We start from the raw sequence: 57,671 nt of genomic DNA, 5'->3' as shown, positions 1-57,671 counted from the left end.
GATCATGCCGTATCATAAGATCTTGGATGGGCTGTACGAAGAAGCCAAAGGTGCGGGCGCCACGGGAACAACTCGCCGCGGCATTGGTCCTGTCTTTGCGGACAAAGTCAGCTATAACGGCATCCGCTGGACGGATTTTACAAGCGATATGTTCGAGCAAAGATTACAGGTGCAATTGACCTTGAAGAATAAGATCATCATTGCTTTGGGCGGAGAAGCCTTGAAGTTTGACGATGTGCGCGATACCTATCGTGGATATTATTTGAAACTAAAGCCTTATATTCGTGAATTATTTTCATTGGTTCAGGATGGATTGAAGATCGGAAAGAACTTCCTGCTTGAACAAGCCATGGGCACTTTTTTGGATACGGATTGGGGAACTTATCCTTTCGTAACTGCTTCAACAACCATTCCATCTGCCGCCTCTGCCGGGCTCGGGATTCCGCCGAAGCACATCACAAATGTTATCGGGGTAACGAAGGCGTACACAACACGAGTCGGCGGTGGTCCGCTGCCGACCGAGATCCATGATGTTGAAAGTGAAGTGTATAAAAAATTCGGAGAAGTTGCCGCCACCACAGGGCGTATTCGCAGAGTTGGCTGGCTGGATCTGGAAATTGTCCGCACCGCAGTGGATCTAAGTGGCGTGACCGAGTTGTGCCTGACCAAGCTGGACGTGCTGAGCGGTTTGGATGAAATTCAAGTTTGCGTCGGATACCAATTGAACGGCAAAGATATCCGCTACGCAGATGTGGACGCTTATGGACTAGACACGGTAGAGTTGGTTTATAAAAAATTTAAAGGCTGGCAGCAAGATATCAGTAAGGTCAGGTCTTTTGATGAATTACCTCAAGAAGCAAAAGATTACGTCGCAATGATAGAAGAGTGTGCAGGCGCGCCGGTCAAGTGGATCGGTGTCGGCCCTGAGCGGGATGCGACGATCAGAAGATAAATGCCAGAACTCCGGGTTTTCCTCGGAGTTCTGGGTAATCAACAAACAAGGCGGTCGAACATAATATGGAACTTTACTTTATCCGTCATGGACAATCTGTCAACAATGCAGGTTGGAATGACCCGGAATACAAAGAGCATCCAGACCCGTATCTTACAGAGATTGGGATTGCTCAGGCTGAACATCTCGCGAAATATCTGAAAGAAAAACAACACATCACGAATGATAAGGTTTGGAATATTCAAAACCAGTACGGATTTGGTTTCACGCATATTTACACCAGTCTGATGGAGCGCGCTGTGGCAACAGCCGCGCCGACTGTCCGTGCATTGGGAAGTGTCCCGTTCACTGCCTGGATCGATATCCATGAGGAGGGTGGAATGTACGCCCGTGAAGAAATGGATAATTTTAAAGGTCTGTCTGGGAAACCTCGTTCATTCTTTGAGAAAAATTTCTCCGAATTGAACCTGCCCAATGGATATGATGAATCAGGTTGGTGGAATCGTCCCTTTGAAGCGGAGGAGGAACGCCAACTCCGCGCCGACAAGGTGCTTGCCGAACTCATCGCCCGTCATGGTGACAGGGATGGACAGCCCGAGCAACGGATCGCATTCGTTAGTCACGGCGGCTTTTTTGTACGGTTGATTTCCGCCATGCTCAAACTTCCCTGGCGGCAGGGAGCGCATGATATGAAATCGTGGTTCCTGCTCAACAACTGTTCGATCAGCCGCTTTGACATTCGTAAGGATGAGATCCTGGTTGCTTATCTAAACAGGACTGACCACCTGCCTGCGCATTTGGTGAGCGGGTGATACAATATCAAAAAATCTTTTGGAGGTAGATATGAACATTCTGGTTTGGATCATTTTTGGCGCGCTTGCGGGCTGGATCGCAAGCATCATCATGGGCAAGAACAAGAAAATGGGAGCCATTGCCAATATCGTGGTCGGTATCGTTGGCGCATTTATTGGCGGTTACATCATGGATTTCTTTGGCGCACAGGGCGTCACAGGTTTTAACATTCCCAGCCTGGTTGTTGCGATCGTAGGAGCAGTTGTTCTGTTGTACGTCGTTGGATTGTTGCGCGGCGGTCGTCGCTGATATTTATATTAAGATATTTTTGTATCGGGAGTCATGCATAGATTTTGCGTGACTCCTTTTTGTTTGCAAGCCCGCAAAAATTATCTTGGCATATAATCAATGCCGAATGGAATTAAATTCAAACAAGGATCCTTCATGACGGAAATCCAACATCATAAACAACAGGTTGTGGATGCCTGCCGCACATTGCTTGAACGCGGTTATCTCAAAGCTACGGAAGGGAATATCTCTGCCCGCATCAGTGGACAAAGCGCTTTTGCCGTGACACCATCCAATTATGACTACGCCAAAATGCAAGTGGATGATATTTGCATTCTCGATTTTGACATGCATCAAATCGAAGGAGAAATGAAACCATCCATTGAAAGCGGGATGCACGCGGCTGTCTATCAGACTCGTGCGGATGTGCACTGTATCATCCATACACATCAGCCCTATGCAAGCGCGCTGGCTTTGATCAATATGCCAATTCCCGCCTTGTTCGATGAACAGGTGCGCTATTTAGGCCGCAGTGTGGATATCATTTCTTATGCACCATCAGGCACTGGATTCCTAAAAAACGCAGTCAAGGCTAAGGTGAAGAATAATAACAATGCTTTTATTCTTCAAAACCATGGTGTCCTGGTCTTCGGCGGGACAATGGAGCAGGCCATTCATAATATGGCCTTGCTTGAAAAATGCGCCTTAACTTATTTACTCGCGCTCATGACCGAGAAGAAAATTTCAAAGATACCTTTGCCCATTCGCGAAATTGCATTTGCCAAACTGCGCGCCGACGAAAAGAAATTTGCTGAAATAAAGTAAGGGCGGATCGCGATCCGCCCCAACAGGTGAATAAAATGCGCCAACAATACGCCATCTCCGATTACCCCGACGTGGACGAAGTCTATGTCAAACTTGAGAATCTCATCAGCCAGCCGATCCGCCCTGTGCGGCGCGAGAAGATGGCAGAGTATCTTAATTATTTTGACACCAAGTGTGTGCGTTCCAAACAGTTGATCGACGAAGCCAAACAGATCATTCCCGGCGGCGTGCAGCACAATCTTGCTTTTAATTACCCTTTCCCAATTGCCGTTGAAAAAGCGGATGGCGCTTATCTTTGGGATACCGATGGTAACAAATATATAGACTTTCTTCAGGCAGGAGGACCGACCATCTTGGGCAGTAATTACGCGCCTGTGCGTGAAAAAGTGATCGAGATGTTGCAAACCTGTGGACCTGTCACGGGGCTGTTTCATGAATATGAATTAAAACTTGCACAGCTTGTTCAGCGCTTCATGCCTTCGATCGAAATGTTCCGCATGCTTGGGTCGGGAACAGAAGCTGTTATGGCGGCAATACGTGCGGCAAGGACATTTACGAAGAAGAGATATGTCATAAAAGTCGGCGGATCCTATCATGGCTGGAGTGACTCGATGGTGTACGGGTTACATATCCCGGGCACGGGGCGTTTGGAGGCCAAGGGGATTCCGCGCGGAACAAGCGCGTCAACCCGCGAGTTCTACCCAAATGCTCTCGGGGCGTTGAAGCGTCAGCTTTTTTTGAACAGGTTTCGGGGCGGTACAGCGGCGGTCATTCTTGAGCCCGTCGGACCCGAAAGCGGCACGCGTCCTGTTCCAAAAGATTTCAATCAAAAAGTCCGTGAGCTTTGCGATCAGTTCGGTGCCCTTTTGATCTTTGATGAAGTTGTCACTGGGTTTCGTTTGGGGCTGGGTGGGGCTCAAGGCTATTTCAATGTGAGGCCTGACCTGACCGTGTTTGGAAAATGTATCACGGGCGGATATCCCATGGCAGGAGGAGTCGGCGGGCGGCGTGATGTGATCGCGACTTTCGCGGCGGGCATTGGCGGCGTGGGCGAACGCGCGTATATTGGCGGCACACTTTCTGCGAATCCGCTTTCGTGTGTGGCGGGATATTACGCTTTGCTTGAAATGGAAAAGACAAACGCGGCGGTCATCGCCGGCAAAGCCGGCGACAGACTCACGAAAGGTTTGCAAGCCATCATTGAAAAATATTCACTGCCTTTTGTCGCATACAATCAAGGCTCGATCGTGCATCTTGAAACGGCTGGCACCATGCTGCTCGATCTCAAGCATCCACTGCGCCTGCTGAAAGAACTCAAACCGCGCAAGCACATGATGGAAGAGATGGGCGCGGCTTACATGGCAAATGGATTGGTAACACTCGCAGGTTCGCGTATGTATACTTCGATGGCTGATACCGATGAGGTGATCGATGATGCGTTGGATCGCTTTGAAACTGTTTTGAAGGAATGTCAATGAGTCATAAACTATTAATTCTTGCGCAGGATAAAAAGAAATATCATGCTTTGATCGAAGAGGCGCAGTTTGATGGACTGGAAATTGTTGATCAGCCCGCCGACGATGTGGACATCGTTTTGGGCGAGCCCAGTCTGATCAAAACTGCGCTCGCCTCTGTCCCTGCCTTGATCTGGGCACAGTCCATTTGGGCAGGGATCGAACCGTTGGTGGGTCCCGCTTCGCGCCGTGATTACATTCTAACGAATGCGCGCGGCGTCTTTGGCGAATTGATGTCCGAATATGTCATTGGTTATCTTCTCGCTCATGAACGAAAAATATTTCAAAGACACGAAGCTCAAATGAACAAACAATGGGAAGACTCGGATACAGGAACCCTGCGTGGAAAAACCATCGGCTTGTTGGGGGTCGGCTCGATCGGAGCCGAAGTCGCACTCACAGCAAAATTCTTCGGTATGAACGTCCGCGGATATACACGGGACAGCGAAATAAGTGCTCATGTCGATTCTTATTTTCACGGAGATGACCTGTTAAAATTTGCAAGCGGACTCGATTATCTCGTCAACATCCTACCCAATACCAAAGACACACGCAAGATCATCAACGCGGACTTGCTGCATGTCCTGCCTTCACATGCGCTTGTCATCAACGTCGGTCGCGGTCCCGCAGTGGATGAATCTGCATTGCTCGACGCGCTAAATCAGAACAAAATTGCTGGTGCGGTGTTAGATGTCTTTGAACAGGAACCGCTTCCTAAAGATCACCCATTTTGGACGACACCTAATTTGCTCATGACCTTTCACACTGCCGCACCAAGCCTGGCGGAAGACATAACCAATATATTCATTGAAAATTACGAACTACTCCTAGAAGACAAACCGCTTAAGTATCGAGTTGATTTTGAAAAAGGGTACTAATCTCGTCTTTGCGATGAGGGTGCTCTTTCCGATGAAGCAATGGCGTAGACATTACAAGGATCAATCATGACGACACAATATAAGATCTATCCCTATCGCTGGGCGGTGTTGGCGGTTTTCATGCTCGTGAACATTACCATCCAGATCCTGTGGATTTCCTACGCGCCGATCACAGGTCCATCTGCCGCTTTTTACGGCGTGAACGATTTACAGATCGGCTTGTTGTCCATGTCGTTTATGATCGCATTCATTCCGCTGTCCATCCCTGTTTCATGGGTGATTGATACCTATGGATTTCGGCTGGCGGTCAGCATTGGCGCGGTCATGATGGGCATCTTTGGTATCCTGCGCGGCATGGCTGGGACAAATTACACGCTGGTCTTGTGGAGCACCTTTGGCATTGCCGCCGCGCAGCCATTCTTGCTCAACACGTGGACAAAAGTCCCAGCGAATTGGTTCGCCCTCGAAGAACGCGCCACTGCGGTTGGGTTGGTAACACTGGCAAGTTTGGTCGGTACTGCGCTGGGCATGGTTCTGACTCCCATTCTCATGGAAAGCCTGGCGATTTCCACGATACAAATTTCTTATGGCAGTATCGCCGCTGTTTCAGCGGTCTTATTTATTATTTTCTCGCGCGAGACTCCGCCAACACCGCCTTGCCCGCCCGGGCAGGAAGTCCGCGCGTTGATGCTGGATGGTTTGAAGCATGCGCTTACCGTAAAAGTATTTTGGTTTGGATTGGCGATCACGTTTGTGGGGTTGGGTATCTTCAATGGGGTAACCACCTGGGTTGAGAATATCATCCGTCCGCGCGGCTTCAGTCCTACAGACGCAGGTACACTTGGCGCATTGATGATCGTTGGCGGCGTGATCGGAGCGGTTGTGATCCCTGCTCTGTCTGACAAGCAGCACAAGCGTCAGTTCTATCTTTATGTCGCGTTCATTGGCGCGATCCCCGGATTGATCGGATTAACATTCGCGACCACATCTGCGCTATTATTTGCTTCCGCTTTTGTGCTGGGATTTTTCCTGACGAGCGCCATGCCGGTCATTATGCAATATACTGCCGAGGTGACACATCCAACTCCCGAAGGCACATCGAATGGACTCATTCAACTCTTTGGGCAGGCTTCAGTAGTTTTCGTTTTCTTTATGGAAGCCTTGAAGAATTCTGACGGTTCGTTTACGCCTGCATTACTTGTTGCTGTTGGTTTTCTTGTTGTAAGTCTGGTATTTATTTCAAAGATGAAGGATCCGCTGGAACTGATCCAGAATAAATAAGGAGAGTCTATGGCAACTACACTAAATGACATCCTCAAAGCCGCAGAACGGATTCGACCCCATGCGCATCGTACTCCTGTAATTACAAATTCAAGTTTAAATCAACAAGTGGACGCGCAGGTATTTCTCAAGTGTGAAAATCTGCAGAAAGTAGGCGCTTTCAAATTCCGCGGTGCATGTAATGCGGTCTATTCCTTAAGTGATGAGGAAGCTGCGCACGGAGTCTGTACGCATTCATCGGGCAATCACGCGGCGGCGTTGGCGCTTGCGGCGCGTATGCGCGGGATTCCTGCCTATATTGTGATGCCGAACAATGCTCCTTCAGTGAAGAAAAATGCAGTGGCTGGCTACGGCGGCTTGATCACGTTTTGTGAGCCGACACTTCAGGCCAGAGAAAGCACATTGGAACAGATCAGGCATGATACGGGTGCGACCGTTGTCCATCCTTATAATGATGAGCGCGTGATCGCAGGTCAGGGCACGGCGGCTTTGGAACTGCTGCAGGATGTCCCCGATCTGGATGTGATCATTGCGCCAGTTGGCGGTGGCGGTTTATTAAGCGGCACCGCCATTGCGGCGACGGAAACTAGAAAGGGAATCCGTGTGATCGCAGGGGAGCCTGAAATGGCCGATGACGCTTTTCGTTCGATTGCTGCAGGCGAGATTATCCCGTCTGAGAATCCAAGAACGATCGCGGATGGATTGCTCACATCGCTTGGCTCATTGACCTTTCCCATTATTCAACAACGCGTTGAACAGATCGTAACCGTGAGCGAGGCTGGCATTATCGATTCGATGAAATATGTTTGGGAGCGCGCCAAGATCATCATCGAGCCATCTTCCGCTGTGGCGGTCGGTGTGCTTTGGGAACAGAAAATTGACCTGAGCGGACTCAAGATTGGTGTGATCATCAGTGGCGGCAACGTGGACCTGCAAAAATTACCCTGGCAATAAAAGGAACTTTATGAATCCGATTGAAACTATTTTGGAAAAATATCCCGTCGCAATTGTGGATGGCGCGCTTGCCACAGAGTTGGAGCAGCGCGGTTGTGACTTGAACGACGCGCTCTGGTCCGCCAAAGTTTTGATGGAACAGCCAGAACTGATCCACCAGGTGCATCTGGATTATTTCAACGCAGGGGCAGATTTTGCGATCACTGCCAGCTATCAAGCCACCGTTGAAGGGTTCGCCCGCAGAGGTCTTAACAGAGATGCTGCCCTTGACTTGATGAAAAAATCTGTGCAGATCGCACAAGCCGCGCGGGATGAATTTTGGTCTGACGAAAAAAATCGCACTGATAATCGGACGCGCCCGATGATCGCGGCCTCTGTTGGTCCATATGGCGCATTTCTTGCGGATGGCTCTGAATATCGCGGCGACTATGGGCTGAATGAGCAGGAATTGATCGACTTCCACCGTCCGCGTGTCGAAGCGCTCATCGCTTCAGGTGCCGACCTTTTAGCCTGTGAGACCATCCCATGTTTGATCGAGGCTCAGGCATTGGTCAAATTGCTGGGCGAATTTCCAAACACTTTTGCGTGGTTTTGCTTCAGTGCAAAAGATGATGAGCATATATGCAATGGCGAAAAAATATCAGATTGTGCGAAATGGCTGGATCAATTTCCACAGGCTGTGGCGATCGGAATCAATTGCACATCCCCCCTATATATCCCTTCACTGATCCGTGAAATTAAGAGAAATACGGATAAGCCTGTTATTGTTTATCCCAATTCTGGAGAAGTATATGACCCCATTGCCAACACCTGGCATGGAGAAACTTCTTGTGACGCATTTGGAAAACAATCAAAAGAGTGGTTTGAAAATGGAGCTGTCATTATCGGAGGATGCTGTCGCACAACCCCGGATCATATCCGCGAGATACGGAGTTGGGCGCGTGGGAAACATGGCGGGATATAACAGTGAATCGATCTATTAATTTAATGAAAATCCCCGCGGCTCTTTGCTGCGGGGATTTTTTCTTTAATTGGATCTATACGATCCTGGTTTTATTTAATAGAAATTGAATTTTTGGCTCAAGTTCATCAAGGTCAAATGGTTTTGTGAGGTAATCATCCGCGCCAAAGGAAGCGGCCTTGCTATTGCTATAATCCAGGGCTGTAATAATCAGGATCGGTGTGTGCTGATAAACTGGGTTTGCGCGGATCAATCCGCAAAGTCTGTACCCATCGGGCTGAGGCATCATCATGTCAAAAATAAAGAGGTTTGGTCGAACTTTGTCTGCAGCCTGAATAGCCTTTGAGCTGTCATTAATGGCCGTGACTTCATGCCCGGCAGAGGAAAGATATCTTTTTAATAAAGTTGTCACCTTTACATCATCATCTACGATTAATATTTTCGCCATTTGTTAGCTTCCATGCTATTTGGGATATTTATTGATGTAATCATACAATTAAAAATGGCGGATAACAAGGGAGATTTTTAAAATTCAACTGCTTATAGACAGTTCTCGACTTCCCCGTTTTGTCCGTGATTCGCCGGGTGTAAAATGGGCATGCAATGGAACTATTTTCTGTTTATATCGTCATTATCAAATAGTAGCTTAAGGAGAAAACGAATGAATACGGAACTTTTCACTTTTATTGTTGTCTTGACCATGCTTATAACTGCCTGTGTGCCCTTTCAATCTGCTCAGCCTGAAACAATACCGACAGTGGCAATGACCCAGTCAGGAGCAGTGGTCACGACGGGACAGGGGGGTGGTCCTGCAGTTGGCTTACCTCCTTCAACGACAAATAATGATGGCGCAACCCCAATATCGGTTGCTAACCTTCCTGCCAGTGGCGTCTCTCTATCAGATAACGGCAAGACTTTTACGATGCATATTGGCGAAAGGGTCCTGCTTAATCTTGGATCGGATGTTTACGAGTGGACAGTTGAAGTTGATTCTCAGGATGTGCTTCAGCGCGATATGGGTGTTACAGTGATCCAAGGCGCACAGGGAATTTACGTTGCGCAAGCTCCTGGTACGGTCACTCTGACTGCGAATGGGGATCCGTTATGTTTACAATCAAAACCGCCCTGCAAGATGCCGTCCATATCTTTTAGTATTATATTGATCGTTGAGTGATATGTGCTGACCTTGGATTGGCGAGGCTGACAAAAAAATAATGTTTTATGAAAACGACAAAAAATGGATGTGCCCTTTCGAGCACATCCATTTTTTTATTCTTACACGGAAATTATTTTGTTTTAATGGTAGGTCACCTGTACCGACACTGCATCAAGCGAGAAGGTGCGCGCCGATGAACCAGCGACATCGATGATGCGAATACGGAAGTTCGTGTTGGAAAGTTCGGTTGGAAGCCAGACATGCCCCCAAGTGTCAGCGGAGGTGCCGAGTGTGTATGTGGAATTCGTGGTGCTCAGGGTTGTGGTGGATTTGGCTGTCGTCCAGGTTGTTCCACCGTTCCATGACAATTGCACACAGAATTTTGGCGAACTGGTGGTGCTGTTCACCTTTCCAGTGAGTTTCACTTCAATGCCATTAATTGCAGTCGCGCCTGGCGTGCTGAAATTATAGTTATAGAATTGATGTTTGTCCTTACCGTTGTTTGTGCAGTTGGTATTGTTGTTTGTTCCACTGCTTGTGTCTACTGCAAACAAACCGTCAGCCAGGTATGCATTGATTGGCGTGGTCTGATAGCCATTGTTATCGCCAGCGCTGGTGGTTACAGCCGCATTCGCGCTTGGAGCCCGGAAGCCAGTATTGGTTACCGGCAATGGTGTATTGGTCGGTGTGGGCGGAATCGGAGTGTTGGTTGGAGGTAAGGGTGTGTTGGTTGGTCCAGGAGTGGGTGTGGGTCCAGGAGCAGCACAGTTAGCTAGTTTGAAGGAGCCAATGCGTGTGCGCCACGGGGCCGAACCAGTCGTCTGTACATACTCACTGGTAAACCAGAAGGTGCAGTCATCGACCGGGTCAACGGAAAGCATGGAGTAATCGCCCCAGCGTGCGGCTGTATGTGTCTGCGCGCCAGTACCTGCGATCAGTGTGCCTTCACCCTGAGTCATGCTGTTGAGCGGATCGGTAGCGAGGCGGCCTGTGTAGCGCAATGCTGGGAACATTGTCGAGCTGGAAGCTGAATAACCAAGTCCGATGTCGCCGGCGCTGTTCATTGCGACACTGCCCATCCAACGATGAGTGGCGTCCGGTGAGAAGGTGCTTTGTTGATTAATGCCCCAGCCTGTACCGCCTGTGTTGCGAAGTTCATACCAGCGGATCCCGGCTCGATCCGTACTGGTTGCATCCACAGTGTGGTTCAGCATGATCGTTTCGTAACCACCAAAATTGCGGTATTGAGCGCGGTACATGGCGCGGTCAGCGATCGCATCCAATTTGGCAGTCGTGCCCGATTGTGGAATACAAGCGCGCGCACCGTTACACATATTCGAGTCAAATGCGGCGGTGGCGAGTGCGGCTACTCGTGAGAATGTTGAATTAGCTGTATTCAACCAGTCAACATGGAATGCCCAAATTTGAACCTGGTCCTGCGGGAAGCCGCCGGCATTATCGTCAGGCTCAACAAAATAGTTCGGGGTTCCAGCGGCAGGCGCGGGACCGTCGAGATCGGTCGGGAGCATACCGCCCATGTTCGGGTCGGTGCTGTACAGGTTGAACTTGACCATGCGGGCGGGGAGACCTTGGAGCATCTTGTCTCGCTCGAATACGGCTACGCCCTGACCAGCCCAGGTCGCGGCATTCGCGAACTCATGCACTGCCATGTAGTAGCCGTCAGGCCAAACGCCGAAGTGGGGATAATCGTTCATATTGGTATTGCTCCACAGGAAGTCGTAGCGATACCATGCGCCGGTTGGATCACCGGTTTGAGAAACGGCGATGCACTGATGATACCCGGATGCGCCGCCGGGGACGGCAAATTGGCTCACCATCCAGCGGTCAGCAAGTTGATCGTAAAGTACGATCGGGTCGCCGTTGTTGGTGGTCTGACAGACGCCGCCGAATCCAGCCCATAATGTGTTGCCTGCCGCAGGTCCATAGAGAAGCGCGCCGGTCTTGCTGTAGATGGCGAAGCTAAGGTTGACCCACTGCATATAATGATTCGGACCAACGTCACCGTTGGTATCGGGCGGCAAAACACCGCTGATATTGGAAACGCCGTCAAAATTCGCGATAGTGACCGGCGCATTCGGAGAGATAGGGGCAGCCTGCAAAGCGGCATCCATTTCAAGCGGGGCGTTCAGGTTCATGGTGGTTCCGCGGCCGGGCAGGGTGAAGATTTTATTCATATCCGCGTCTTGCGCATTCTTCTCTGCTTCGATCGGGATGATGGAGCTTAATGGCGCAGAAACATCGTTCTTGATCCCTGTGACTGTTTCCTCTTGATCATCACTGCCTTTTCCGGAGGATTTATCCGAACCGCCTACGGTCACACCTTCACCGTTTGGCGCTAAGGGGGCAAACCTGGGGGTAGGCGCGGATGGCCTGCTGACAAATACGATTGCGGCGATTACGGCTGCAAGGCTTATGATCGCTGCGATTCCCTTTATGTGTTTCATCATCTCTCCTCTTGTTGAATTGATTTAGTTAAGTTGATCTCCAGGCCGTGGATCATCAACTCTATACACAAAGATGTAAGTTAATACTTGGGAATACAAAAATCCCCATTTTTTTGACAATGGGGAAACCGCGGGTTTTGCCACAGAAATATTCTGCAAGAATTTGGCATTGATGATTTTGTTGGATTGAACAAAATTTATTTTATAGTATGAGATTGATTTATAAGTAATGCGGGCAATATTATCATAATATCCCCAAAGGTCAATCTTTTCTGAGATGGAATTATTTTTGGGCAGGCATGCGGAAAACACAGTGACTAGAATTAATCGTAAAGATTGAATTACAAAAATTTAAAAAAATATCCCGCCATATGCTGTTTTACTCTGGAGTCGGACAGCTTGCTGTCCGAGTGGCTGAGCGAATTACGAAATGCCAAAAGAAAAAGCAAAAAGGCTAATTTCATGCAATTCTCATCCCGCGTTTCTTCGTTTGTCCATCAGCTTGCTGATGGACTCCAGAATCGTGATTTACAAAAATCATCCCACCATAAGCTGATCCACTGCGTCAGCCAACTCGCGCAAATTGCCGACCTTCAACACATCACTGCAAAGCGGCGCATACTTGTGCATGTCACTGTCACCGTGCCACATGACTGGAGGTTCAGGATTCAACCAAATGGTGCGTGTGGAGCGGCGGGACATGCGTGAGAAAATGTCGAGGCGTGGATCGTTATAGTTGTTGCGTCCATCGCCAACGATGATGAGAGTCGTCCCGCTGTTCAGTGTATCCATATAGTCATCATTGAAGTTGCTCAATGCGTAACCGAAGTCTGTGTTGTAATGTCCGCTGGGCATACGCCACAAAACGGATTGGATCGCTTCGTCTGCATTCGAGCCGCTGAAATCTTCGGAGATGGATTCAAGATGATCGATGAACGCGAAGGCGTGAGTCTTGCGGACTTGTCCTTGCAGAGCAAAAAGAAAACTCAACATCAACTCAGAACAAAAACGCATGGACGTGCTCACATCGCAGATCACTACGATCTTCGGTTTATGGATGCGATTGCGAAATTTAATCTCCATCGGCACGCCGTTAAATTTCAAACTCGCGCGGATGGTCGCTTTCGCGTCCATCTGTCCGCTCTTGGCGCGTTTCTGCCGCAGTGCGATGCGCGTGCGTAACGCGGCGGCGAGCTTTTTCACTTCGCGCTGTAAAAGTTGTTTATCAGAATCAGACAACGCCTCGAACGGACGGTTCATCAAGTTATCAATATTTTCGCCGCGCGGTTTCTCACTTAAGTTTTCGGCAATGCGCTCGCCCGCGAACTGCTCCATCTGTCCCTGCATCCCCTGCACATTTTGCTGGATCATGTTTCGGATTTGCTCGATGCGCTCGCGGTTCATGCCCATTTGCGCGAGCTGCTCCATCAATTCCTTCATCGCTTTTTGGACTTCGGGGAACGCCATCGCGCGCATCATGCGCTGGGTCATCCAGTTTTGATAATTGAGATTATCCGCCTGATTCAATCCGACCAATTGACCGAGCGCTTCAAGCTCCGCACGGGATAGTTGCTCGCCATTTATCAGCCTTTCCATGCGCTGACGGAGATTCTCCGCGAACTGCTTCAACGCCTCGGCCAGCATCTGAATCTCTTCAGGCGAGAGATCATCCATCGGATTGCCGCCCATCTCTGGCGGCTGGCCCGACCCGAAGAAGAGTGGAAATAATTTCTCGAAGGTGGGAATATCTTTTGCATCTTTTATCAGTGTGGCGCGCAAAGACAAACGGAATTGTTCGCGGTCTTGAATTCCCATTAAGTCAACAGCCGAAAATGCCTCTGCTGATTCCGCGAGTGACACGCGCACCCCGCTAGCGCGCAACGCTGCAATTAATTGTAGGATACGGGATTCCATGGTTTATTCATCCCGTAGGGGCGGATCGCCACGCGAAGCGGTCCCTACGCAATAATATTAATTTCCAGAAAACCTTCCAAACTCATCGTTGTTTCTTGGCTTTGGCTGTTGCGGTGGGGGAGCATTCAACTGTCGCTTTGCCTTTTGCAGATCGGCCTCATGTTTGAGCAAGACAGAAAGCGTATCTTCCAAAATATCTTTATCCAAATTGGACGCGTTCAATGCCACGAGCGCATTTGCCCAATCCAGTGTCTCGCTGATGGATGGGGATTTGCGCATGTCAGCTTTGCGAAGTTTTTGGACATACTCCACGGCTTGCTGTGCCAGTTTGGGATTCAAGTCTGGGACTTTCAATCTCACTACCGCGAGTTCTTCTTGTAAGTTTGGATAATCAATGAAGAGATACAAACAGCGCCGCTTCAACGCTTCGGATAATTCGCGTGTATTGTTCGAGGTCAGTACGACAAAAGGTTTGTGTATTGCAGTGAGAGTTCCCAACTCAGGCACGGACACTTGAAAGTCACTCAAGATTTCCAGCAGGAAGGCTTCGAACTCGGCATCCGCGCGGTCAATTTCATCGATCAATAAAACCGTTGGCTTTTCGCTAAGGATCGCTTTCAACAGCGGACGCTGCAATAAAAAGCGGTTTGAGAAAAAGACATCTTCTTCCTTTGCCAATTTGTCCGCCGCCTCTGCCAATGATTCCGCTTTGCCGAGGGTGTCATTTAACTTATCGCGCAGTAATTGGGTGTACAGCAACTGCTTGGAATATTCCCACTCGTACAACGCCTTGGACTCGTCCAACCCTTCATAGCATTGCAAGCGGATCAACTCGCGTCCGGTTGCGCCTGCGATGGCTTTTGCCAATTCTGTTTTTCCCACGCCTGCAGGACCTTCCGCTAGAAGCGGCTTGCCCAGTTTCTGTGAGAGATACACAATGGTCGCGATCTCATCTGAGGCAATATATTTTTGCCTGCCCAGCTCAGTTTTGACTGTGGTTGTACTATCAAAAAGATTTGTCATGGCTCACCTGTTAATGTTAAATCTCACTCGATAATCATCAGACGTGTTGGTGTAGCTGATTTCTTTCGTTATTATTCCTTTTCTGTCAGGTAGTGGAGCAGGATCAAGCCGAGGCCAAGAAAAAGCGGGACGAAGCCGCCCAGCATCCACGGTCCGAGGTGAAGCGGGTAGTTGTTGCCAGAGTCAAAGCCCAATGGATAGAGTCCGAGCGAGAGAGCGAATCCAAGCGCGGAAATGATAATCCCCCAACGCAGCAACCCTTTTTTGCCAGACTTACTTTCAGGTCGGGACAATCCCTTTTCGGCGAGGGCGATGGTTTCCTTGTAATTCATGTAACGCATGAAGGCGAGAAATCCGAAGATCATGGCGAGGACGCCGACAACACCGAGGCAGGGAATGAGATCGTTCATGAGAGGTCCTTTAGAAAAAGTCAGGGACTGGAGATTTCTCCAGTCCCTGTTATTTTACTTGATGGCGGTGATGTTGATGCCTCCGCTGTTGGTGTTGACGGTGAGTTGTTCACCTCCACTGTTGATGGCACCGACAATTTGATCTTCTTCCGAACTGGAGCTTTCAGTCAATGTGACCGTGATCGGAAGGTCGGAGCTGATCTGTCCAAAGTCGGTCTTGAGATCCACATTGAGTTTTGTATCTGTTGGCAGGGCAAGCTCGATATTGCCGAAATCTGATTTGACGTTGTGAGGTCCTGTGCCGAGTGAGCCGCTAAACTCGATGGTTCCGCTGTTGGTCTTGACATCCAGTGTGACGGACTTCGCGTTTGAGATTTCGATATTTCCAAAATCGGTGTAGGCTTTGAGTTTGCCTTTCGCGCCGTCGACGGTGATCGCGCCGCTGTTGGTGTGCAGGTCGTATGAGTCTGCCATGGCCTGCTTCAATTCGATCTCGCCAAAGTCGTTGTCCACTTTCAATTCCTTCGTGATGTTGACCTTGGTAATGCTGGTCTTTCCGCTGCTGGTTTCCAATGTGAGCGAAGCTGCAGAACCGTTTTCGTAGGTGGTATTCCCAAAATCCGATTTGATGAAGGCATCTCCTGAAGCGCGGACGTTGGTAAATGTCACAGCGCCGCTGTTCGATGTGACACTGACATCCCTGGCTTTGACCTGGGCTAGTGTGATCTCTCCGAAGTCAGAGTTGATCTTCACATCTTTGGTGCCCGCTTCCACTGCCTCGATGTTGATCTTACCGCCATTGCTTTGAACTTCCAGCTCACCTTCGATGTTCTTTGCTGTCACATCGCCAAAATCATTGGAGAGTTCCACAGCGCCCTGAACATCCTGCACGGCAACCGAACCAAATTTGGTATCGATACTCACAATAGTTTTAGTTGGGACGGTGACGATGAAGTCCACGGTGTTGATATTGTTGTTAAAGTTCATTGAATCCGGTAATTCATATTTAAGGGTGATGGTATTGCCATTCTGCTCGATGGCATATTTGATGGTCTTCACTTCCTCGTCTGCACGGGCTTGGGTAGAGTCGTAAGCGATCTTGACCACTTTGACTTGCACCGTGTCCACATCGCCGCCAGTGACGGTGACATCGCCTGCCTCATCAGCCACTATCAGGGTGAGTGGCTTTTCTGCGTCCACTTTGAGGGTCTTACTTTCCTCCACTTGTGAGGAAATGTTATTTCGATCAAAAGGACTATTGGTCGGGAAGCCGCCATTGATGGTGAAGAATGCCACCGCGCCAATGCCTAGGCATACCAACGCCAACGCTGCTACTAAAAGGGTGATCACAACGGGTCTTTTCATTTTCGTTCTCCTTGTTTACGAAGTGCCGCAAAAAGCGGTATCATGTTTCTCACTACGTTTGACAGGCGATTCGCGAAAAAGTTTCAAATTCGATTAACCACGAAGGTACACAAAGGAAAACCAGAGCTTTTATTCATCCTTCATCATTCATAATTCATTCTTGCTCTTCTGAAACTTTTCCCCACTTTCCCTGTCTAACCCTGTAGAGACTCCATGTCAGCTACTGAAACCACCCTCATCCAGCGCGCGCAAAAGGGAGATCATGATGCCTTTGCGGCGCTGGTTACCGAACATCAACGTTATGTTTTCAATCTTGCTTTGCGAGTCGTCAAGGATGAGAACGAAGCGCTCGACCTCGCGCAGGAGACCTTCGTACGCGCATGGACGGCGCTGCCAAATTTCAAAGGTCAATCCCAATTTCGCACATGGCTATATAGAATTGTCACCAACCTGTGTTACAACCGCCTGCCCAACTTGCGCCGCTCGCTCAACGACCTCGGCGACGATGTGATGGAAGACATTCCCGAAACCAATTTCGATAACCCCGCCCGCGAATTTGAATCAAATGAAACGAAGCAACAATTACAAGAAGCGATTTCTTCACTCGACTCAAATTATCAATTACTCATTACCCTTCGCTATCAAAACGAACTCTCCTACGACGAGATCGCCTCGACTCTTAATCTGCCGCTTGGTACTGTTAAAACAGGCATTTTCCGCGCGAAGGAACAACTCCGCAAATCACTTGCCCATCTGGAGGAATCATGGATAACCGCCTAGAACAAGACTCCCTCATCGAAGACGCTCTCCAAAATTACCCGCTCGCACCCATGCCGCGTGATATTACCGCCAGTGTAATGGCGCGCATCCAAACCACGTCCGCCCCGCGCCCATTCCAGGTCACATGGAATGATTTTGCCATTGCCCTCACCATCACTCTTTGCGTAGTCGCGCTATTCTTTACCGTGCAAAATCTCCCGCCAATCATGCTGACGAAGATCCGCATTCAAGGAATTCTTTTCTATCAGGATATTCTGGTCAATGCCCGCTGGCTTATTCCCGCTGTGTTGTTTGGTGCCGCCGCATTTTTCTCTGCGTTGACGATCCCATATTTTCAAAAGCAATTAACAAAATAAGAAAATCTCAAATCCTAATTTCAATGGGGGCTTTCCGCATTAGGCCACTCAAGGCTGTCAAATAAATCCTGTGCTATCATTGCGCTTCCGAAATGGGTGTATTTAGCAATTGTCAATTGTCCATTTTTATCTTCGTATAAACGGGATTTTCCATGCGCCTGAAAGCAGATCTAACTCTTCTAGTAGTTTCCATTATTTGGGGTTCGGCGTTTGTCGCGCAGCGAGTCGCGGGCCAAATGGGTAGTGTGTACCTGTTCAATGGAGCGCGTTATTTCCTGGCTGCGCTGGTTGTTTTGCCGCTTGCCTTGCGGGTCAAACGAAATGACAAGCCTTCCTGGACGATGTCTCGCGACCAATATAAATGGATGACCGTTGCAGGTTTTTTACTTTTTGTTGGAAGCGCGTTTCAGCAGGCGGGTATGGTGTATACGACCGCTGGGAATGCCGGTTCATTACCAGTTTGTATGTTGTGCTGGTTCCCATTGCCTTGTTCTTTGTTTGGGGCGAGAAACCGCATTGGATGTCCATTGCCGCGGTGGGGTTGGCGGGGTGGGGCATTTCTCCTTTCAACGGGCGGCAGGTTCGAGGTCAAGGCAGGCGATGCGCTTGAATTGGTTGGAGCATTATTCTGGACATTCCATGTCATTGTGCTTGGAAAATTCGCATCCAAGTTTGAAGCGATGTCATTTTCAGTTGGTCAACTTTTTGTGTGCGCGATCTTAAATTTAGGCGTGGGCATCTTTGCTGAACCAATGATGACGTTTAACTGGCCGCTTATGTTTGCGATCGCGTACACTGCCTTCTTCTCGCTTGGGTTATGTTACACACTTCAAGTGTGGGCACAGCGGCATACACCTCCTGCAGATGCCGCATTGATCTTAAGCCTTGAGTCCGTTTTTTCTGTGATCTCTGGCTGGTTGATCTTGAATGAAAAGCTCGTTTTAATTCAGATATTTGGCTGTGTATTAATTTTTATTGCGGTCGTGCTTTCGCAATTCAAGGAATGGAATTCAGGCGCAATCGACCACGATCATCTTGTTGAGGGAAGATAAAATTTATGCCTGAAGAAAGAAACCTGATCGAAGAATTGGATTTGTCGTTTCACCCGCTCACGCAAAAGTTGTGGCGTGATTTTGAAATGCTTTTCGGCTTACACGGCGCGTGTGGCGGATGCTGGTGTATGTTTTGGAAATTGCGCGGAAAAGATTACAGTGAGAACACAGGCGACTCTGCGCGGCAAATGCAAAAGTCAATCGTAGATTCGAAAACTGTGCCTGGGCTGCTGGCGTATTCCGAAGGCTATCCTGTTGGCTGGATTGCCGTGGAGCCTCGCAGTCATTATCCCAAGCTGGCACATTCCCGCGTGCTTAAGCCTGTTGATGATCAGGAAGTCTGGTCGATCACTTGTTTTTTTGTCGAGAAAAAACACCGCCGTAAAAATATCGCGGTTGAATTGCTGAAAGCCGCGATCGAGCATGTAAAAAAGAATGGCGGACAGATCGTCGAAGGCTATCCGGTTGATGTAAAAACGGCTCAGCCTGCACCTTTTGTCTTTACAGGCACGGCTTCCGCATTCAGGCAGGCAGGTTTTTTGGAAGTGGCTCGGAACTCGCCCTCCCGCCCAATATTTCGTTATACAATTCAATAATTGAGCACAACTTTTCATCCCCCGTCAAAATCATTAACGCCTCGTGATTATTTATTTATCGCGCTGGTTGTGATTTTGTTTTTTGCGGTTTCCACGGGATTGATATTTGCGAATCTTAACCTTAAGGGCGGTGGTGATTTCTTTGTCAATTGGGTTGCCGCTCGCGGATTTCTTTTTGAAAATTTCAAGTACGGCAAAACAAAAGTTCAGATCGAAAAAAAAATAACCGAGGAACTGCCGCAAAGAATTGATCCATATGGAGGAGAGATTCCTGCTCGTGTTCAACAAATGGTTTATGGGCACGCTGTGGGGACAGGTGATGAACCATATATTCTGGATACGCCTTTTCAGATTCTCTTGCTTTATTTTCCATTCGCCCTTTTTCCCGATCCTGTACTTGCCCGGGCTTTCTTTACTTTATTGATTCAATTGGGGTTGTTCATACTCGCCATCCTCAGCCTGCGCCTTACAGAATGGGATGCTCCTCCTTTTCTTGCCGTTTTGTTTGTCTTCTTTGCTGTGCTTAATTTTTATTCGATCGAAGCGGTTTATGAAGCCAGTCCTGTTTTGCTCCTTGGTCTTCTGTATGCAGGCATTTTATTTTTTCTTCACAATGAAATCGACGAACTTGCAGGCGCGTCGATTGCTGTCTCGCTGTATTATTGGGAAGTCGGAGCGCCGTTTCTCCTTCTCGTCTTTTTACGCATCTATTGGCAAAGGCGGACGCGCGTATGGGCTGGGTTTTTTATGGCAAGTTCCATCCTGTTCTTTATTTCATTCCTTTTGTACCCCGGCTGGATCATCCCCTTCCTGCGCGCAACGGTCAATGCCCTGCGTACTGATTTTGGATTTAATGTTCACTCAACCTTTTTTTCTTTCTGGCAAGTACAAGGTCAGTATCTTGCATGGATGTTCACCACTGTACTTATCATTCTATTTGGCTTCGAAATAAGTCTTGTGCGCTATGGAGATGACCGCCGTTTTTACTGGACCGCCTGCCTTGCACTTGCTGTTGCCCCATTGCTGGGTTTTCGTACCGAAATGGAGCATCTCGCTGTGCTTATTATTCCGCTTGCGCTCGTCTTCGCCATTGTCCACGACCGCTGGCGTCGAATTGGAAGTTGGTTATCTTTCTCTCTTATACTGGCCTCGTTTTCTATTCCATGGGGCGTTAATTATTTTCTCCTCGAGCAATTTGGGGTAATGACACAGGAAATAATTTTTCTTTTCCTCCCACTTTTTACCCTTGTCGGTTTATACTGGATTCGTTGGTGGGCGATCCGTCCTCCACGCCTCTTGAGCGATCTTGTTAATCAGTCATGACTTTCCGAAATTATTTTTTTCTGTTTTTTCTCGGCCTTGCCATTCCGTTTGGGATTGCGCAATTTCAACCAAATCCTGGTTATCTTGATTCTGATTACTATTTTGCCGGCGGAATTCAACTCGCGATGGGCAGGGGGTTCACGGAGCCTTACCTATGGAATTATCTTGATGGAGTAAATTCGCTTCCTCACCCGTCTCACAGTTATTGGATGCCGTTGGCTTCGATCGTGTCTGCTATGGGAATGTGGCTGACTGGGGAGATTACATACCCATCTGCCCGCTCCTTCTTTTTTATAATTGCAGCGCTTGTTCCGCCAGTCACTGCGGGGCTGGCTTATTCCTTTTCCAGGAAACGTGAACTTGCCATCGCATCGGGATTGCTTGCGGTGTTTTCTGTTTACAATGCGCCTTTTGTGGCAGTGACAGACAATTTTGGTCTCTTTATGCTCTTTGGCGGATTGTATTTCATTGTCGCAACAAAACTAATCGAAGACTCGCCCCGCGCACGTTACTGGATTATTCTTGGCTTGCTCGCTGGCCTGATGACATTATCTCGCAGCGATGGCCTTCTATGGCTTGCGCTCGCTTTTCTTTTTACGATTTGGCGAGCTAAAGAACCCTCAACACGTAAATTACAATTTATTACTCGTAACTCGTTTCTCGCTCTCCTTGGTTTTCTACTGATTATGTCTCCCTGGTATCTTCGCAACTTGAATATCTTCGGCACGCTCATGGCTCCAGGTGGAAGCCGGGCTCTCTGGCTTGGTAGTTACGATCAGACATTTATCTATCCGCCGTCATTGCTCAATTTCGATTCCTTTCTTGCGCTTGGTTGGAAGGAAATCATGTTGGACCGTTTGGCGGCATTGGGATCAAATATATTAAGCGCATTCGCTGCTCATGGTGGGATATTATTATTTCCCTTCATCATTGCCGGGGTAATTTCATTTCGAAAAGATGAGCTTGTCAGGCTCGCTGGACTTGCATTCTCAATTCTTTTTTTTGTGATGACGTTCATCTTTCCGTTTGCGGGTTCACGCGGTGCATTCTTTCATGCCGGCGCGGCATTACAGCCGATGTGGTGGACGCTCACACCGCTCGGGCTTGAGGCGATTCTCGCGTCCCTAAGAAAACGCGGCTGGGGCAATGACCAGGCCCGGGTGATATTCCGAAGCGCATTGATCATGATCGCAATGATCCTCACTGTCTATGTCGTTTACCTGCGCTTGTTCGATCTCGGCTGGAAGGAAAATTTGGAGAATTATTCAGAGGTTGAACAATTTCTAGTGAAGAACGGCATTGAGTCAACTGACATCGTCATTGTTCGAAACGCGCCGGGCTATTATCTTCAAACCAATCGCTCCGCAGTCTCATTTCCTTATGGCGGTGAGCAGTCCATTCTCGACGTGTCGAAACAATTTGGCGCATATTACCTCGTGGTAGAACCGGAGGCCAGGCGTGAGCCTATTGATAATTCATATCAAGATGCGAATGGAATTTTGCGGTTTGTTTATTTAGGTGATGTGGATGACACACGAATCTACAAAATTAAAATCAAATAAAATATCGCGGCGTGATTTGCTGGTCATTGCCGGCGCGGTGATTTTTATTTCTCTCATTTATTTGCTTGCGAGTTATTTTATTAATACAATTGGATTCCCGCTGGATGATTCCTGGATCCATCAAACATATGCGCGTAATTTAGCCTTACGCGGAGAATGGGCTTTTCGTCCCGGTTTGCCATCCGCCGGCTCAACTTCGCCGCTTTGGTCTGCCCTGCTTGCGATCGGCTTTTTATTGCACCTTTCTCCCTACCTCTGGACTTATTTCCTTGGCGGATTGTCGCTCTTTATGTTGGCAGTTCTTGGGGAATGGGCTGTTCGCAAACTTGTTAATTCCTATGACCCTCGTTTCCCCTGGATTGGAATATTTTTTGCTTTTGAATGGCATCTTGCTTGGGCTGGAATGTCTGGTATGGAAACCTTGCTGCATGGGTTGATCGTCACGACCGTTCTGGTTTTTTTGATGACAAATACGTCTCGTTATCTGCCTCTCGGCCTGCTGACTGGATTGGCGGTTTGGGTCCGCCCCGATGGTTTGACTCTGCTCGGTCCCGTGCTGATGACGATCATGCTCAATGAGCATGGTACAAAAGCACGCCTTGCATCAATAACAAAATTTATAATAGGTTTTGGTTCCCTTTTTGTATTTTATTTGCTCTTCAATCTTGCAGTCGGCGGTACGCCCATGCCGAACACATTTTACGCAAAACAAGCGGAGTATGTTGATTGGCAAATGATTCCATTTCCAGAGCGGCTTGGTCAAATGTTGTTGCAGTTATTGGTCGGGCCAAGTCTTGTATTGTTTCCTGGTGTTCTCGGTTGGTTGACAAAATCCATTAAGCAAAGGATGTGGGGAAGTTTTGCCGCGATGATATGGTGTGCGGGATACCTTGGGCTTTACATTTCGCGCCTTCCGCTCTATCAACATGGACGATATATCATGCCTGCCATGCCGATTTTCTTTTTGTTTGGCCTGCTTGCGTTTGCTGAGTTTGATGCGGGGAAAATGTTTGCTCGATACCACTGGGTGGCTCAAACGACATGGCGCTCAAGTATGGTAATGCTGGTCATTGGTTTTATTTTTCTGGGAGCCAGGTCTTACGCGGAGGATGTCGGTGTGATCGAAGGCGAAATGGTGGCCACTGCGAAATGGATTGCAGAAAAATTACCTGGCGATGCACTGATTGCCGCGCATGATATCGGCGCGCTTGGCTATTTTGATTATCACGAGTTGGTGGACCTTGCTGGGTTGATTTCTCCTGATGTCATTCCCTTTATGCGCGATGAGCAACAGATTGCTGTTTATCTCAACCAGCATGGAGTGGATTATTTGGTCGCATTCCCCGAGTTTTATCCGATCCTAACTGGAAACGCAGAGATTGTGTTTTCGACCAATAATCCGATTCCTCTTGCTCTTGGACATAAAAATATGATTGTTTATCGGTGGAAATCTCCATAATAGGTTAAAATAAGAATTGTTTGTGCAATAAAAATCAATCAATTGTGGTTGGGTTTGGGATGAATGAAATTACCTTATTAATTGTTGATGACCATCCTCTCTTCCGTCAGGGAGTTGTGGACGCATTATCTTTAGAACATGATATGCGGATAATTGCCCAGTCAGCTGCTGGGGATGAAGCCTTGGAATTGATCCGTACAAAAAAACCCACTATTGCTGTTCTGGATGTGAATTTACCTGGTATGAATGGACAACAGATCACACACCAAGTAACCCAAGATAGACTCCCGACGCGGATCATCCTGATGACGGGCTATGATGATGTAGAGCAGGCCCTTCATGCCGCTCTGGCGGGTGCGCACGGTTATTGTTCCAAAAATATTGAACCCCAAACTCTTTCTCGCATTATTCGTGACGTTGCCGAAGGAAAGTTTGTTTTTGACAATAATGTATTTTCTCCTCATGAATTAGATATTTGGATTGAAGAAAGAATGGAAGGCGCTCGTCGCTCTTATAGTGAGCCTGGTACTCCGTTTCATCCATTATCAGATCGGGAGATGGAAGTTCTTGGCTGTGTGGTGCGTGGCTTAAGTAATAAAGAGATTGCGTCGATGTTGGGCATAAGCCATCAGACTGTCAAAAATCATGTCACTGCAGTACTAAGAAAGTTTGGCGTTGAAGATCGTACCCAGGCAGTTGTCTATGCTCTAAAGCGCGGCTGGGTTACATTAAAAGACGCAGATACGCGCCACTTGGAGTGAATTTATGACCGAGCCTATAGATAATAAAACCGAACTGGAAGAAACAAATCGTGCTTTGCGCGAAGTCACTTTAATGATCGAGCAAAGTCAGGGCGAGTTGGCGAAGATAACACAACGAAATGCAGCAATTTCCGCGCATTTACAGCAGGTGCAATTGCAAAAACAAGGGGCGACGATCGAAGAACTCAAAATGGCTTATGACTCTGCGCTGGATGTCCAGCAAAGGCTATTTGTTATGCGGGGTCAACTGGAAAAACTTCAAAATGATAAGAGCCACCTTGAGAAATATAAACTGATTTTGGAAAATGCTGTATCAAGTGCGAGTGAAATCTCCGTTGCTTCCTTGCCGGCGATTGGCGTGAAAAGCCAGCTGACTGGGATCGAAATGATCGTTAATGCACAGGAGGCGGAGCGCCAGCGCTTATCTCGTCAAATGCACGATGGACCCGCCCAGGCGCTTTCCAATTTTATTTTACAAACTGAGATCGCAATGCGCTTGCTTGACATTGATCCTGTTCAGGCTAAAGATGAATTGGGGAACTTAAAGACATCAGCGATGGGTACTTTTCAGAAAGTGCGTAATTTTATTTTTGAACTGCGCCCTATGATGCTTGACGATCTTGGTTTGACCCCCACATTAAAGAAATATGCCGATGCTTTCAAGGAGCAGGCGGGTTTGGAAGTGAGTGTGATCGTTACTGGTATAGAGCGGCGCCTCGAGCCCTATCTGGAAGTTATGATTTTCCGCGCAGTTCAAGAATTGCTTGGGAATGCCTCCCGTCATAGCCAGGCCACAATGGTCAAGATCATGGTTGATCTTGGGACTGACTTGATTCGAGTGAGTGTGGATGATAACGGTAAAGGGTTTGACCCAGAAACTCTCAGAGAATCTAATAATCTCGGATTGAAGCTAATTCGTGAGCGAGCCGAAATGCTTGGCGGGAATTTTGAGATTGACAGCGCAGCCGGTTCTGGAGCAAGGATAGTCTTTACTGTGCCGGCGAAGGTGTAGCTATTTTAAACAGAATTTGGTTACCTTGCAGTATTGTTGGCTGTTAGTGTGGCATTTCATTCAGCCACCCTGTAAAATGAGTTATTCTAATAAAAAATGACAACCTATTTTACATGGCAAGATTGAAAAAGTTGGCATCCTGTGAATGGTCATGCTTTTGTAATTTTCCTGTATAATATTTGTGTAATAAAAAACTAATAATAATTGCGATGATAGGAGAATACCATGCGACGTGGAAGAACTCTAATACTTGTGTTTCTGATCATCATCATTGCCTTGGTGGTTGGCTTCGTGGCTTTTCGCCAGTTTGCAACTCCAGCGCCTACGGTTCAACAGCCAGTAAATATTGAAGTATATATAGCTGCTCAGCCAATACCGCAGGGTGGAAAAATTACTGAGGATTTGCTCACTACTATAACAGTTCCACAGGATAAAGTGATCGCAGTCATGTTCACGCGTGACGAATTGAGCGCACTTACCAATAATAAGGTGGCTAAATACCCTCTTGATCAGGGTGTTCCGATCACCGAGGCGATGGTAAACGATGCTTCTGCCGCAGTCTCGATTGCGGGTCCGCAGTGGGCATCGTTAATTCCGCCTGGCATGACGGCCATGTCTCTCCCGGTTAGTCGTCTCGCCGTGGCAGGGTATGCCATCCAAAAAGGTGCGCATGTCAACTTGAACGCGTGTTTTAATTTTGTTGATGTAGATCCAACATTTCAAACCGTCCTCCCAAATTTAACTGCGGCACTTACAGGCACTGGATTTGTCCCAGACACCTTACCCGTTGTTACGCTTGGGGTGGGGGCTGCTGGCTCTCCTCAAGGAAGATTAGAGTTGGATCCCTCCTTGCAGCAACCATATTATTTAATTCCATCTGAAGCACAGCGTCCTAGAATGGTTTGCCAAATGTTGCTTCAAGACGCGGTCGTGTTGGAGTTGGGTAATTCTCCGCTTCCAACCGCTGCAGTAGTTGCGCCGGCTCCGACAGACCCAAATGTGCCTGCCGCAGCGCCTGTCGCACCTGACATTATCACCTTGATTGTCTCTCCACAGGATTCAATTACGTTGTCATATCTTATGTATACAAATGCGCAAATATCCATGGCGTTGCGTAATCCCTCGGATCAAGCCCGCCAGGCGACAGAAGCGTCAACGTTACAATTCCTGCTTAGTCAATATAACATTCCTGTTCCTGCGAAACTTCCGTACGCCATGCAGCCTAGTGGTCTTGTTGCCCCGTGTTTGCAAAATGATATTGCGAGCGGTATTTGTTCTCCAGTTTCACCGTCTCTCCTCAACCATAATAGTCGGGTTCGAGATATATACTTTTCGAAATATGAATTATTCAAATCTCCGGGTAGCTTGAAATGGCCGTGACTAAAATTCGGGTTCTTATCGTAGATGATATAGCAGAAACTCGCGAAAACATTCGTAAGTTGTTGCAGTTTGAATCAGACGTGGATGTTACCGGCGCTGCGCGTTCAGGCAAAGAAGGAATTCAACTTGCCCAGGAGTTGGACCCTGATGTTGTATTGATGGACATCAATATGCCAGATATTGATGGAATTACAGCAACAGAAGTGATTCGTCAAAAATCACCCCATATTCAGGTGTTAATTTTATCTGTCCAGAGTGATGGAAACTATATGCGAAAGGCGATGCTGGCTGGCGCGCGCGACTTTTTGACAAAGCCTCCTATGGGGGATGAGTTGATCTCTGCGGTTCGCCGTGCTGGTGAAATGGCGCATACTGAACGCGCAAAAGGTGCTCAGCAGCGTTTGGTTACCGCTGGTTCGTCTGGTTTGCCAATTTTGATGTCAAGTTTTGCCCCTGCGGCCAGTGGAAAGATCGTTACAGTATACAGCCCGAAGGGCGGAACAGGCTGTACAACAATTGCAGTTAATCTGGCGATTGCTCTGAACAATGAAGATACTCGTACTGTTTTGGTGGATGCAAACCTGCAATTTGGCGATGTGGCAGTTTTTGTCAATGAGCAGGGTAAGAACACCATTCTTGAACTTGCGCCTCGCGTGGATGAGCTTGAGTCGGAAGTTGTTGAAGAGATTTTAATTAAGCACGAGGCTTCCGGTATTCGAATTCTTGCAGCCCCTCAACGTCCCGAAATGGCTGAGAAGGTCTCTGCGGATCAATTTGCCAAGGTTTTGCAATTCTTACAAAGAATGTACGCTTATGTTGTTGTTGACACTTCGTCCATATTGACGGACGTCATTCTTTCCACCATAGATATTAGCGATGTGATCGTGCTTGTTACTACTCAGGAAATACCCGCGATTAAAAATGCACGGTTGTTTCTTGATCTTTTGCAAACCATGGGTATCCGGAAGGAAAAAATTGTATTTACCATGAATCGGTATGACAAGCGCATCGCGATCACACCGGAAAGAGTGAGTGATAACCTTAAGCATGAAGTATCGGCTACAATTCCTCTCGATGAGAAAATAGTGATCACAGCCGTCAACAGGGGAGTGCCGTTCATGCTGGATAATAAATCACAACCTGTTGGGAGGGGAATTTTTTCTCTGGCAGAAGTGGTGCGGGCGCGTTTGACTTTATTGGAATCTGAAAATGATTTGTCTCTTAAGCGTTAAGGAGTTTTTCTATGTCATTACTTCGGCGTATTGAGCAGGGTCAAGGAGGCGGTCAGCAGGACGGCGGCGCTCCCTTGCCTCAACAATCTGGTGGTGATGGCAAAGCAGGTGGGGGTGATTCTTCCCGCTTGTCGTCAATGCAGGCAAGAAGAGTCAGCGCGCCTATCACATCTCCACAGGCTGGTTCATATTTTGACTTAAAAACCCGTGTTCAAAATAAACTACTCGCTGAGATCGATCCCTCTATGGATGTATCCAGAACGGATGAAGTTCGGCGTACTATTCAAGGTTTATTTGAACAGATCCTTGCGGAAGAAAATATCGTTCTCTCACGCCCTGAGCGTGCGCGCTTATTTGAGCAAATCGCGGCTGAAATACTTGGCTTGGGACCGTTGCAATCACTGTTGGAAGACGATACGATCACCGAGATTATGGTGAATGGACCCAAGAATATTTATATTGAACGTAAGGGTAAACTTCATCGCGTACCCGTAACTTTTGAAAGTAATGAGCATGTAATGCGAATTATTGATCGCATTGTTGCCCCCCTCGGTCGTCGCATTGATGAGTCCAGTCCATATGTGGACGCGCGTTTGCAGGATGGCTCCCGTGTAAATGCAGTCATTCCTCCGATTTCATTGGTTGGCCCTGTGTTGACTATTCGTAAGTTCTCCAAGAATCCAATATCAGTTGACCAAATGGTTCAATTTGGTTCGCTTACAAATGAGTGCGTACAATTCCTTAAAGCCTGTGTTGAATCCCGCCTAAATATTATTATTTCAGGCGGTACAGGTTCAGGCAAGACGACGCTTTTAAACGTGCTTTCTAGTTTTATTCCGTCTGATGAGCGTATTTTGACGATCGAAAATGCAGCCGAGCTGCAATTGCGGCAGGAGCATGTTGTGACGCTTGAATCTCGTCCCCCAAATATTGAAGGCCGTGGCGAAATTACCATTCGCGATTTGGTCATCAATGCTTTGCGTATGCGCCCCGAACGGATTATTGTTGGCGAATGTCGTGGTGGCGAGACTTTGGACATGCTGCAAGCTATGAATACTGGTCACGATGGTTCGATGACCACGGCTCATGCCAACACTCCGCGTGATGCGATCTCTCGTATCGAAACTATGTGTTTGATGGCGGGCATGGATTTACCGGTCAGAGCTATTCGTGAACAGATTTCCAGCGCAGTGGATGTGATCGTTCAACAACAGCGTATGCGGGATGGTACTCGTAAAGTTATTACGGTTGCCGAGGTAAGCGGCATGGAAGGCGACGTGATCACAATGACAGATCTCTTCGTCTTTGAGCAAACAGGCGTTGAAAATGGAAGGATCGTTGGACGCCTTCGCCCTACTGGTCTTCGTCCAAAATTTATGGACAAGATCGAAGCTGCGGGCATTCATTTGCCCCCATCCATCTTCGGTATTGGAGAACGTCGCCGTTATTGATGACAACAAAATTTATGATTTGAAGCTCTTCAGCTTCATTGATCGAAGATAAAAAGCGATAGTATTTTATGCATACATTTCCGATAAACTATTTACAAGGATTAACATGATTACGTGGGTTATTATCATTGGCGGAATAATATTAATTATCCTATTAATCGTGGGCGTTTTTGTTTCCTCAAACAGTGAGCGTGCCCTGGTTGAACAGCGCTTAAGTAAATATCTGGATGATGACAAGAAAGGCAGCGACGAACGCGATCCTCAAAGATCTATGCTCACGGATTGGGTGTCAAGGCGGGTCGAAAAGACATCCTTTGGAGATCGTGTGGCTCGGGATCTTGCCCGCGCAGATATAAAATTTAAAGTTGCTGAGTATTTTGTTCTAATTGCTGTGACTATTCTGTTGGGCGGTCTCCTAGCTTGGTTTATTGGTAATAGGCATCCAATTTCAGCTTTGATTGGAGCTATTGCGGGGGCGTTTGCCCCCCGATTTTATGTGAAACGTCAGCAAGCCCAGCGTCTTCAAAAATTTAATGATCAATTGTCGGATATGCTTAACTTGATGGTAAACGGTCTGCGCGCAGGGTATTCAACCATGCAGGCAATGGAGGCGATCAGCAAGGAATTACCGTCACCAATCAATGATGAATTCCGCCGTGTTGTGCAGGAAATGCAGATCGGTATTCCAATGGAGACTGCCCTCGAAAATTTGTTGCGCCGTATCCCAAGTCCCGACCTTGACTTTGTTGTGACTGCCATTAACGTTCAGCGGGAAGTCGGCGGTAATCTCTCTGAGATTTTGGATAATATTTCCTTTACCATTCGCGAACGTGTTCGTATTAAGGGCGAAGTGCGTGTATTGACCTCTCAGGTACGTACCTCAGGAAGCGTTCTGTCCTTGATACCATTCTTTTTAACGCTTGTTTTGTGGTTCCTTAATCCTGAATATTTGATGTCAGTGACGCAGGGCGGTCCATTGTGTACTGCGGGAATTATTTGTGTGGTGCTTGGTTTGATTGGTTCCAGTTACTTTATTATGATGCGTATTGCGGATATCGAGGTGTAGTATGACTTCTACAACGATTGTTACGATTATTGTTGGCATTGTCATTCTTGGCGTTGCGATAGCACTTGTTGTTGTAGGTGCTCGATTTTCACGGGAAAATCAGGAAAATCAATCTGATCCTGTTATGGCACGCCTGGCTGAAGCAACCCAGCGTGGCGAAACGGTTTCGTTGGAAGATATTGAACTTCAACAGCCCTTTATGGAGCGGATTGTTATTCCCATCATAAAAAAGTTCGGGGAGATTTCGACACGTTTCACGCCACAAAAGCTTCTGGAAGAAACCACCCTAAAATTGGAACTGGCTGGCAATCCTGGGCGAATTGATGCATCGACTTTTTTGGCGACTCGTTTTGTTGGAGCTGGGGTGTTTGGCGGGCTTTTGCTCTTGATTTCATCACTGCCAACCGTGAACTGGCCGCTCGGGAGAGTAGTTCTGATCGTTGGCATCTTCACAGCGTTGGGGTTTTTCTTCCCGCAATTATGGCTTCAGAGTCGAATTAATCGTCGTCAGACCGAGGTGCGTAAAGCCATGCCTGATGCTCTCGACCTGTTGACGATTTGCGTTGAGGCAGGCTTGGGGTTTGATGCGGCGATGTCAAAAGTCAGTGAGAAGTGGGAGAACGAACTTTCGATTATGTTTGGACGTTGTATCCGTGAAGTTCAACTCGGAAAAACACAACGCGAGGCTTTGCGCGACATGGCAGACCGGCTCGGGCTGCCAGAGTTGACAAGTTTCGTTGCCGCTGTGATACAAAGCCAGATATTGGGTGTAAGTTTGGCGAAAGTTCTCCGTATTCAATCTGATCAAATGCGCATGAAAAGGCGTCAGTTTGCTGAGGAGCTCGCGCATAAGGCTCCTGTAAAAATGATTATCCCAATGGCTTTATTAACCTTTCCGTCGATTATGATAATTTTAATGGCTCCTGCGGCATTCCAGATTAGCAAGGCTTTTGGCCCTATCATAGGGAATTAATTTCTATCGCTTTGATGTGAAGAGGCCGCTTTGCAAAACTGGTCATACACAGCATATCGATTAATTTGGAGCGCGCTTGACCTGCTTTTTCCTCCCGAATGTGGGGGCTGCGGGAAAATGGGCTCTTGCTGGTGTCTGGATTGTCAAAAAAATATAAAAACACTAAAAGAAAATCTTTGTGAAGTGTGCGGTCTTCCATTGGAAAAGGCGGGGATATGTACCGTCTGTCAATTGGATCGGCCGCATTTTTGTGCATTAAGAGCGTGGGCAGTTTTTGATAATCCGGTTCGAAATGCGTTACACAAATTGAAATACAAACGGAACATATCAATGGGATATGCGCTTGCCGCACAAATGGTTGCGTTTGTGCGGGATTTGGACTGGCCGATTGACATGATCATACCTGTTCCGCTTGGGAAACATAGACTCAAAGAACGAGGCTATAATCAAGTTGCAATGATCGCGATGCCGCTTGCAATGGCGCTTAGTGTGGAATATGCTCCGGGAGAATTGACACGGAGCAAAGAAACGCGTTCCCAGGTGGAACTAACAAAACAGGAACGCAAGGAGAATGTTAAAGGCGCGTTTCAGGCTGGCGTGGGAGTGAAGGGGAAAAATGTACTAGTGCTGGACGATGTCTCAACAACAGGATCAACTTTATCATCCAGCGCAGAGGCGTTATATTTGTCAGGCGCAAAAAATGTTTACGCTTTGACAGTTGCCCGTGCGCTGCCCCATCATGGTTTACAGAACGCCTGAGCGTTTTGTTCGTAGCTTTTCATCCCAATAAGGAGGACGTATGTCCAACAAAGTGGAAGTTCAGACTCGTAATATTCGATTGACCGACAAGATTGAGGAATACGTTAATAAAAAGGCTGGTAATTTTGATCACTACCTGACCGCGATCGAAGAGGCGCGCGTGGAATTGGCTCACTATAAGGCAGCCCGCAATGCTGATGATCGTAATGTTGCGCAGATTACCGTGTATGGCAAAGGATTTACGCTTCGTACAGAAGAGCGCGCAGATGAGGCGCTGGCCGCTTTTGATCTGGCGCATGATAACATGCAGAGGCAGATCGAAAGATACAAGGGCAAGCATCAACATGGCCGCGGTGACGGGCGTTCTGCCGCCGAGGCTGCCGAACCGATCTTTGATGATGCGACAGGTGAGCTTTCTCCGCTTGTGGCGCGCAAAAAGAAGTTTGTTTTATATCCAATGACTGAAGATGAAGCTGTGGTTCAAATGCGAAATCTTGGACACGATAACTTCTTTATCTTTTATAATGCACAGACCAACAAAATCAATGTGTTGTACCGCCGCCGCAATGGAAGTTACGGATTGATAGACCCTGAACTCGGTTAAGATCAGGCAAATTTGACTGGCCTGGCGGCTATGCTGTCAGGCCAGTTTTCATTTTGGAGTTGCAATGGATTTTGACGATATAAGCGACAAGAAATTAGAGAACAACCCAATGAACGATGTCGTGGTTGAAGATGCCGTGATCCGCATACTCTCTGCGGTCGGAGAAGACCCTCAGCGCGAGGGATTGCAATTCACGCCGCGTCGTGTAGCGCGAATGTATCATGAATTGCTTGGCGGTTATACCATGGATCCAAAAGCCATTATTAATGGCGCTTTGTTTGAGGTTCAATACGATGAGATGGTGCTTGTGCGCGACATCGAGTTTTACAGCATGTGCGAACATCACATGCTGCCATTTATCGGCCGCGCGCATGTTGCTTATATCCCAGATGGGAAAGTCCTTGGCCTTTCAAAAATCCCGCGCGTAGTGGATATGTACGCGCGGCGCCTTCAGGTTCAGGAGCGCATGACCCGCCAGATCGCGGATTTCCTGCGCGACCTGCTCAAGCCGCAAGGTGTGGCTGTTGTTGTGGAAGCCATGCATTTATGTTCGATGATGCGCGGCGTGAAAAAACATGATGCGCGTATGACCACTTCCGCGATGCATGGTGCGTTCCGAGCCAACCTTGCCACGCGTCAGGAATTTTTGGCAAATATTTCTCGCGGTGCTTCGCCTTTGCAAATTTAAATTTATTGGATGGAAACCACGCTTTGCTCTTAGCCTTTATTTGGATTCTGTCGCTCAACCTCTACCGCCACTGAATCCGCTTCCGGTACTGCGCCAGGCTTGTCCACCCGTAAAATAACTCTAGCTACTCTCGGCTCTTGCAGGCAGACCTGTGCCAGGTCGTTTGCAAGTGCTTCGACAGTCATCCGTGACGCGCTTTCTGCATGAGCGCGGAGTTTTTTTGACATATCGCTGTAATTGACGCAGTCGGAAATATCGTCACTTTGAGCAGCGGAACTTGTATCCGTGTACATTGTTGCGTTGATGATGATTTCGCGCAGCGTGACGCGTTCCCAATCGTGAATTCCAAGGATGACCTTTGCACGTAAATTTTGGATGATGATTTTATCCATTATGAATTCTCTTTTAACCTGTGTTCGATCAACAAAAATAGGGCGGCTAATACAACAAGCGATATGACCTGCTCCTGTCTCACACCGTTCGATATTAATGTGCTGTCACCGCGAAAGGTGTGAAGAAATAGTTGAGAACCAGCTGTGAGCGCGGCGAAGGTGAGGAAGAGAATGCCCGGGCGAGTATCATGTCTTTTAAACCAGAGCAGGATAAAGATAAGTAGAGACGCGACTGTTTCGTATAGCTGAGTCGGATGCCGTGTCGCATTCCATAAATTGATGCCCCACGATTGATCCGTTTCTTTTCCAAAGGCTGTGCCGGCCGCCAGATGACCAAGTCCCATTCCAATTGAAAGGATCGCAAAGAAGGGCGTCAGAGCATCGAGGGTGTCCCAAAATAATAGCCCGCTGCGTTGACCGTAAATGAGCGCAACGAGGAAGGCAACTGCGGCGCCGCCTGCTGGGTCAAACATATCCGGGTTAACTGAGATAATGCCAAGCGGACTTTTGATAAATGCGGCGGTATTCTGTAAAACAAATGAAAGCCGTCCGCCAATGACGAATGCGAGCAAACCGTAAAAAATAATATTATTGATGTTTTCCTTGCTGATGCCGTGGCGTTCAGCGCGTTTTTCCGTGAGCGTGAGGCCGATCCATGCGGCGGCAACCAGCAATATCATGTGGCGTGGGGGCGAGAACAGGTTTCGGAATGTTGTCAGCATGTTATTTTAAAATTTCCTCGATGCGCGTGCGGAGCAGGGCTTCAGACATGGGACCGCCGATGACAACTTCGTTGATGACGCCATTACGGTTAATAAAATATGATGAAGGCAGTGAGCGCAATTGATATGCGGATGCGGCATCGCCTGTTTCTTCCAGAAGAATTGGAAAGGTCAGTCCGTATTCATCTATGAATGGCGCTACTGCAAAAGGATCGTCTTGATAGGTCATATTTACGGCTAGTACGATAAACCCTTGATCTTTATATTCTTTGTACATTTTTTCGATGGCGGGCATTTCAGACCGGCAAGGCGGGCACCAGGTTGCCCAAAGATTTACAAGGACTGCCTGACCGCGCAGCTCAGAAAGTGTGTACGTTTCTCCTGTTGGGGTATTAAGAGAGAAATCAGGCGCTGCGAAACCTGCCTGTGGTGCAGGGGGGATATTCCCTGATGTGGATGCTCCCGTTTTATCTGCTGAAAGCGCAATCCATGCTGCGCCTGCTATGAGGATGAGAAAGTAGAGAATGATCCGTTGAGTTTTGTACATGATTATTCGAGTATACATGAAATGGGGTGTAAAATTGATTTTATTTCATAAAATGGCGATATTACATGCTTCCTACTGAATCATCCTTCATTGGTGTTGATCTATCTGCAGGCAGAAAATCCATCTCCTATGCAGCCTTGGATCGCAATTTGAACCTTATTGCGCTCACAGATTGTAAAATGGATGACGTCACCACGTTTCTTGGCGGGCAGAGTAATGCAGTTGTGGCGGTTAACGCGCCTTCAAACGTAAATCGGGGGATTGTGCATGCGAATAAGAAAAATATAAAACTTGCCCAAGTTCAATTTCGTCGTGCAGATATGCGCCTCGCTGAATACGAATTACGCGAGCGGGGAATACATGTTATAAAGACTCCTGCAAATCCGCAATTGTGTCCCTCTTGGATTCGAGCTGGTTTTGAGTTGTATCTCAAACTTGAAAAGATGAAATTTGCAAAATATCCCGAAACGGATTCTGCATGTCAAATAATGGAGACGAATTCGCAAGCGAGTTTTTCCATATTGGCAGGTCAGGTCCCTTTGGCAAGAAATTCATTGGAAGGCCGTTTGCAGAGACATTTGCTTCTGCATGAGCATGGTGTTCGCATCAAAGATCCGATGGATTTTTTTGAAGAAGTAACCCGCTACAAGATCATTAAAGGTGTTTGGCCAATGGAGCTTTTATATTCTCCAGATCAACTCGATGCCCTTGTCGCTGCCTATACTGCCTGGTATGCAGTGAGTAAAGTGGGGAGCGTTGTCATGGTCGGGGATGCCAAAGAAGGAAAGATTGTATTGCCCGAGAGGGAACTGAAAGAGAAGTATTAGCAAACTCTTATGTGCCCAAGCTGTCAAAAGCATAACTTTGTAAATTAATTTCCGACTAATACCATGGATCGAGTTGTGAAAACTGTGTTCTTCGCTCTCAAGATTTTCAAATCACCGTTTGGTAAAATAAATAAAAAATTTTTTTCATAAGGACAATTATGTCAACTGATCTTCAAACTCGTGCGATCAATACACTTCGATTTTTATCTGCGGATGGTGTGCAGAAAGCCAACTCGGGTCATCCCGGACTGCCAATGGGTACCGCCGCAATGGCATATACCATCTGGACGCGCCACCTGCGCCACAACCCCCGCAACCCCAAATGGGCGGGGCGTGACCGTTTCATCCTGTCCGGCGGACATGGTTCAATGCTGCTATATTCCCTGCTTCATGTCACCGGATATGACGTTTCGCTTGACGATCTCAAGAACTTCCGTCAATGGGGAAGCATTACCCCGGGTCATCCTGAATACGGAGTAACGCCCGGTGTGGAAGTCACCACCGGTCCGTTGGGACAGGGCTTTGCGAATGGAGTCGGCATGGCAATTGCCGCTTCGCATCTTGCAGCCACTTTCAATCAGCGCGGACATGAGATCATTGACCCGTTCATTTATGCCATTGTTACAGATGGCGACCTGATGGAAGGTGTGACTTCAGAAGCCGCGTCACTGGCGGGACATTTATCACTTGGACGATTGATCTATCTGTACGATGACAATCATATTTCCATTGATGGCTCGACAGACCTGGCGTTCACCGAAGACCGCGCCGCGCGATTCCGCTCTTATGGCTGGCAGGTCTTGATGGTGGAAGATGGCAACGATGTGGAAGTGATGGATAAACTAATTCAGGAAGCCAAGTCTGATCCGCGCCCGTCCATTATTATGTGCCGCACCATGATCGGATTCGGTGCGCCGAATCGACAGGGTACCTCCAAAGCGCATGGCGAGCCGCTTGGTGATGATGAACTTAATGCTGCGAAGGATAATCTTGGCTGGCCCAAAGAACCGCGCTTCTTTATCCCTGATGATGTGCTTGAGTTTTATCGGAAAGCCGTGGATCGTGGCCGTGAACTCGAATTCGACTGGAAAACGCGTTTCGACGGATTCATGAGACTGTTTCCAACTTTAGGCACAGAGTTGCAGCGGCGTTTGAACGGCGAATTGCCCAAAGATTGGGAATCCACCTTGCCGACTTTCCCTGTGGATGCGAAAGGAATGGGAACGCGTGTGGCTTCAGGGAAGACCATCAACGCAATTGCGCCGACACTTCCAGAACTCATTGGCGGCTCTGCGGATCTCGCTCCCTCGAACAATACAAAAATCGATGGAAGCCCTGCTTTTCAAAAAGATTCTTATCAGGGACGTAACTTCCACTTTGGCGTGCGCGAGCATGCGATGGGCTCCGTTGTAAATGGGATGTCTGTCTTTGGCGGCGTGATTCCGTATGGCGCTACATTCCTTGTCTTTGCAGATTATATGCGGGCTACCATTCGTCTCGCGGCGTTGTCGCATTATCCTTCCATTTTTATTTTTACCCATGACAGCGTTGGGCTTGGTGAAGATGGCCCTACACATCAGCCGATCGAGCAGTTGACCTCTCTGCGCATTATTCCAAATCTGGTGGTCATTCGCCCTGCTGACGCAAACGAAACTGCCCAGGCGTGGAAGGTCGCCATTGAACGCCGCAACGGGCCGACAGTTCTTGCGCTTACGCGGCAAAATGTACCGACCATGGATACAACTCCGCAGGTTGAAAAAGGCGCATACATCGTAAAAGATTTTGGAACTCCTGAAATTATCTTAATGGCATCTGGTTCGGAAGTTGGTCTTATCCTCGAATCTGCGCAAAAACTTGCTGATGAAGGCAAAGGTGTGCGCGTGGTTTCCTTCCCAAGTTGGGAATTGTTCGAGAAACAGGATGATGCTTATCGCGAGTCGGTATTGCCGAAAAATATTCAGAAGAGACTCGCCGTCGAAGCTGGAGCAGGCATCGGCTGGGAACGATACGCGCAGTCCGTTATCAGCATTGAGCATTATGGTGCATCCGCTCCCGCGAAGATCATCTTTGAAAAATTTGGCTTCACGGTTGAGAATGTAGTTGCGAAGGCAAAGTCTCTTTAAAAATGACCGATACAACACTTGGCCTTGTTTTGGTTGTAATCGGACTGCTGGCGGTTGTTGGCGCTGCTTTGAATTGGCGCATTGTGACACATTCTGGCAAGCTGTTGAATCTTTTATTCGGTGACATGATCGCGCGCACGATATATATTGTCATTGGTCTTTTTCTGATGGCGATGGGTGTTGCAAGAATGTTTGGGATTTACTGGCTTGAATGATGAGGAAAAATGAAAATTGCAGTTGGTTGTGACCACGGCGGATTCCCGCTTAAAGAAATTGTGATCGAATCCGTGCAGGCCGCTGGTCACGAAGTAATCGATGTTGGCACATTTAGCGCGGATGCGGTGGATTTTCCCGACTTTACCAAAAAAGTGGGAGAGAAGATCCAAAGCAATGAAGCCGAGCGTGGAATTTTAATTTGCGGCTCTGGCATTGGCGCGGCGATCGCGGCAAATAAAATGAAAGGAATCTACGCTTCGATCTGCCACGATACATATTCTGCCGCGCAGGGTGTTGAGCATGATGCGATGAATGTGCTCTGTCTTGGCGGGCGCGTGATCGGACCTGAGTTGGTTAAAGTTTTAATTCCCGCATTTTTAAATGCAAAATATCTTGGCAATGATCAGGGCGGCGAAAGATTTGCTAAACGGGTAAACAAAATTAAGAAGATGGAAGTGGGTAATTAGTAAATGGTAATTTACCAATTACCATTTACGCACTTATTTCTAAAGGAGCTGTTTTTATAATGTCAGATTCAATTAAAAAATTAACAAGTCTTGGCCAATCTCTTTGGTATGACAACATTCAAAGAAAACTTCTGGAAAACGGCGAACTCAAAGCCATGATCGAGCGCGGAGATATTCGCGGTGTGACATCCAACCCGACCATTTTTCCAAAACGCGATTGCAAAGACAAATGATTACGATGCCGCGTTGATTCCGCTGGCATGGTCAGGCTGGGATGCGGAAAAGATTTTCTGGCATCTTGCCATTGAAGATATTCAGGAAGCCTGTGATCTGTTCCGCCCGTTGTATGATGAAACCAAAGGCGGCGATGGATATGTCAGCCTTGAAGTCAGCCCGTATCTTGCGAATGAAACCGAAGCAACCGCCAAACAGGCAAAGGAACTTTGGGAGCGCGTCAACCGCCCGAACCTGATGGTGAAAATCCCTGCGACCAAGGCAGGCATTCCCGCCATTCGTCAAACCATCGCGGCGGGAATCAATGTCAACGTCACGCTCATCTTTTCGCTCGAACGTTATGCCGAAGTGATGGATGCCTATCTCTCAGGTCTTGAAGACCGCGTTGCTGCAAATGAGTCGATCAATATGATCGCTTCTGTGGCGTCATTTTTTGTTTCGCGCGTGGATACAAAGATCGATCCGAAACTTTCTAAAGATTCAAACCTGCTTGGCAAGGCCGCGATTGCAAATGCAAAACTTGCCTATCATGCCTTTGAAGAAACTTTTACTTCTGCGCGTTTCGCCACGCTCAAGGCTCGTTTCAGCGCCCGCGTTCAGCGTCCGCTTTGGGCTTCGACGGGCACGAAGAATCCCGCGTACTCCGATACCGTTTATGTCGATAATCTCATCGGCCCCGATACTGTCAACACCGTTCCGCCCGCCACGCTCGATGCCTTCCGCGATCACGGCAATGCCGCCATCACCATCACGCGCGGACTGGATGAATCAAAAGCACAAATTGCAGAACTCGAAGCGCTTGGCATTTCCATGAAGCAAGTGACGCAAGAATTGGAAGAGGAAGGCGTCAAGTCTTTTGCGGATGCGTTCAAGGTCTTGCTGGATGTAGTGGATGATAGAAGGAAGAGCGCCGTTTCTTCCATTAATCCTTTGGCTGATTCTGTGGCCAGGCGTTTATCCACGCTGATGGATTCTTCTGTCGCCGCCCGAGTTTGGGCGCACGACCCCACGCTGTGGGCGAGCGACCCTGCAGGTCAGGCCGAAGTCAAGATTCGACTCGGCTGGCTGAATTCCATCGAAGATGCGCGCACGCGCCTTGATGGATATTTATCCTTCGCAAAAGAGATCCACGATGAAGGCATTGACCGAGTCCTCGTGATCGGCATGGGCGGATCATCCTTGACCGCTGAAGTCTTGAGTTCATTGCTGGCCGCCGCAAACATCGAAGCGAAGTTAAGTCTCGCCATTCTTGACTCAACGGATCCAGAACAGGTTGCGCTGGCCGCTAAAAATTATCCGCCAGAAAAATCTTTGTATATTCTCGCCAGTAAATCAGGCGGCACCGCTGAGTTGCTCGCGGCCTTTGATTATTTCTGGGAATTGAGCAAAGGCAACGGCTCGCGCTTTGTCGTCACAACTGATGCAGGTTCATCGCTTGAGAAGCTTGCAAAAGACCGCGGATTCAGAAAAGTATTCAACGCTGACCCAATGGTGGGCGGACGTTTCTCCGCGTTGACCGATTTTGGTCTTGTCCCTGCGGCATTGCTTGGCATGGACATTGAAAGATTGTTGAAGTCTGCCGAAAAGATTCAGAAGGTCTCAAGAGATAATCGCAGCGCTGGCTTTGCGCTCGGCGCTCTACTCGCTGAGTCTGCTCTCGCAGGCAGAGACAAGCTCACAGTTTTGAGTGATGCGCCTGTGTCCGCGTTTGCAGGTTGGATCGAGCAGGTCATCGCTGAGTCCAGCGGCAAACATGGCAAGGGAATGCTCCCAGTTCCGCTTGAGCCGCTTGCCGCTCCTGAAATGTACGGCGCTGACCGCTTGTTTGTTTATCTGCGAAATAACGGCGAGTTGGATGCTGGTGTGACTGCTTTGAAGAATGCTGGCTTCCCTGTGATCGAATTCCCATTCATGAGCCCGTATGATGTGGGCGCGGAATTTTTCCGCTGGGAGATCGCGGTTTCGGTCATGTGTCACATTCTTGAGATCAACGCTTTTGACCAGCCTGATGTGCAAGACAGTAAGCTGCGGACGATTGCGAAGATCACTGATTATCAAAAAACTGGCAAACTCGCTGATGTGGATTTGGTGAATCTCAACGATCTAAAACCCATGTTGGATAAATTTATTTCTGCCGCGCAGGCGGGAGAGTTCTTCACGATCAATGCTTACATCCCGCGTAATCAAGAAACCGTGGATGCGTTGCAGGCCTTGCGGGTTGCGATTCGTGAAAAGACAAGGTGTGCCGTGTCTGCTGGCTTTGGCCCGCGCTTCCAGCATTCCACGGGGCAGTTCCACAAGGGCGGCCCCAACAAAGGCTTGTTCGTTCAGGTTGTATATGATGCCGCGAATGATTTCGAAATCCCAACGCAAGGCATGACCTTCGGCACGTTGATTCGCGCGCAGGCGCTGGGTGATTACGAAGCCTTGATCGCGGCCGGCAGACGAGTATTGCGTGTGAAATTAGATTCTGTGAAGGATTTAGAGAAGTTGACGATACTATAAAATGCTTGAACCAAAATTAATACTGACAATTGGCGGCGTTTACAATTTGGGATTTGTTGTCTTTCACCTTCTCTTTTGGAAGATTTTCAGATGGAAGGAAGACCTTGCTTCATTGACTCAAGTCAACCGCTCGGTTATGCAAATCCTGAATTTACGATTGACTTATGTGTTTCTGGTCATGGCTTATGTTTTGTTCGGATTTCAATCTGAATTGATCGGGACCAAACTGGGACAGACATTATTAATCGCATTTTCGATATTTTGGTTTATGCGGGCAGTTGAGCAGGTTATATTTTTTGGGTTAAAACATAAAGTTTCAAACGGCATGGCTGTATTATTTTTTATCGGCGGCGTGATCCATCTTTTACCTGTATTTTAAACGAAGGAAGTGTAAACATGATAAACCTAGCGGCTGGACAATGTGTAGCCTGTCGCGGCGGCGAGCCGACATTGACCGACGTCGAAATTGAAGATTTGCTGTTGCATGTGATTGGCTGGAAAGTTGCAAAAGTGGTTGACGTTATTCGGCTTGAGAAAGTTTTCAAGTTCAAGAATTTTGTTGATGCGCTTGAGTTCACCAATAAGATCGGCGTGATCGCCGAAGAGCAGGGACATCATCCGCTCATCATCACCGAGTGGGGCAGGGTCACCGTTCAGTGGTGGACGCATAAGATCAAAGGCCTGCACAGAAATGATTTCATTATGGCAGCGAAAACTGAAGAATTATTAGGATAAACAGAAACGACCCGCCAGGGTCGTTTCTGTTTATCCTATATCCTCGAAGCCCGCTTTTTCTTGGCGGCATTATCCAAACTTAGTGTAATCCGGATGAACAATTTTACATTCCCTGCCCAGCCCATGATTACACCTAGCAGCGCGTTAAATCCTTTAGGCGGCTTAACCAGTTCCACGCTTGATGAAAAATCCACGATTCGCCCATCGATTTTGTATTGGTACCTGCTAATTTTTGAAACATCAGGCTCGCTTAATAGAAAACTGCGTAATTGTTCGCGTTCCCCGTCCGTCATCCATTGTGGTAGATCGGATGTGGCTTTGAAATTGCAGATTAGGGCAAGGTCTTGCAATTGTTTTTTATGCTCTTCTTCCAGTGTGTTCTCCCTGGAAACAAAATATTCTACATCCGGGTCGATATGAAGAAGCGGTTTTAGCCAAAGGCGGTTTACAACTGTTCTAATCGCGTTCCTTGTACCCGGAGAGGAGAAGTTCTGTAGAAGATGTTCGTAAAGGTGGTTTTCCCACTCATGTGAAACGTCTGGTCCGATGCGAATGGCGTCACTAAAACCAAGCGCGGGCAGGATTGGGGTGCCGCAAGTTAGGAGGAATGCGTCCGTGCCCATTGCTTCGCGCATTACACGCAGGCTTTCACGGTAGGCGGCTTCGCGCGGCATATCGACATACCGCACCCCTTTCATCGCTCCGGCATAAAGGAAATCTAATTTAATGTAGTCAAAACCCCAAGCACGGACCTGTTTCATTAGGCTGGTCAGCCACACGATTACGTCAGGGTGTGTAACATCGAGCGCGTATAAATCATTTCCCCAATAATTGTATCCAGCTGATACCAGAGCGCCTCCGTCATTCCTCAAAAGCCAATTACTGTGTTCTTTGAAAAGTTGCGACGATTTTGAAACGAGTAATGGTGCAAGCCATAATCCTGCCCGCCGCCCTGTGGATTTGATCTTTTCTGCAAGTGAAGCCATGCCGGATGGAAACTTTTCGTTTGCCTGCCAATCACCAATATTTTTTTGCCAGCCGTCATCCACTTGAATTACATCAAAAGGCAGGTCGCCGAGCAGATCAAAAATTTGATGAAGGACACCTTCATTGATCTCCATATAAAGGCTGTACCACGAACACCAGACACGCGGTACATGTGTTTTAGCCGTCACGCCAAAGCGGATGCCAAGCTGTTTGACATATTCATCGAAAACCCGAGTCTCATTTCCGTATGCGATGAACCATTCAACTTCGCCCGCTTCGCTTCGTCCCACGAGCTGATCCTTCAAGAGAAACACATGTGTATCTGTAGCAAGTGCGCCAACCAGTAGAATATTCCCATCCTCATATTCAACAGCGCCAAGCCAGGATCCATGTGGATTGGACTCGCGCGCATAGACGGCGTCTGTCTGGTAAGGATGAAAGGAAATGGGTTTCTGCATGGGGAAGGCGCCGGCGACATCTGTCCATGCCGCCAGCGACCATGACTGCCAGCCATGCCGATAATATTTCACGGGTGTTGAGGGCAGTCCAACTTGTATTTCCTTGGCTTTTATGATTTTTGAATTTGCTTGAATGTCGGAAAAATGAATGTTTTTCATGAATATATTTATACCAATTAAGTTTGAAATGCGGCTTTTTGCCTGGATGCGTCATGCTGAAAGTGCGAAACGGAACCGTATTATAAATTTGATCTTCTCTTCCGTAACTTTCCAAGGTTCAATACCTTATACAATCGCAAAATAAAATACCTGTCTCCCAGCCAGCCCACGCATTTACCCCATAAAGCGGTCAACCCTTTGGGAACTTTGGGAAGGGATACCGCAGATGTGAAGTCCACTCTACGGCCATCAATGTGGAAGATGTAGCGCTCTGTTTGTTTAATTATTGGCTTCATATCTAGAAAGGAACGTAATTCTTCAAACTCGCCCTTTGACAGCCATTGTGGCAGATCTGAGGTTGCTTTGAACTCACAAATCTGTACAAGGTCTCGCAAGAGAATTCTCTCATCATGTGATAATTGATTTTCCTTTGATTCAAAATAAGCAACATCTGGATCAATGTGTAATAAGGGTTTTAGCCATAAACGATGGAGGGTGGTACGAATGGCGTTCCTTGTTCCTGGAATGGTCGGGTTATAAAGCAGGTGTGCATCACGATATGCTTCCCAAAAATATGAAACGTCAGGCCCGATGCGGATCGCGTCGCATAATCCTATTGCAGGGATTATGGGTGTGCCGCAGGTCAGGAAGAATGCATCCGCGCCCATTGCTTTACGCATCACGCCCAGGCTTTCACGATACGCGGCTTCACGCGGCATGTCTTTATAACGTTTCCCTTTCAGTGCGCCCGCGTAGAGAAAATCTAATTTGAGGTAGTCAAAACCCCAGGCACGCACCTGTTTCATGAGCGCTGACAACCATAAGGTCACGGCAGGATGTGTCGTGTCCAGCGCGTACAATCGTTCGCCCCAATTGAATCCAGCAGAGACCAGCCGCCCTGTCTCGTCACGTAAAAACCAATCATTGTGTTCTCGGAAAAGCTTTGATGATTTGGTTGCGATTAAAGGCGCGAGCCACAAGCCTGCGCGTCGCCCAGTGGACTTGATTTTGTCTGCCAAAGCGATCATGCCGGATGGAAATTTTTTGTTCACCTCCCAGTCCCCGACATCCACCTGCCAGCCGTCGTCAATTTGCAGCACGTCAAAAGGCATGTCGCCGAGTTCATTAAAAACTTTGTGCAGGATTGGTTCATCAATTTCATAATACAGGCTGTACCACGAGCACCAGACGCGCGGCGCGCTGCTTTTTATTGTATTTCCATGAGGCGCAAGACGATTTCCCAATTGTTGGGCGTATTCTGCAAAGACGAGATTTTCCTGCCCATATGCAATGAACCACTCGATTTCGCCCGCTTCGCCATGCCCCGATAATTGATTCTCGATAAGATGCACATGCGCATCTGTGGCGAGTGCGCCGAGCAGAAGAATGTTTCCGTCTGCGAACTCCACCGCGCCCAGCCATGAACCGTTTAGATATTTTTTGTACACATGTTGCGCATCCACTTGAAGAGGGTGAAAGATAGCGGGCATCTGCACAGGGATTGGCGTTGGATCTGTCCATGCTGCCAGTGACCATGACTGCCAGCCGTGACGATAATATTTCACCGGTTTTTCATCAAATTGGATTGTCAATTCCCTGGCTGTTATTATTTTTGATCGAGACTGAATTTCACTAAGATGAATATATGTCATATTGATATCTCGGAATGGATGTGATTGCTTTGTCGAATATAAAGCGCGAGCATAATACTCGAAATAGTTGCGATTGGATAGATAGCACTAATATTTGAGTATTTTTTAGTTATTTCATCTCTCTTGACGATTAAAAGACTGTAAGGTATATTGTTTATGTAGTATTCGGAATAAAATTGGATGTATTATGTATGAATTCGACAAAATAGATATAAAAATTGTAAATTTACTGCTTGAAGATGGTCGTATGTCCGCTTCAGAGATATCTCGTCGCATGGCGGATGTTTCCGAGCGGTCAATCCGCTATCGGATTGACCGCATGATCAAAGACAAGGTCATTCAAGTCTGTGCGGTGATCAGCCCTGAAGCGCTGGGTCTGACTGTCAAGGCGGACGTTTGGCTTGAAGTGGAGTCTGATCTCATTCTTGAAGTAGCCAGAAAAATAGCCGCCTTTGAGAATGTTACTTATGTTGCCTGCGGCATTGGTCAAAACGATATCAGTATACAGATCGTTGCAAAAGATACGGCGGAAATCTATTACTTTGTAACCGAAGTAATACGTAAAGTGCCAGGGGTTCGCAAGACCACCACATCCATTGTTCCAATAATCATCAAGGATGTCTATCAGTGGCGGGTTCCAGAATGGATTGCAAAAGAGATCACTGAAGGGAAAACCGTCATTTAGTTTTTGTAATCTGGTAAAAAGCTGGGTGTCAAAGGAGAATTTATGTTTGGTCCAAAAACGCAGGCATTGCAGACGCGAGCGCAGAAAGCTTTGCCCTTGGGTGTGAATTCAAATTTTCGCTTTTGGGGTGACGGGATCACGCCTTACGTGGAAAAAGCAAGGGGCGGATATTTATGGGATGTGGATGGAAAAAAATATATCGATTATCGTATGGCATTTGGACCGATCATTCTTGGCCATTCATATCCGGAAGTTGATTCGAAAGTCATAGAAGAGATCCAGCGTGGAGTCTTGTTCGCGATGACTGGCGAACTTGAAGTTGCCGTGGCTGAGATGATCATTGAGATGTCTCCTGCGATTGACATGGTGCGTATGGCCTGTTCAGGTACTGAAGCGACCATGCACGCCATCCGGGTCGCGCGGGCTTATACCGGGCGTGATCTGATTCTCAAATTTGAAGGTAATTATCACGGTATGCACGACCATGCTCTTTGGTCAACGTACGCGCCTGTGGAGACGTATGGAAATCGCCGCAGCCCGATCGCTGTCCCAGCTTCATCAGGCATCCCGAAAGCGATGCGAGAGTTTATCATCACACTCCCATTCAATGACTTTGAAGGCTTCGAGCGCGTGATGAAATCTTACGGGGAGCAAATTGCCGCAGTCATTACCGAACCGTGTCAGGGTAATTGTGCGGCGATCAATCCGCAGGATGGCTTTTTACAACTCATCCGCCAGCGGACAGAAGAGCATGGCTGTGTTTTTATTTTGGATGAGGTGAAGACTGGTTTTAGAATTGCAAATGGCGGTGCCCAGGAATACTACCGCATCAAACCTGACCTGGTCACGTATGCAAAGGCCTTAGGCAATGGATACCCTGTGGCAGCCTTCGGCGGCAGGCGTGAGATCATGTCCATTATTGGGCAGGGCGTGGCGCAAGGCGGGACTTATACAAATAACAAGCCTGGCATTGCGGGCGCGTATGCCACGTTGTCATTATTGAAATCCAAACCTGTTTTGAAATCGATCGAAAAGCGCGGACAGCGTCTCATGGATGGCTTGAAGGAAATCTTCGAGGAGAACAGTATTCCCGCTGTGTTCACGGGCTATCCTGCAATGTTCTCGTTCTCGTTGAATATCGACTCGGTTACCTGCCAGCGTGAATGGGCAAAGAGTGATCACGACTTGTATATCGAAATAACAGACAAGGCCATTGCCCGCGGAGTCATGCCCGATCGCGATGCCCGCGAACCGTGGTTCCTGTGCTACGAACATTCCGATGCTGACATAGATGAAACATTGAATGTGTATGCAGAGATCGTGAAGGAAGTAAAAAGGTAATTGTTTGCAGGTTTGGAGGTTGGAAAATTTGAAGATTTAACTTGCAACTTTCAAACCTGTCAACTTGTCAACTGAATGGAGAACCTATGACCAAATTAACATCCAAAGAAATCGTTGATATGAATAAGGAATACACATTCTTTTCATGGTCGAATCAAGGGCAGGTGAATCCGATCCCTGTTACTAGGGCGGAGGGAGTTTATTTTTGGGATGCTGATGGAAAGCGTTATCTTGACTTTGCGTCACAGTTGGTGAATGAGAATATTGGTCATCAACACCCTAAGGTCGTCAAGGCGATTCAAGATCAAGCTGCCATATTGGCATTTGTTTCGCCGGGCATGGCTACTGAACCGCGTGGTTTGCTTGGAAAAAAACTGGCCGAGATTACTTCGGGCGATTTAAAGAAAACTTTTTTCGCATTGGGCGGCGCAGAAGCGAATGAGAATGCGATCAAGATCGCGCGTCAATTCACTGGCAGGCATAAAATTTTGGCGCGTTATCGCTCCTATCACGGCGCGACACATGGCGCGATCGCGTTGACGGGTGACTATCGCCGTCTGCCTGCCGAGCCTGCCATTTCTGGTGTTGTACATTTCCTTGACCCGTATTGCTATCGTTGTCCGTTCGGCTGGACGAAGGATACCTGTCACCGTGAGTGTATCAGCCATGTGGAAGAGGTCATTCAGCATGAAGGTCCAGACCAGATCGCGGCGATCATCCTTGAAGGTGTGACTGGCACGAATGGGCTTATCGTCCCGCCCGATGAATACTGGCCGCGTATGCGCGAGATCTGTGACAAGTATGGAATTCTGTTGATCTCTGATGAGGTTATGAGCGGATGGGGGCGCACGGGCGAATGGTTCGCGGTGGATAACTGGAATGTAACGCCCGATATTATTACCACCGCAAAGGGAATTACTTCTGGCTATGTTCCGCTTGGCGCTGTCATTGTGCGTGAGCATATCGCAAAATATTTTGACAGTCATATGCTCTCTGCAGGTTTGACCTACAACGGTCATGCCCTGGCTTGCGCGACAGCGTTGGCGACGATTCAAGTCTATGAAGAAGAGAAAATTTTTGAGAATGCCAAAACAGTGGGAAAATATCTCGGTGAACAACTCGAAGATTTGAAGAAGAAACACCCTTCTATTGGTGATGTGCGTTATATCGGGTTGTTTACCGCCATGGAATTGGTTAAGAATCGCGAAACAAAAGAGCCACTGGACTTGTCCGCGCTCAAGAACTTCCTGGTTTCCAATGGTGTGTATGTTTTCAATTTCAAGAATATCCTGTTCATTGTGCCACCGTTGATCATCACGAAGGAACAAATTGATGAAGGCCTTAAGTTGATCGATGAGGGATTGGCTGAGTTAATGGATAAACAGACTGTCTAAAGTCAAAAGGTGAAGGACGGAAGACTTGTGACTTTTGACCTTTGACCATCTTTTGGAGAAACCATGGAAATCTTAAACTATATAAACGGTGAATGGGTAAAACCGACTGTCAATGAATATTTTGATGTGATCAATCCCGCGACTGGGGATATTATCGCAAAGACACCGTTCGGGACAAAAGCGGATGTGGAAGCAGCGGCAAAGGCGGCCAGCGAGGCCTACACTTCATGGCGGCGTGTACCTGTCAATGACCGTGTGCAGTATTTGTTCAAATTGCGAAATCTCATGCGCGAAAACGGCGACGAGATCGCGAAGCTCATCACCAACGAAGCAGGTAAAACGTTTGAAGAAGCGAAAGCTGAAATGGTTCGCGCCTACGAAAACATCGAAGTTGCCTGCGGCATGCCGCACTTGAGCAAAGGCGAGTTCGTGGAAGACATCGCCCCCGGCATTGACGAGATCATGATCCGCCAGCCTGTGGGTGTATGCGCCACCATCGCGCCGTTCAATTTCCCTGGCATGATCGTCTTTTGGTATTTGCCGTATGCGCTCGCGGCGGGCAACACCTACATTGTCAAACCATCTGAAAAAGTTCCAATGACGATGCAGTTCATTTTTAAACTTATCGAACAGGTTGGTTTCCCGAAAGGTGTGGTTAACATGGTCAACGGCGCTAAAGACACCGTTGACGGCATTCTTGAACATCCTGCCATCCGCGCGATCACTTTCGTTGGTTCGACCAATATTGCGAAATACATTTATTCAACCGCGGCGTTTCATGGTAAGCGTGTACAGGCACAAGGCGGCGCGAAGAATCCGGTCATTATTTTGCCTGATGCGGATATGGAAATGGCGACGAAGATCATCGCCGATTCAGCCTTCGGGTGTGCTGGTCAGCGCTGTCTGGCAGTTTCTCTCGCTGTGACAGTTGCCGAGTCAAAGAACGAATTCACCGAGTTGATCTGCGATGCGGCTGCCTCAAGAACAGTTGGCTATGGACTTGACGCAGGCATTCAGATGGGACCGGTCATTAACACCGCTTCGCAGCAGCGCGTGGAGCAGTTGATCGCTCTCGGCGCGAAGGAAGGTGCTGGTGTGCCTGTGGATGGGCGCGGGACGGTGGTGAAAGGCTATGAGCGTGGCACCTTTGTCAGACCGACGATCCTCTCTGATGTTAAAGCTGGAAGCGAGATCGCAAGGACAGAGATCTTCGGGCCAGTATTAAGTTTGATGCACGTGAATACCATTGATGAAGCCATCCAGTTAGTGAACAGCGGACAATACGGCAACCAGGCCAGTTTGTTCACATCCAGTGGAAACGCCGCGCGCCGTTTCAGATACGAAGCGGATGCCGGCAATATTGGAATCAATATCGGCGTTGCCGCACCGATGGCCTTCTTCCCGTTTAGCGGGTGGAAGGATAGTTTCTTTGGTGATATGCATGGGCAGGGTATGGACGCGGTGGAGTTCTTCACACAAAAAAAGGTTGTTGTGGAGCGCTGGCCGAAAGAACAGGACTTTAAAAGTTTTACCATTGCGAGGCGATGTTCTTCGCCTAGCCGCGAGAGAGACGCTCCTCGCAATGGCATTACTTGAGGATTATATATGGCAGTTGATTACGAAGACGCATTAGATTATTCATCACGCTGGCTTGACCTGATCAAGAAGAATGAATTTCCGACTCAGGAAGAAGCGCATAAGATCATTGACGAATCAAAGTTCAATTTCGCCGAACATTACAATCGCAACTGGCTGGAATATCGCAAGTCTGTAACCGAAGCTGGAGACTGGGCTGCTGTGGAATGGAGCGGTTCTGGCGCAGTGTTCAAGGATGTGCTTGGGCGCGAGTATTTGGATTTTCTCGGCGGGTATGGAATGATGGATCTGGGCTGGAGTCACCCGGATGTGGTCAATGCTGTGAAGGCGCAGTTGGATCGTTCGCCGATGCCTTCGCAGGAATTGATCGACCCTTTGCGTGGTGTGCTTGGAAAACTTTTGGCAACCATCACCCCGGGTGACCTGAAATATAGCTGGTTCGCGGCAAGTGGAACTGAAGCCAATGAAGCCGCGATGAAGATCGCAAAATTATATACAGGCAAGACGGCGTTCATTGTTGGTGTAAGAGCGTTCCATGGAAAGACCATGGGCGCGCTTTCATTGATGGGCAAAGCTGATTACCGCGCGCCGATGGGAGCGATGTATGCGGGACAGGTGTACCACGTCCCGTTTGGGGATGCGGATGCGGTTGAGAAACAGCTTGAGATATGCGAAAAGGTTGGCATCGGTGTGGCGGCTGTGATGTTCGAGCCGATCCAGGGTGAGTCAGGCGCGATCGTTCCGCCTGATGATTTCTGGCCTCGCATCCGTGCGGCGACGAAAAAATATGGAGTGCTGTTAATTGCGGATGAAGTTCAAACGGGCATGGGCCGCACGGGTAAGTTGTGGGGCGTTGAACATTGGGATGTTGTGCCTGATATTTTGACGGTTGCCAAGTCTCTGGGTGGCGGCGTGATGCCTGTCAGCGCGGTGACAACCACTGAGGCGATTTACCAGCCTATGATGTATCCTAATCCTTTCATGCACACCACGACCACGGGCGGCGGCGCGCTGGCTTGCTCGGCTGCCATCGCCGCGATCCACGTTACCTTGCGTGAAAAGTTGTGGGAACAGGCTGCGGATAAAGGGAATTATCTCATTTCAAATCTTGAAAAATTCGTTACGCAGTATCCGCAAATTTATGAGAAAATAACGGGAAAAGGTTTGTTAATAGGCATGCATTTTAAAACGCCTGATATTGGTTACAAAGTTGCGGCTGGGTTGTTCAAGCGGAATGTTGTCGTGGCTGGTACGCTCACGAGCGCGCAGACAATTCGTGTTGAGCCTCCACTGGTCGTTACTCGGGAGCAAATGGATGCGTTGCTGGATCGTTTGAGCGATGTCTTAAAGGAAATTGCAAACGGCATGTAGACCTGTCTGGTTTAATGGCGAATTATGGAAGCAATAATACGCGCAGAGACCTGACGGGTCTTTGCATTAGGAGAAGATAAATGACCAATGAATTTGCAGTTGAAATGCGCGATGTAGTAAAAAGATTTATTACACCGGAAGGTAATGAAATGGCCGCTGTGGACCATGTCACCATGCAGATCAAGAACGGTGAGTTCTTTTCCATGCTTGGTTCCTCTGGCTGCGGAAAGACCACCTCGTTGCGCATGGTGGCAGGCTTTGAGTGGCCGACCGAAGGAGAGGTTTATATCGAAGGGAAGGCGATGGGGCATACTCCTCCATTTCAACGCAAGGTCAATACGGTATTCCAGAGTTACGCGCTTTTTCAGCACATGACCGTTTATCAAAATCTAGCCTTTGGCCTGGAGATGGAAGGCGCGAACGCTGAAGAGATCAAGAAACGTGTTGGACGTGCCTTGGATATGGTCCAGCTTACCGGCATGGATCGCCGCAAGCCCAAACAGCTTTCCGGTGGACAGCAGCAGCGCGTCGCCCTAGCCCGTGCATTGGTCAAGACACCGGATGTTCTGCTGCTCGATGAGCCGCTCGGCGCGTTGGATCTCAAGCTCCGCAAAGAGATGCAGCTTGAGTTGAAGGCATTACAGCAGCAGTTGGGAATTACATTTATTTATGTGACGCATGATCAGGAAGAAGCCTTGACCATGTCCGATCGTATCGCAGTGATGAGCAAGGGTAAGGTTCAGCAGATGGGTACGCCTGTTGAAATTTACGAACGTCCATCCAACAAGTTCGTGGCAGATTTTATCGGGGAGTCGAATTTCCTCGAAGGCAAGGTCAAATCTATCTCGGGGAATGAGGCGAGTGTCTTCATTCCGAGCTTAAATGCTGAGTTGGTCGGAATGACGATTTCGGATGGTATCGTCAAGGGTGAGGAAGTCAACGTCTGCATTCGTCCTGAAAAGATCCACATCGCCGAGAAAGATGTACTTAAACAAAATATGTTCCGCGCTACTGTGACGAATACAGTTTACATTGGTGTGGATACGAAAGTTTTTGTGGACGCGCATGGCGCGAAGTTGAAGGTTTGGGAGCAGAACCGTATTTCAAGACTCGATCCGAAATCTTTCTATACGGTCGGGCAGGAAATTTGGCTGATGCTCATGCCTGAAAATACGCTTGTTTTGAAAAAGGATTAGCCATGCTTCAGCGACTTCGCGAAAATAAATCTGCGCAAGGTACGTTGTTGGCGCTGCCGACCACGGTCTGGTTGTTCGTGTTGTTGATCATTCCGTTGATCCTGACTTTGATCGTGAGTTTTGGCAGGCGCAGTCCGGATGGCAACGTGATCTATTCGTTCACCCTGGATAATTACACCCGTCTATTCGGATATAGTACGGATTGCCCCGATGGACAGGCTTCGTGCTTTGACCCGTTATATGTCAATATCCTGGGACGGTCGCTGTCTTTGGCGTTTAACACAACATTATTTGTGATCAGCCTCGCTTATCCGCTCGCGTATTTTATTGCACGCGCCCATCCGAAACAGAGGAATTTATATTTGTTCATGGTGTTGATCCCTCTTTGGACAAATTTCGTTATACGGGTGTACGCGTGGATGATGCTGCTGCGAAAGGAGGGCGCAATCAATCTCATCCTGGGTTGGGTGATGAATTTGTTGAATATTCCGTTCACGCCGCTTGAGATGCTGTATACCCCGGGCGCGGTGCTGGTGGGCATGGTCTATGAATTCCTGCCATTCATGATCCTGCCGATCTATACCTCGCTTGAAAAGATCGATACATCGTTATATGAAGCCGCTGCGGACCTTGGCGCGAATTCGATCAAAACCTTCCTGCGGGTGACATTGCCGTTGTCCATGCCGGGTGTGGTGGCGGGGACGATCCTGGTATTCATTCCCGTGATGGGAACGTTCATTGTGTCTGATATTCTTGGCGGACGGCAGGTGATCCTGGTGGGCAACCTGATCCAGCGTCAATTCCTGGATGCGCGCGATCCGACCTTTGGCTCGGCTGCATCGTTGATCCTGATGGTGATGACCTTGATCGTGACATATTTCTATACGCGCAAATTCGGGTTTGGAGAGGAGATCGTGGTCGCATGATAATCCCGCACACTACAATCTTATTTGATATGGAGGGCGCGGGATGAATCCATTTCGCCGTTCTCCCTTTGTCATCATTGCATCGGTGTTGGTATACATATTTTTATACGCTCCGATCGTCGGCCTGATCCTGTACTCATTCAACGCCTCGCGTACCAATGTGACCTTTGAAGGATTTATCCCAGCCTTTAGCGAGCGCATTGTCATGGATGGCAGTCTTGTGAAATCAAGTCCGTGCGGACCATTCCACTGGTATTGTGATCTTGCCAAAAATCAAGATGTTGCTGAAGCAGCGGGAAATACACTGACGATCGCGTTCGTGGCGACCATCATTTCCACGGTGATCGGCACCATGGCGGCGCTTGCGCTGCAGCGTTACAACTTCAAGATGAAGCCGTTCTCACAGCTTTCACTGTATATCCCCATCGTTATTCCAGAGATCGTGATGGGAATCGGCATCCTGACTTTGTTCAGCCAGTTTTTTGGCTGGGCAAACAATTTTTTCAATCTTGTGGGAGATGCTCGCCTCTCGATGGGAATTGCTACTGTGGCAGTAAGTCATATTGCGTTCATGGTCCCGTTCGTTACCTTGGTCGTGCAGGCGCGTTTGCAGGGATTTGATAAATCCTACGAAGAAGCCGCCATGGATCTAGGCGCAAATGAATGGATCACATTCAAGCGCGTGACATTTCCCATGATCCTGCCGGGTGTTATGTCTGGCGCGCTGCTGGCTTTCACTTTATCGCTCGACGATTTTGTGATCACATTTTTCACGAATGGACCGGGCTCTACGACCCTGCCGATCTATGTCTACGGTTTGTTGAGAAGGATCATCACTCCGCAGGTCAACGCCCTTTCCACGGTCTGGATCTTGGTAGTGTTTTTAGCGGTTATGGCTTTGCAGATCCTTCAAAACCGGGAACAGAAACCACAGCACTAACATTGCTTCAGGTATTTCGCATTCCGCATGGAATGCGCGCCAAAAGATCACATCTTATTTTTTCTTGGAGGAAGAAATGAAGAAATCGAATCTATTTAAACTGCTCGTGTTGGTTGTCATGGCGAGCATGGTTCTGTCGGCTTGCGGGGGAGGCGGGGACGCCACTCAAGCCGCGGATGGCGGAGAGAAAGTTACATCCACAGGTTTCGCCTGCCCGGAACCATCCCCGCGCATGGAAGTTACCTCCACCCAGGTAAACCTCTTTGTGTGGACGGAGTACTTCCCTCCCGATATGCTCGAATGCTTTGAGTTGGTTTATGGGATCACGCTTAACCGCGATGAATATTCCAGCAACGAAGAAATGTACGCCAAGGTTTCGGCGGGCGGCACATCGTACGACCTTGTCCAACCGACGGACTACATTGTTCCTTTGATGGTCCGCAATCAGTTGCTGCAGGAATTGGACAAGGCTCAATTGCCGAATATGTCCAGCTTTGACCCATCCTGGCTGGATAAATCTTTTGATAAAGGCAATAAATACTCATTGCCGTACCTTGCCGGCACAGATGCCATTGTTGTGAATACAGATACCGTTGAAAATGTTCCTCAATCATGGGCAGATCTGTGGAAGCCTGAGTATGCAGGCAAGATGGTCTTCCTTGATGATTCCCGCGCTGTGATCGGGTTGACTTTGTTAACTCTCGGGTACGACCCCAACACGACCGATCCCGCCCAGCTTGAACAGGCCAAAATCAAACTTGCGGAACTGGTCCCCAGCATCAAAACTTTTGACAGTGACAGCCCCAAGACCGCTTTGATCGCCGGTGACGTTGATCTGGGTATGGTCTGGACTGGCGAAGCCTTCATTGCAAACCAGGAAAATCCAGCCTTCCAATATATTTATCCGACCGAAGGCGCAATCCTCTGGCAGGATAACTGGGTCATGCTCAAGGGATGCTCCGCACGCTGACGCCGCCTATGCCTGGTTAAATTACACCATGCAGGGAGATGTTTTCTGGCTGACTTTGCGTGACTTCCAACACACGAACCTCCCAACAAGGCGGCGTTGGAATATGCGAAGGCAAATCAACCGATGTCTATAAGGCATACGCTGATTCTCCGATCACGAACACTCCGGCAGAGGCAGTCGCCAATGGTCACGGTATTGAAGATGTAGGTGAGGCGACCCCGCTATTTGACAATATCTGGGTCGAGGTTAAGGGCGGAAACTAACCCCGAAGCTTATAAAGATAAAGATTTACCCCGACAAGTGAATGCTTGTCGGGGTTTTTGTTTTAACGCTTCGTGTAGGCAGAATGTTTTGGCTGGAGGTATATTTATTAAACAATAAAGTTATAGAAATGTCATATGTTATTCAAAATCATCATAAATGTATTGACAAATGTGCAAAATAGTTATAATATTTGGGTGTGGAAAGCTCAATCAGCATAAATCAACTCGAAAACCTAGACTCAATCGACCTGTACCTCATCGAGGCTCTGCAAAAAGATGGCCGCGAGGCGTTTGCCCAGATCGCCGATCAGCTCAAGGTGTCGCCAGGGATGATCCGCCAGAGATATAACCGCCTCGTCGAATTGGGATATCTCAAAGTGGTCGCCGTCACCAATCCGCTGATGATGGGTGTCCGCAAAATGGCGATGATCGGCATTCGCACTGATGGCGGCAAATTGATGCAGGTGGCTGAAAACTTTCCGAACTCGAGGAAGTCGTTTATCTGGTGATCTTGAGAGGCCGCTACGACATCATGATCGAAGTCTTCTGCCGTGACCATGCGGAACTGCTCAGTTTCATGACCGAAAAACTTTCGATGGTGGACGGTGTGCGGGATACGGAATCTTTCATGCATTTGAAGATCGTCAAGGAAATCTATTTCTAGGAAATTCGCTTCCATGCGGACCCTGTCTGCTGGAGCTTTCAACAAACTTGTCTGCGTCCCAAACATTGAGGAAAATGCAGAGCCAATCAAAAGGATAAAATGAAAGCGTTCGTTCGTGTACATCAAAAAGTGGGGGATGCGTTTGTGAAGGTGTATTTTAATGTCTCTTATGATCACCTTTAATTCAGATAGCCAAAACAAACAGCGTGACCGTTATTGAACATAGCCCTGCTCCAGCCGCCGTCCTGCGGCTGGAGTTTTTTCATCGTAATCTAACGCGGCGTCGCGGGTTAAAAACAAACCGGAGAATGGATCGTCATGAAAGTCTTGTTAGTTGGTGTGGGCGGAGTTGGTGAAGCAACTGCGGCGATCGCAAAGCCGCGCGCGTGGATGGAGCAATGGTGCTTGCCGATTACAACGTCAAGCGTGCCAGGGAAGTGCAGAAGAAGCTCGACAGAACAAGCGCTTC

The 57,671-nt window shown here is 48.1% G+C and carries 58 protein-coding genes (1 of these 58 running past the window's edge); 47 read left to right on the top strand and 11 right to left on the bottom strand.

Annotation, left to right across the window (positions count from 1 at the left end):
• The 9 genes from IPL17_RS17265 to mmuM all read left to right on the top strand — a co-directional run.
• Positions 1–952: the 3' portion of an adenylosuccinate synthase gene (locus IPL17_RS17265; RefSeq protein WP_345308328.1), read on the top strand. 314 nt of this gene lie to the left of the window's left edge; 952 of the gene's 1,266 nt are visible here — the last part of the coding sequence; the start codon falls outside the window, past its left edge; it ends in the stop codon at positions 950–952.
• Positions 953–1,017: 65 nt separating this feature from the next.
• Positions 1,018–1,764, top strand: coding sequence for a histidine phosphatase family protein (locus IPL17_RS17260; protein WP_345308327.1), 747 nt, complete (start codon positions 1,018–1,020; stop codon positions 1,762–1,764).
• A gap of 31 nt (positions 1,765–1,795) precedes the next feature.
• Entirely contained in the window at positions 1,796–2,053 is a 258-nt protein-coding gene (locus tag IPL17_RS17255; protein WP_345308326.1) for a GlsB/YeaQ/YmgE family stress response membrane protein, read from the top strand.
• 135 nt (positions 2,054–2,188) lie between these two features.
• Complete coding sequence (locus IPL17_RS17250) at positions 2,189–2,857, top strand: class II aldolase/adducin family protein (RefSeq protein WP_345308325.1); 669 nt, start codon at positions 2,189–2,191, stop codon at positions 2,855–2,857.
• Positions 2,858–2,892: 35 nt separating this feature from the next.
• Complete coding sequence (locus IPL17_RS17245; RefSeq protein ID WP_345308324.1) at positions 2,893–4,335, top strand: aminotransferase class III-fold pyridoxal phosphate-dependent enzyme; 1,443 nt, start codon at positions 2,893–2,895, stop codon at positions 4,333–4,335.
• Complete coding sequence (locus IPL17_RS17240; RefSeq protein WP_345308323.1) at positions 4,332–5,249, top strand: D-2-hydroxyacid dehydrogenase; 918 nt, start codon at positions 4,332–4,334, stop codon at positions 5,247–5,249. Before IPL17_RS17245 ends, IPL17_RS17240 begins: the two co-directional genes overlap by 4 nt.
• Before the next feature lie 66 nt (positions 5,250–5,315).
• The gene (locus IPL17_RS17235; protein ID WP_345308322.1) at positions 5,316–6,530 is read left to right on the top strand and encodes an MFS transporter; all 1,215 of its coding nucleotides are present in this window, start codon (positions 5,316–5,318) and stop codon (positions 6,528–6,530) included.
• Positions 6,531–6,539: 9 nt separating this feature from the next.
• Complete coding sequence (locus tag IPL17_RS17230; RefSeq protein ID WP_345308321.1) at positions 6,540–7,484, top strand: pyridoxal-phosphate dependent enzyme; 945 nt, start codon at positions 6,540–6,542, stop codon at positions 7,482–7,484.
• Between the two features lie 10 nt (positions 7,485–7,494).
• Positions 7,495–8,448 carry a homocysteine S-methyltransferase gene (gene mmuM, locus IPL17_RS17225; RefSeq protein WP_345308320.1) on the top strand — a complete coding sequence of 318 codons (954 nt, stop codon included), beginning with the start codon at positions 7,495–7,497 and terminating at the stop codon, positions 8,446–8,448.
• Between the two features lie 73 nt (positions 8,449–8,521).
• Here the strand turns inward: mmuM and IPL17_RS17220 are convergent, their stop codons facing one another.
• Positions 8,522–8,893: a response regulator transcription factor gene (locus IPL17_RS17220; protein WP_345308319.1), complete on the bottom strand. Its 372-nt coding sequence runs from the start codon at positions 8,891–8,893 to the stop codon at positions 8,522–8,524.
• 213 nt (positions 8,894–9,106) lie between these two features.
• Here IPL17_RS17220 and IPL17_RS17215 point away from each other — a divergent pair, with 213 nt between their 5' ends.
• Complete coding sequence (locus IPL17_RS17215) at positions 9,107–9,619, top strand: hypothetical protein (RefSeq protein ID WP_345308318.1); 513 nt, start codon at positions 9,107–9,109, stop codon at positions 9,617–9,619.
• A 122-nt stretch (positions 9,620–9,741) separates the two neighbouring features.
• Here IPL17_RS17215 and IPL17_RS17210 read toward each other — a convergent pair whose 3' ends face one another.
• The 5 genes from IPL17_RS17210 to IPL17_RS17190 form a co-directional block, all read right to left on the bottom strand.
• Positions 9,742–12,066: a hypothetical protein gene (locus IPL17_RS17210; protein WP_345308317.1), complete on the bottom strand. Its 2,325-nt coding sequence runs from the start codon at positions 12,064–12,066 to the stop codon at positions 9,742–9,744.
• A gap of 537 nt (positions 12,067–12,603) precedes the next feature.
• On the bottom strand, positions 12,604–13,980 hold the full coding sequence (locus IPL17_RS17205) for a VWA domain-containing protein (protein WP_345308316.1): 1,377 nt from the start codon (positions 13,978–13,980) through the stop codon (positions 12,604–12,606).
• A 57-nt stretch (positions 13,981–14,037) separates the two neighbouring features.
• The gene (locus IPL17_RS17200; RefSeq protein WP_345308315.1) at positions 14,038–15,003 is read right to left on the bottom strand and encodes a MoxR family ATPase; all 966 of its coding nucleotides are present in this window, start codon (positions 15,001–15,003) and stop codon (positions 14,038–14,040) included.
• Positions 15,004–15,074: 71 nt separating this feature from the next.
• Entirely contained in the window at positions 15,075–15,413 is a 339-nt protein-coding gene (locus tag IPL17_RS17195; RefSeq protein ID WP_345308314.1) for a DUF6249 domain-containing protein, read from the bottom strand.
• Positions 15,414–15,467: 54 nt separating this feature from the next.
• Positions 15,468–16,778: a DUF4097 family beta strand repeat-containing protein gene (locus IPL17_RS17190; RefSeq protein WP_345308313.1), complete on the bottom strand. Its 1,311-nt coding sequence runs from the start codon at positions 16,776–16,778 to the stop codon at positions 15,468–15,470.
• A 213-nt stretch (positions 16,779–16,991) separates the two neighbouring features.
• Between IPL17_RS17190 and IPL17_RS17185 the strand changes: the two genes are divergently transcribed.
• The 17 genes from IPL17_RS17185 (at position 16,992) to folE (ending at position 33,832) form a co-directional block, all read left to right on the top strand.
• On the top strand, positions 16,992–17,558 hold the full coding sequence (locus tag IPL17_RS17185) for a sigma-70 family RNA polymerase sigma factor (protein WP_345308312.1): 567 nt from the start codon (positions 16,992–16,994) through the stop codon (positions 17,556–17,558).
• A complete protein-coding gene (locus tag IPL17_RS17180; RefSeq protein ID WP_345308311.1) occupies positions 17,543–17,914 on the top strand; it encodes a hypothetical protein in 372 nt (123 codons plus the stop codon). Before IPL17_RS17185 ends, IPL17_RS17180 begins: the two co-directional genes overlap by 16 nt.
• Before the next feature lie 152 nt (positions 17,915–18,066).
• Positions 18,067–18,966, top strand: a complete 900-nt coding sequence (locus IPL17_RS17175) for a DMT family transporter (protein ID WP_345308310.1) — start codon at positions 18,067–18,069, stop codon at positions 18,964–18,966.
• 5 nt (positions 18,967–18,971) lie between these two features.
• Positions 18,972–19,562 carry a GNAT family N-acetyltransferase gene (locus IPL17_RS17170; RefSeq protein ID WP_345308309.1) on the top strand — a complete coding sequence of 197 codons (591 nt, stop codon included), beginning with the start codon at positions 18,972–18,974 and terminating at the stop codon, positions 19,560–19,562.
• Positions 19,563–20,885 carry a hypothetical protein gene (locus tag IPL17_RS17165; RefSeq protein WP_345308308.1) on the top strand — a complete coding sequence of 441 codons (1,323 nt, stop codon included), beginning with the start codon at positions 19,563–19,565 and terminating at the stop codon, positions 20,883–20,885.
• Positions 20,882–22,447: a hypothetical protein gene (locus IPL17_RS17160; protein ID WP_345308307.1), complete on the top strand. Its 1,566-nt coding sequence runs from the start codon at positions 20,882–20,884 to the stop codon at positions 22,445–22,447. Before IPL17_RS17165 ends, IPL17_RS17160 begins: the two co-directional genes overlap by 4 nt.
• On the top strand, positions 22,413–23,906 hold the full coding sequence (locus IPL17_RS17155; protein WP_345308306.1) for a hypothetical protein: 1,494 nt from the start codon (positions 22,413–22,415) through the stop codon (positions 23,904–23,906). Before IPL17_RS17160 ends, IPL17_RS17155 begins: the two co-directional genes overlap by 35 nt.
• Before the next feature lie 20 nt (positions 23,907–23,926).
• On the top strand, positions 23,927–24,667 hold the full coding sequence (locus tag IPL17_RS17150; RefSeq protein ID WP_345308305.1) for a response regulator transcription factor: 741 nt from the start codon (positions 23,927–23,929) through the stop codon (positions 24,665–24,667).
• Positions 24,668–24,671: 4 nt separating this feature from the next.
• Positions 24,672–25,679, top strand: coding sequence for a sensor histidine kinase (locus IPL17_RS17145; protein WP_345308304.1), 1,008 nt, complete (start codon positions 24,672–24,674; stop codon positions 25,677–25,679).
• Between the two features lie 225 nt (positions 25,680–25,904).
• Complete coding sequence (locus tag IPL17_RS17140; RefSeq protein WP_345308303.1) at positions 25,905–27,059, top strand: SAF domain-containing protein; 1,155 nt, start codon at positions 25,905–25,907, stop codon at positions 27,057–27,059.
• Positions 27,050–28,291, top strand: a complete 1,242-nt coding sequence (locus IPL17_RS17135) for a response regulator (RefSeq protein WP_345308302.1) — start codon at positions 27,050–27,052, stop codon at positions 28,289–28,291. The genes IPL17_RS17140 and IPL17_RS17135 overlap by 10 nt, the downstream gene beginning before the upstream one ends.
• 11 nt (positions 28,292–28,302) lie before the next feature.
• Complete coding sequence (locus IPL17_RS17130; RefSeq protein WP_345308301.1) at positions 28,303–29,742, top strand: CpaF family protein; 1,440 nt, start codon at positions 28,303–28,305, stop codon at positions 29,740–29,742.
• A 325-nt stretch (positions 29,743–30,067) separates the two neighbouring features.
• Positions 30,068–30,808 (top strand): type II secretion system F family protein, encoded by a 741-nt coding sequence (locus IPL17_RS17125; protein WP_345308300.1) that lies wholly within the window; start codon positions 30,068–30,070, stop codon positions 30,806–30,808.
• 1 nt (position 30,809) lies between these two features.
• Positions 30,810–31,781, top strand: coding sequence for a type II secretion system F family protein (locus tag IPL17_RS17120; protein ID WP_345308299.1), 972 nt, complete (start codon positions 30,810–30,812; stop codon positions 31,779–31,781).
• A 330-nt stretch (positions 31,782–32,111) separates the two neighbouring features.
• Positions 32,112–32,540, top strand: a complete 429-nt coding sequence (locus IPL17_RS17115) for a phosphoribosyltransferase family protein (RefSeq protein ID WP_345308298.1) — start codon at positions 32,112–32,114, stop codon at positions 32,538–32,540.
• 40 nt (positions 32,541–32,580) lie between these two features.
• Entirely contained in the window at positions 32,581–33,144 is a 564-nt protein-coding gene (gene raiA, locus IPL17_RS17110; RefSeq protein WP_345308297.1) for a ribosome-associated translation inhibitor RaiA, read from the top strand.
• A 64-nt stretch (positions 33,145–33,208) separates the two neighbouring features.
• Positions 33,209–33,832, top strand: a complete 624-nt coding sequence (gene folE, locus IPL17_RS17105) for a GTP cyclohydrolase I FolE (RefSeq protein ID WP_345308296.1) — start codon at positions 33,209–33,211, stop codon at positions 33,830–33,832.
• Positions 33,833–33,861: 29 nt separating this feature from the next.
• Here folE and folB read toward each other — a convergent pair whose 3' ends face one another.
• From folB to IPL17_RS17090, 3 genes are read right to left on the bottom strand one after another with little or no spacing between them, the layout of a single operon-like run.
• The gene (gene folB, locus IPL17_RS17100; RefSeq protein ID WP_345308295.1) at positions 33,862–34,224 is read right to left on the bottom strand and encodes a dihydroneopterin aldolase; all 363 of its coding nucleotides are present in this window, start codon (positions 34,222–34,224) and stop codon (positions 33,862–33,864) included.
• The gene (locus IPL17_RS17095; protein WP_345308294.1) at positions 34,224–34,946 is read right to left on the bottom strand and encodes a prolipoprotein diacylglyceryl transferase family protein; all 723 of its coding nucleotides are present in this window, start codon (positions 34,944–34,946) and stop codon (positions 34,224–34,226) included. Before IPL17_RS17095 ends, folB begins: the two co-directional genes overlap by 1 nt.
• A 1-nt stretch (position 34,947) precedes the next feature.
• Positions 34,948–35,493 carry a redoxin domain-containing protein gene (locus IPL17_RS17090; RefSeq protein ID WP_345308293.1) on the bottom strand — a complete coding sequence of 182 codons (546 nt, stop codon included), beginning with the start codon at positions 35,491–35,493 and terminating at the stop codon, positions 34,948–34,950.
• Between the two features lie 65 nt (positions 35,494–35,558).
• Between IPL17_RS17090 and IPL17_RS17085 the strand changes: the two genes are divergently transcribed.
• From IPL17_RS17085 to IPL17_RS17050, 8 genes are all read left to right on the top strand, one after another.
• The gene (locus IPL17_RS17085) at positions 35,559–36,320 is read left to right on the top strand and encodes a DUF429 domain-containing protein (RefSeq protein ID WP_345308292.1); all 762 of its coding nucleotides are present in this window, start codon (positions 35,559–35,561) and stop codon (positions 36,318–36,320) included.
• A gap of 158 nt (positions 36,321–36,478) precedes the next feature.
• Positions 36,479–38,443, top strand: coding sequence for a transketolase (tkt, locus tag IPL17_RS17080; protein WP_345308291.1), 1,965 nt, complete (start codon positions 36,479–36,481; stop codon positions 38,441–38,443).
• Positions 38,444–38,445: 2 nt separating this feature from the next.
• Positions 38,446–38,658 (top strand): Imm17 family immunity protein, encoded by a 213-nt coding sequence (locus tag IPL17_RS17075; protein WP_345308290.1) that lies wholly within the window; start codon positions 38,446–38,448, stop codon positions 38,656–38,658.
• A gap of 9 nt (positions 38,659–38,667) precedes the next feature.
• Positions 38,668–39,126 (top strand): ribose 5-phosphate isomerase B, encoded by a 459-nt coding sequence (rpiB, locus tag IPL17_RS17070; RefSeq protein ID WP_345308289.1) that lies wholly within the window; start codon positions 38,668–38,670, stop codon positions 39,124–39,126.
• A 59-nt stretch (positions 39,127–39,185) separates the two neighbouring features.
• Positions 39,186–39,359, top strand: coding sequence for a hypothetical protein (locus IPL17_RS17065; protein WP_345308288.1), 174 nt, complete (start codon positions 39,186–39,188; stop codon positions 39,357–39,359).
• Between the two features lie 13 nt (positions 39,360–39,372).
• Positions 39,373–41,865: a bifunctional transaldolase/phosoglucose isomerase gene (locus IPL17_RS17060; RefSeq protein ID WP_345308287.1), complete on the top strand. Its 2,493-nt coding sequence runs from the start codon at positions 39,373–39,375 to the stop codon at positions 41,863–41,865.
• Position 41,866: 1 nt separating this feature from the next.
• Positions 41,867–42,244: a hypothetical protein gene (locus IPL17_RS17055; protein ID WP_345308286.1), complete on the top strand. Its 378-nt coding sequence runs from the start codon at positions 41,867–41,869 to the stop codon at positions 42,242–42,244.
• A gap of 17 nt (positions 42,245–42,261) precedes the next feature.
• Positions 42,262–42,600 (top strand): 4a-hydroxytetrahydrobiopterin dehydratase, encoded by a 339-nt coding sequence (locus IPL17_RS17050; protein WP_345308285.1) that lies wholly within the window; start codon positions 42,262–42,264, stop codon positions 42,598–42,600.
• Positions 42,601–42,635: 35 nt separating this feature from the next.
• On the opposite strand, the gene IPL17_RS17045 is transcribed toward IPL17_RS17050, so the two are convergent.
• Positions 42,636–44,204, bottom strand: a complete 1,569-nt coding sequence (locus IPL17_RS17045) for a glycoside hydrolase family 36 protein (protein ID WP_345308284.1) — start codon at positions 44,202–44,204, stop codon at positions 42,636–42,638.
• A gap of 80 nt (positions 44,205–44,284) precedes the next feature.
• On the bottom strand, positions 44,285–45,856 hold the full coding sequence (locus IPL17_RS17040; protein WP_345308283.1) for a glycoside hydrolase family 36 protein: 1,572 nt from the start codon (positions 45,854–45,856) through the stop codon (positions 44,285–44,287).
• 187 nt (positions 45,857–46,043) lie between these two features.
• On the opposite strand from IPL17_RS17040, the gene IPL17_RS17035 reads away from it, so the two are divergent.
• From IPL17_RS17035 to IPL17_RS16980, 12 genes are all read left to right on the top strand, one after another.
• On the top strand, positions 46,044–46,541 hold the full coding sequence (locus IPL17_RS17035; RefSeq protein WP_345308282.1) for an Lrp/AsnC family transcriptional regulator: 498 nt from the start codon (positions 46,044–46,046) through the stop codon (positions 46,539–46,541).
• Between the two features lie 42 nt (positions 46,542–46,583).
• On the top strand, positions 46,584–47,882 hold the full coding sequence (gntE, locus tag IPL17_RS17030; RefSeq protein ID WP_345308281.1) for a guanitoxin biosynthesis PLP-dependent transaminase GntE: 1,299 nt from the start codon (positions 46,584–46,586) through the stop codon (positions 47,880–47,882).
• 86 nt (positions 47,883–47,968) lie between these two features.
• Positions 47,969–49,276 (top strand): aminotransferase class III-fold pyridoxal phosphate-dependent enzyme, encoded by a 1,308-nt coding sequence (locus tag IPL17_RS17025; protein WP_345308280.1) that lies wholly within the window; start codon positions 47,969–47,971, stop codon positions 49,274–49,276.
• A 63-nt stretch (positions 49,277–49,339) separates the two neighbouring features.
• On the top strand, positions 49,340–50,872 hold the full coding sequence (locus IPL17_RS17020) for a CoA-acylating methylmalonate-semialdehyde dehydrogenase (protein WP_345308279.1): 1,533 nt from the start codon (positions 49,340–49,342) through the stop codon (positions 50,870–50,872).
• Between the two features lie 9 nt (positions 50,873–50,881).
• Entirely contained in the window at positions 50,882–52,243 is a 1,362-nt protein-coding gene (locus IPL17_RS17015) for an aminotransferase class III-fold pyridoxal phosphate-dependent enzyme (RefSeq protein WP_345308278.1), read from the top strand.
• Positions 52,244–52,323: 80 nt separating this feature from the next.
• Positions 52,324–53,439 (top strand): ABC transporter ATP-binding protein, encoded by a 1,116-nt coding sequence (locus IPL17_RS17010; protein ID WP_345308269.1) that lies wholly within the window; start codon positions 52,324–52,326, stop codon positions 53,437–53,439.
• 2 nt (positions 53,440–53,441) lie between these two features.
• Positions 53,442–54,365, top strand: coding sequence for an ABC transporter permease (locus tag IPL17_RS17005; protein WP_345308277.1), 924 nt, complete (start codon positions 53,442–53,444; stop codon positions 54,363–54,365).
• A gap of 43 nt (positions 54,366–54,408) precedes the next feature.
• Entirely contained in the window at positions 54,409–55,305 is an 897-nt protein-coding gene (locus IPL17_RS17000) for an ABC transporter permease (RefSeq protein ID WP_345308276.1), read from the top strand.
• A 76-nt stretch (positions 55,306–55,381) separates the two neighbouring features.
• On the top strand, positions 55,382–56,275 hold the full coding sequence (locus IPL17_RS16995; RefSeq protein WP_345308275.1) for a spermidine/putrescine ABC transporter substrate-binding protein: 894 nt from the start codon (positions 55,382–55,384) through the stop codon (positions 56,273–56,275).
• A 59-nt stretch (positions 56,276–56,334) separates the two neighbouring features.
• Positions 56,335–56,538, top strand: coding sequence for a hypothetical protein (locus IPL17_RS16990; protein ID WP_345308274.1), 204 nt, complete (start codon positions 56,335–56,337; stop codon positions 56,536–56,538).
• Positions 56,539–56,735: 197 nt separating this feature from the next.
• Positions 56,736–57,047 (top strand): AsnC family transcriptional regulator, encoded by a 312-nt coding sequence (locus IPL17_RS16985; protein WP_345308273.1) that lies wholly within the window; start codon positions 56,736–56,738, stop codon positions 57,045–57,047.
• Complete coding sequence (locus IPL17_RS16980; protein ID WP_345308272.1) at positions 57,044–57,202, top strand: Lrp/AsnC ligand binding domain-containing protein; 159 nt, start codon at positions 57,044–57,046, stop codon at positions 57,200–57,202. Before IPL17_RS16985 ends, IPL17_RS16980 begins: the two co-directional genes overlap by 4 nt.
• Positions 57,203–57,671 lie beyond the last annotated feature (469 nt).

Source organism: Candidatus Villigracilis saccharophilus (assembly GCF_016711665.1).
Note: the sequence above shows the minus strand (reverse complement) of the source record. Positions and strands in the feature narration are given on the sequence as shown.

Bases quoted from the DNA above. Each gene is read 5' to 3' on its own strand.
- IPL17_RS16995 (WP_345308275.1), top strand. From the start codon at position 55,382: ATGAAGAAATCGAATCTATTTAAACTGCTCGTGTTGGTTGTCATGGCG.
- IPL17_RS17055 (WP_345308286.1), top strand. From the start codon at position 41,867: ATGCTTGAACCAAAATTAATACTGACAATTGGCGGCGTTTACAATTTG.
- folE (WP_345308296.1), top strand. From the start codon at position 33,209: ATGGATTTTGACGATATAAGCGACAAGAAATTAGAGAACAACCCAATG.
- IPL17_RS17240 (WP_345308323.1), top strand. From the start codon at position 4,332: ATGAGTCATAAACTATTAATTCTTGCGCAGGATAAAAAGAAATATCAT.
- IPL17_RS17220 (WP_345308319.1), bottom strand. From the start codon at position 8,893: ATGGCGAAAATATTAATCGTAGATGATGATGTAAAGGTGACAACTTTA.
- IPL17_RS17160 (WP_345308307.1), top strand. From the start codon at position 20,882: ATGACTTTCCGAAATTATTTTTTTCTGTTTTTTCTCGGCCTTGCCATT.
- IPL17_RS17140 (WP_345308303.1), top strand. From the start codon at position 25,905: ATGCGACGTGGAAGAACTCTAATACTTGTGTTTCTGATCATCATCATT.
- tkt (WP_345308291.1), top strand. From the start codon at position 36,479: ATGTCAACTGATCTTCAAACTCGTGCGATCAATACACTTCGATTTTTA.
- IPL17_RS17130 (WP_345308301.1), top strand. From the start codon at position 28,303: ATGTCATTACTTCGGCGTATTGAGCAGGGTCAAGGAGGCGGTCAGCAG.
- IPL17_RS17230 (WP_345308321.1), top strand. From the start codon at position 6,540: ATGGCAACTACACTAAATGACATCCTCAAAGCCGCAGAACGGATTCGA.
- IPL17_RS17235 (WP_345308322.1), top strand. From the start codon at position 5,316: ATGACGACACAATATAAGATCTATCCCTATCGCTGGGCGGTGTTGGCG.
- IPL17_RS17155 (WP_345308306.1), top strand. From the start codon at position 22,413: ATGACACACGAATCTACAAAATTAAAATCAAATAAAATATCGCGGCGT.
- IPL17_RS17175 (WP_345308310.1), top strand. From the start codon at position 18,067: ATGCGCCTGAAAGCAGATCTAACTCTTCTAGTAGTTTCCATTATTTGG.
- IPL17_RS17035 (WP_345308282.1), top strand. From the start codon at position 46,044: ATGTATGAATTCGACAAAATAGATATAAAAATTGTAAATTTACTGCTT.
- IPL17_RS17255 (WP_345308326.1), top strand. From the start codon at position 1,796: ATGAACATTCTGGTTTGGATCATTTTTGGCGCGCTTGCGGGCTGGATC.
- IPL17_RS17205 (WP_345308316.1), bottom strand. From the start codon at position 13,980: ATGGAATCCCGTATCCTACAATTAATTGCAGCGTTGCGCGCTAGCGGG.
- IPL17_RS17215 (WP_345308318.1), top strand. From the start codon at position 9,107: ATGAATACGGAACTTTTCACTTTTATTGTTGTCTTGACCATGCTTATA.
- IPL17_RS17005 (WP_345308277.1), top strand. From the start codon at position 53,442: ATGCTTCAGCGACTTCGCGAAAATAAATCTGCGCAAGGTACGTTGTTG.
- IPL17_RS17045 (WP_345308284.1), bottom strand. From the start codon at position 44,204: ATGAAAAACATTCATTTTTCCGACATTCAAGCAAATTCAAAAATCATA.
- IPL17_RS17135 (WP_345308302.1), top strand. From the start codon at position 27,050: ATGGCCGTGACTAAAATTCGGGTTCTTATCGTAGATGATATAGCAGAA.
- IPL17_RS17250 (WP_345308325.1), top strand. From the start codon at position 2,189: ATGACGGAAATCCAACATCATAAACAACAGGTTGTGGATGCCTGCCGC.
- IPL17_RS17010 (WP_345308269.1), top strand. From the start codon at position 52,324: ATGACCAATGAATTTGCAGTTGAAATGCGCGATGTAGTAAAAAGATTT.
- IPL17_RS17190 (WP_345308313.1), bottom strand. From the start codon at position 16,778: ATGAAAAGACCCGTTGTGATCACCCTTTTAGTAGCAGCGTTGGCGTTG.
- IPL17_RS17145 (WP_345308304.1), top strand. From the start codon at position 24,672: ATGACCGAGCCTATAGATAATAAAACCGAACTGGAAGAAACAAATCGT.
- IPL17_RS17025 (WP_345308280.1), top strand. From the start codon at position 47,969: ATGACCAAATTAACATCCAAAGAAATCGTTGATATGAATAAGGAATAC.
- IPL17_RS17015 (WP_345308278.1), top strand. From the start codon at position 50,882: ATGGCAGTTGATTACGAAGACGCATTAGATTATTCATCACGCTGGCTT.
- IPL17_RS17170 (WP_345308309.1), top strand. From the start codon at position 18,972: ATGCCTGAAGAAAGAAACCTGATCGAAGAATTGGATTTGTCGTTTCAC.
- IPL17_RS17180 (WP_345308311.1), top strand. From the start codon at position 17,543: ATGGATAACCGCCTAGAACAAGACTCCCTCATCGAAGACGCTCTCCAA.
- IPL17_RS17245 (WP_345308324.1), top strand. From the start codon at position 2,893: ATGCGCCAACAATACGCCATCTCCGATTACCCCGACGTGGACGAAGTC.
- raiA (WP_345308297.1), top strand. From the start codon at position 32,581: ATGTCCAACAAAGTGGAAGTTCAGACTCGTAATATTCGATTGACCGAC.
- IPL17_RS17040 (WP_345308283.1), bottom strand. From the start codon at position 45,856: ATGACATATATTCATCTTAGTGAAATTCAGTCTCGATCAAAAATAATA.
- IPL17_RS17260 (WP_345308327.1), top strand. From the start codon at position 1,018: ATGGAACTTTACTTTATCCGTCATGGACAATCTGTCAACAATGCAGGT.
- mmuM (WP_345308320.1), top strand. From the start codon at position 7,495: ATGAATCCGATTGAAACTATTTTGGAAAAATATCCCGTCGCAATTGTG.
- IPL17_RS17020 (WP_345308279.1), top strand. From the start codon at position 49,340: ATGGAAATCTTAAACTATATAAACGGTGAATGGGTAAAACCGACTGTC.
- IPL17_RS17065 (WP_345308288.1), top strand. From the start codon at position 39,186: ATGTCAGATTCAATTAAAAAATTAACAAGTCTTGGCCAATCTCTTTGG.
- IPL17_RS17195 (WP_345308314.1), bottom strand. From the start codon at position 15,413: ATGAACGATCTCATTCCCTGCCTCGGTGTTGTCGGCGTCCTCGCCATG.
- IPL17_RS17115 (WP_345308298.1), top strand. From the start codon at position 32,112: ATGGGATATGCGCTTGCCGCACAAATGGTTGCGTTTGTGCGGGATTTG.
- rpiB (WP_345308289.1), top strand. From the start codon at position 38,668: ATGAAAATTGCAGTTGGTTGTGACCACGGCGGATTCCCGCTTAAAGAA.
- folB (WP_345308295.1), bottom strand. From the start codon at position 34,224: ATGGATAAAATCATCATCCAAAATTTACGTGCAAAGGTCATCCTTGGA.
- IPL17_RS17000 (WP_345308276.1), top strand. From the start codon at position 54,409: ATGAATCCATTTCGCCGTTCTCCCTTTGTCATCATTGCATCGGTGTTG.
- gntE (WP_345308281.1), top strand. From the start codon at position 46,584: ATGTTTGGTCCAAAAACGCAGGCATTGCAGACGCGAGCGCAGAAAGCT.
- IPL17_RS17185 (WP_345308312.1), top strand. From the start codon at position 16,992: ATGTCAGCTACTGAAACCACCCTCATCCAGCGCGCGCAAAAGGGAGAT.
- IPL17_RS17050 (WP_345308285.1), top strand. From the start codon at position 42,262: ATGATAAACCTAGCGGCTGGACAATGTGTAGCCTGTCGCGGCGGCGAG.
- IPL17_RS17200 (WP_345308315.1), bottom strand. From the start codon at position 15,003: ATGACAAATCTTTTTGATAGTACAACCACAGTCAAAACTGAGCTGGGC.
- IPL17_RS17120 (WP_345308299.1), top strand. From the start codon at position 30,810: ATGACTTCTACAACGATTGTTACGATTATTGTTGGCATTGTCATTCTT.
- IPL17_RS17085 (WP_345308292.1), top strand. From the start codon at position 35,559: ATGCTTCCTACTGAATCATCCTTCATTGGTGTTGATCTATCTGCAGGC.
- IPL17_RS17090 (WP_345308293.1), bottom strand. From the start codon at position 35,493: ATGTACAAAACTCAACGGATCATTCTCTACTTTCTCATCCTCATAGCA.
- IPL17_RS17210 (WP_345308317.1), bottom strand. From the start codon at position 12,066: ATGAAACACATAAAGGGAATCGCAGCGATCATAAGCCTTGCAGCCGTA.
- IPL17_RS17075 (WP_345308290.1), top strand. From the start codon at position 38,446: ATGACCGATACAACACTTGGCCTTGTTTTGGTTGTAATCGGACTGCTG.
- IPL17_RS17095 (WP_345308294.1), bottom strand. From the start codon at position 34,946: ATGCTGACAACATTCCGAAACCTGTTCTCGCCCCCACGCCACATGATA.